The sequence below is a fragment of the Micromonospora sp. BL4 genome, assembly GCF_003667505.1.
GTDB lineage: Bacteria > Actinomycetota > Actinomycetes > Mycobacteriales > Micromonosporaceae > Micromonospora.
In genome coordinates this window covers 1-56767 of the sequence record NZ_RCVJ01000181.1, presented here as the reverse complement: position 1 = coordinate 56767, position 56767 = coordinate 1, and the positions used below count along the sequence as shown (strand labels likewise).

The following is a 56767-nucleotide window of genomic DNA, read 5'->3' as shown; positions in this document are numbered from 1 at the left end:
AGGTCGAACATCAGCCAGAGCAGCAGGGCGCTGCCCAGCGCCGCCGCGCTGACCGAACCCGCGAAGCCCTCCCAGGACTTCTTCGGGCTCACCGACGGCGCCATCGGGTGCCGACCGAAGGACACGCCGGCCGCGTACCCACCGGTGTCGGACAGGACCACCGCGATCAACGTGGCCAGGATGCGCAGCGGACCGTCGTCGGGAGCCGCCGCCAGCAGCGCCGCGAACCCGCCGAGGAACGGCACGTAGACGGCGATCAGGGTGGCCGCGGTCAGGTCCCGCTGGAAGCCGGCCGGACCGTCGCCCAGCCGCCAGATCATGGTGCCCAGGACGGTGACCAGCAGGCCCAGGCTGAGCGCGTCCGGGCCGGCGAACCAGGCCAGGCCCACGGTCAGCACGCCACCGGCGACCAACGGCACCAGCGGCGGGTGGGCGCCGCTGCGCCGGACCGCCCGGGCCATCTCCCAGATGCCGACGGCGATGGCGGCGGCGATCACCGGCAGGAACGCCAACGGGTAGAAGACCAGCGGCACCACGATCAGCGCGCCGAGACCGAGCCCGACCCCGATGGCCGCCGGCAGGTTGCGGCCGGCCCGCCCGGTGCCCACCTGCTGGGTGGCCGGTCGGTCCGCACTGGCCCGGCGTCGGCCCTTCGGCCGCCGGCCGGACGGTGGCTCCGACGCGGTCACCGCGTCCTGGTCCGGCGCGAGGTCGGCCCGAACGGGCGCGAGCTGCGCGGTCGGATACCCGGAATCGTCGTCGTAGTTGACCGGACCACCGCGGTCGTCGAAGCGCTCCGGGCCGTCGTACCGACCCGGGGCGTCGCCGCCGGCGGGCGGGCGGTCCGCGTACCGGCCGGCACGGCCCCGGTCGTCGTACCGGTCGGGCTGGTTCCGGTCGTCCTCGTACCGGTCCCGGTCGTCGAAGCGGTCGCGCCGGTCCCGGTCGTCGAAACGGTCCCGGTCGTCGAAACGGTCCCGGTCGTCCGGGCGGACCGGCCGGCCGGGCTCGTCGTACGGTTCCGGCGGGTACGGGTCGGCGTACGGGCGGGTGCGGGGCTCGGCGTACAGCTCAGGGCCGGCGGCCGGGCGAGCGTTCCACTGGCCCGCTTCGAGCTCCTGATCGGGCCAGGGCAGGGCCACCGGCCGCTCCGGCCGGTCCCAGCCGCGGGGCTCGCCACTGTAGGGGTCGGGGTGGGTCATCACGCACCGCGACGCGGCACGAGAACCACCACATGACGCAAGACCACAAGCATCCCCTACAGGCGCGACTTCGTTCCTCTGGTCGACCGCCCCGACGGTCGGTCGATTCCCGGGGTTCACCACCCGGTGGCCGGGAATCCTGCCGAGCCTACTGCACCCGCCGGATCGGCACGGCGGACGAGGCACGGCGACGAGGATCGCCCTGGTCGCCTGCCCCACGTGGCGGTGGCACACGGCCATCCGGTACGACACCTCAGGTGGGATCCGCAGCCATCGATCCGACTGGCGGCCTGCACGATCAGGTACTGAGTCGAGCACACCCCGTGTGGTCCGCTGGTGCGGCGCCGGCCCGAAGCCTGCGCGTCCGACGGGGGAAGGGCACACACATGTACAAGGTCAGTCTGGCGGCGCTGACGGCGGCCGCCATGGTTCTGGTAGCGGGGTCACCGGCCGCCGCCACCACGACCGGCACCAGGATCACCATCGATCGCCACGCCAGCGAGCTGTACCTGTTCGAGCCGCCGGGCGCCGAGCCCGGCGAGGCGTACCCGGCGACCGGGGTCGAGGCCACCGCCCGCAACTGCCCGGCCGGCCCGCACCTCATGTCGGCCTCGCTGGTGCAGGACGGCCTGCCGACCCTCTGGGCCACCTCGGGACGGGGCGCCGGCGAAATCCAGTGCGACGGCGGCACGGTCGAGCTCGGGATGGCCTTCGCCCGGAGAGATCCGGTACTGCACCCGGGCAAGGCCACCGTTCGGTTCGCGCTGCGCGACTGGTACACCGGGGAGCAGCTGGCCGAGCGCACCAGGACCGTCTGGATCCCCTGCTGACGTACGACGCGAGGCCCGCCCCCGGCGTCCGGGGCGGGCCTCGCGGCAGAGCAGCCGCCGAGCGGCCAGAGGATCACACCTCGAGCAGCTCGGTCTCCTTGTGCTTGACCAGGTCGTCGATGCTGGCCACGTAGCGCTGGGTCAGGTCGTCCAGCTCCTTCTCGGCGCGGCGACCGTCGTCCTCGCCGGCCTCGCCGTCCTTGACGATCCGGTCCAGCTCCTCCTTGCCACGGCGGCGGACGTTGCGGATCGCCACCTTGGCCTCCTCGCCCTTGTGCCGGGCCACCTTGATCATGTCGCGGCGGCGCTCCTCGGTCATCTGCGGGAGCAGGATGCGCAGCTGGTTGCCCTCGTTGTTCGGGTTCACCCCGAGGTCCGAGTCGCGGATCGCCTTCTCCATCGCATTGATCTGCGAGTTGTCGTACGGCTTGATGATCGCCATCCGCGGCTCGGGGATCGCGACGGACGCCATCTGGGTCAGCGGCGTGGGGGTTCCGTAGTAGTCGATGATGATCTTGGAGAACATGGCGGGGGTCGCGCGACCGGTGCGGATGGCCCCGAACTCCTCCTTGGCGTGCTCGACCGCACGCTCCATCTTTTCCTCGGCCTCGAGGAGGGTGTCGTCGATCACCGGTCTCCTCGCCTCCTTCTATGCTCGTCGTGGGCTCTGCTGAAAGTCGCCGGGACCGCCGCTGCCGTCGCCGCGGGCGGAGCGGGGCTCAAGCGGTGATCAGGGTGCCGATCTTGTCGCCACCCACCGCGCGGATGATGGTGTCGTCACCCTGCGCGCCGAAGACCAGCATCGGCAGGCCGTTCTCCATGCAGAGGCTGAACGCCGCCGCGTCGGCCACCCGCAGATTGCGGCGCAGCACCTCAGAGAAGGTGATCGAGTCGAGCTTGCTGGCGGTGGGGTCGATCCGGGGGTCGGCGGTGTAGACGCCGTCCACGCCGTTCTTGCTCATCAGCACCACGTCGGCCCGGATCTCCAGCGCCCGCTGGGCGGCCACCGTGTCGGTGGAGAAATACGGCATCCCCGCGCCGGCGCCGAAGATGACCACGCGGCCCTTCTCCAGGTGCCGGATCGCCCGCAGCGGAATGTACGGCTCGGCCACCTGCGCCATGGTGATGGCGCTCTGCACCCGGGTCTCGATGCCTTCCTTCTCCAGGAAGTCCTGCAGGGCGAGGCAGTTCATCACGGTGCCCAGCATGCCCATGTAGTCGGCGCGGGCCCGGTCCATCCCGCGCTTCTGCAGCTCCGCGCCGCGGAAGAAGTTGCCGCCGCCGACCACCACGGAGACCTGCACGCCGCGGCGGACCACGGTGGCGATCTGCCGGGCGATGGCCTGGACGACGTCCGGGTCGACGCCGATCGCGCCGCCACCGAACACCTCACCGGAGAGCTTCAGCACCACCCGACGGGCGCGTCCGGGCGGCGGCGCCGTCGGATCCTCCACCGCCAGCGTCCGGTCACTCACAACCTGCGTCATCCGCCCCGCCCTTCCCCACGCGCACGCCCCGTGCGGCGCGTACCGCGAACCTGCCGCTGCCGACCCTATGTGACGAGGAGGCCGCGGTGCCTGTCACGTACACCGGCGGCCTCCTCGTCGACGTCTCCTGCCCACGGGCGCCCGCGGCGCCCGGCGGCGGCTCAGGCCTGGCCGACCTCGAACCGCACGAAGCGGGTGACCTCGATGCCGGCCTCGGCCAGCATCTGCTTCACCGACTTCTTGTTGTCGGCCACCGACGCCTGCTCGACCAGGACGTAGTCCTTGAAGAAGGCGTTCACCCGACCCTCGACGATCTTCGGCAGGGCCGCCTCGGGCTTGTTCTCCTCGCGGGCGGTCTGCTCGGCGATGCGCCGCTCGGACTCGACGACCTCGGCCGGAACCTCGTCCCGGGTGAGGTACTTCGGCCGCATCGCGGCGATCTGCATGGCGACACCACGAGCGTCGGCGTCGCCCGCCTCGTCGCTCTTGCCGGTGTACGACACCAGCACACCGACGGCCGGCGGCAGGTCCTGGGCCTTGCGGTGCAGGTAGACCGCGGTGGTGCCCTCGACCTTGGCGAACCGGTTGAGGACCAGCTTCTCGCCGATCTTGGCGGACTGCTCCTGGATCAGGTCGGCGACGCTCTTGCCGTTCAGCTCGGTGGCGAGCAGCTCCTCGGCGGTGTTCACGCCGGAGCGCTCACCGTGCTCGACGAGCTGCTGGGCCAGCGCGATGAACGACTCGGTCTTGGCGACGAAGTCGGTCTCGCAGTTGAGCTCGAGCAGCGCCTTGCCGGAGTGGGCGACCAGGCCGTTGGCGGCCGTACGACCGGCCCGCTTGCCGACGTCCTTGGCGCCCTTGACGCGCAGAATCTCGACGGCCTTGTCGAAGTCGCCCTCGGCCTCGGTCAGCGCCTTCTTGCTGTCCATCATGCCGGCGCCGGTGAGGTCGCGGAGCTTCTTGACGTCCGCGGCGGTGATTTGGGACATGGCTCTCTCTTCGGTGTTGAGACGGCGTGTGGATGGTCAGAGGTGCCGGTTACCCGGATCCGGGCGGATCGTGCCCGGCGTACCGCCGCTGCCCGCCGTCCGCGAAAACGGACGGCGAGGCAGCGACGGTGCGGTCACTCCGCGGTGGCGGCCGCCGGCTGCTCGGTGGCGGCCTGCGCCGGCTGCTCGGCGGCGGCGGGCTGCTCGGCAGCGGCAGCGGCCGGCTGCTCGGCCGGGGTGGCCGACTCGTCGGCCTTCTTCGGCTCCAGCAGCTCGCGCTCCCACTCGGCCAGCGGCTCGTCGCTCGCGACACCCTCGGGCTTCTCGTCCCCGCCCCGGCGACGGCCGGAACGCGCGATGAGACCGTCCGCGACGGCGGCGGCGACGACCTTGGTCAGCAGCTCGGCCGAACGGATCGCGTCGTCGTTGCCCGGGATCGGGAAGTCGACCTCGTCCGGGTCGCAGTTGGTGTCCAGCACCGCGATCACCGGGATGCCCAGCTTGCGGGCCTCGTCGACGGCGATGTGCTCCTTCTTGGTGTCGACGATCCAGACCGCGGCCGGCAGCTTCTGCATGTCCCGCAGACCGCCCAGCGTGCGGGTCAGCTTGATCTTCTCGCGGGAGAGCTGCAGCGTCTCCTTCTTGGTGTACCCGGCGGCGGTGCCGCTCAGGTCACCCAGGGCCTCCAGCTCCTTCATCCGCTGAAGGCGCTTGTACACCGTCTGGAAGTTCGTCAGCATGCCACCGAGCCAGCGGTGGTTGACGTACGGCTGGCCCACGCGGGTCGCCTGCTCGGAGATCGCCTCCTGAGCCTGCTTCTTGGTGCCGACGAAGAGGATGCTGCCACCCTCGGCGACGGTCCCACGCACGAACTCGTACGCCTTCTCGATGTAGTCGAGGGTCTGGCGCAGGTCAATGATGTAGATGCCGTTGCGCTCGGTCATGATGAAGCGCTTCATCTTCGGGTTCCAGCGCCGGGTCTGGTGCCCGAAGTGGACACCGCTCTCCAGCAGCTGGCGCATGGTCACGACGGCCATGGTGGGGTACTCCTCAAGATCCCTGGTTGTCACGCCCGGCCGGTGGCCGGGCGTCCTGGCGCCTGGTCGCCGGCCATGGTGTTCCCGACCAAGATCGGGACCAGGGAGGCCGTCGCCCCACGACGATTCGTGGAGAGGGCGCGCGAGGTCGACCGCACGAGGCGGTCGCCAGTTGGCCAGTGTACGCCCCTGTCCGCCCGACAGGCTGCCGGGTGCGCGCCGCCCCCGCCCGGCGGCTCAGCCAGTGGCGAGCGGCCGCTCCGAACTCCCGCTCAACCGGCGGCGAGCGCGGCGGCGACGAAGAGCACCAGGCCGACGGTCAGATAGGCCGTCGGGGGCCGCAGCCAACCCCGACCGCCGTCGGAGAGCGCCAGCCCGCCGGTTCGTAGCCCGTACAGCCCCGTTGCGAAGATCGGCAGCCCGGCGACCAGGAAGATGCCCACCACCACGTTCCCGGCGGCCAGCGGATCGCTGGTCACCCCGTCGAGCAGCACCCGCAGCGCCGGGATCTCGAAGATCAGCACCAGCAGGGCGAAGAGCACCGCCAGCGCCGGGCGGCGGGTGCGGTAGACGCCATCGGCCGCTGGCGGGTACGCCGGCGGCTCCCCCGCGGCCAGCTCACCACCCCGGGGGCCGACCGGCGGCATCGGCCCGGTCGGCATCTCCAGCGGGTGCGGCTGGTCGCCACCGCGACCGGGTTCAACGATCGGGTACCCGCCGAGCGGGGCGGGACGGGCCGGGTCGGCGAACACACCGGCGTCACCGGCGAGCGCCGCCTCGCGGGCGCCGGTGAGCGGCATCGACTCCCGGGCAGCGGTCAGCGGCATCGACTCCCGGGCGGCCGTCAGCGGCATCGACTCCCGGCCGGCGGTCAGCGGAGAACCCGTCGGCGCCGTCTCCCGCGCGGCCCGGCGACCGGGCAGCTCACCGGAGACCTCCGAGGGGTCGCGGTCCTCCGCCCGCCGCGAGCGGGCAGCCCGGTAACCGTCGGCCTCCGGCCGGGCGTCACCCAACGGGTCGACCGCCCCGAAGCGTCCGGAATCAGCCTCGGCCGTACCGAAGCCACCAGGCTGGGCGCTCACCGCACCGAAACGGCCGGAGTCGGATTCCGGAGTGCCGAAGCCACCAGGCTGGGCGCTCACCGCACCGAAACGGCCGGAGTCGGATTCCGGAGTGCCGAAGCGACCGGTGCCCTCGCCGTAGCGGCCCTCGTCCGCGTCGCGCTGATCGGGAACCCGGACCTCGTCGTCCCGGTACCGCGGTTCGCCCGCGCCACGCCACTCCGACTCGCCGTAGCCGCGACCCCGCTCGTCGGGGTACCAGCGCGACTCCTGATCTTCCGGAAAGCTCCGTCGTCCGTCCACGTCCGGCACCGTATGCGACGGACCGCCGCCGCGCCATTTCAGCCCGGCGCCTCGCCTCATCGGGGACGCACGCTGCACGATCGACGGCACCCACCACGGTGAGCGCGATACCTCAGAGTCATAAATATGCCTCCGAGGTATCGCGGTTTTCACCGCCCATTCCTCCGCGAGGCCGGCAACGGAGCCGTAGCACAGGGCGGGGTTGATCGGTTGGTCGTCCACAGGACAGCGGTTGTCCACAGGTGGCCGACGTCGGGATCGCGGCGGTCGGGCCCCGGCGGGCACCGTGCCGGCCATGACGAAGCGGAACCAGGCGGTCGGCGCGTACGGCGAGCGCTGCGCGACCCGACACCTGATCGGGGCGGGGCTGCGACCGGTCGCCCGAAACTGGCGCTGCCCGGACGGGGAGATCGACATCATCGCCTGGGACGGGCCCGTGCTCGCCTTCTGCGAGGTGAAGACGCGCCGGGGCGACAGCTTCGGCACCCCGGCCGAGGCGGTCGTGCCCGCCAAGGCACGGCGACTGCGCGGGCTCGCCGCGCGTTGGCTGGCCGAGACCGGGACGACCGCCGAGGAGGTGCGGTTCGACGTGCTCTCGGTGCGGTTGCCCGACGCGGGCCCGGCGCAGGTCGACCACCTCAAGGGCGTGTTCTGAGATGCGCGCTCCGGAAGGTCGGGGAGCGCCATGAGTTACGCGAAGGTGCTCTCCGTGGGGCTGGTCGGCGTCACCGGCCACCTGGTCGAGGTGGAGGCCGATCTCGCCGCCGGCCTGCCGGCGGTGGTGATCTCCGGGCTGCCGGACACCGCCCTGCACGAGGCCCGCGACCGGGTCCGGGCGGCCGTGGTCAACTCCGGCCAGCGCTGGCCCAACCGGCGCATCACCCTGAACCTGCTGCCGGCGACGTTGCCGAAATTCGGCTCCGCGTTCGATCTGGCCATCGCCGCCGCACTGCTGGGCGGCTCGGGTGAGCTGCCACTGCTACCCCTGGAGGGGGTGGTGGTCCTCGGCGAGCTGGGGCTGGACGGGACCGTCCGGCCGGTGCGCGGGGTGCTGCCGATGGTCGCCGCCGCCGCCCAGGCCGGCGTCGGGCGCGTGATCGTCCCGGCCGGCAACGCCGCCGAGGCCGCCGTCATCCCCGGGATACGGGTGCGGGCGGTCGACACGCTGCACCGGCTGGTCACCTTCGTCCGGGAGGGCAGCCCGCTGATCGAACCATCGGCCGAGACCCCGGAACCCGTCACCGGTGGCCCGGACCTGGCCGAGGTCGCCGGGCAGCAGATGGGGCGACGCGCGTTGGAGGTCGCCGCCGCCGGCGGGCACCACGTGGCGCTGCTCGGCCCGCCGGGCGCCGGCAAGACGATGCTGGCTGAGCGGCTGCCGTCGATCCTGCCCGAGCTGGACGACGACGCGGCGCTGGAGGTCACCGCGCTGCACTCGATCGCCGGACTGCTGCCACCGGGCGGCCGGTTGCTGCGCCGCCCGCCGCTCCAGGCGCCACACCACACGGCCACCGTGCCGTCGCTGGTCGGTGGCGGTTCGGGACTGGCCCGGCCCGGCGCGGTGTCGCTGGCCCACCGCGGCGTGCTCTTCCTCGACGAGGCGCCGGAGTTCAGCAAGGGCGCCCTGGAGGCGCTGCGCCAGCCGCTGGAGCACGGCCGCGTCAAGCTGGCCCGCAGCGGGGGCGGCACCGAATATCCGGCCCGGACCCAACTGGTGCTGGCCGCCAACCCTTGTCCGTGCGCGAAGCCCGGCGGGGACGCGTACTGCGAGTGCACCCCACTCGTCCGCCGCCGTTACCTGGGCCGGCTGTCCGGGCCGCTGCTCGACCGGATCGACGTGCAGGTGCGGCTGATGCCGGTGCGGGCGGCGGAGCTGATGGCTGCGGGAAGCGATGCGGAGTCCTCGGCCACGGTCGCCAAACGGGTGGTGGCTGCCCGGCAGGCGGCGGCCAGCCGCTGGGCCGCCCTCGGCCGGCGGCTCAACGCGGAGGTGGGCGGCCCGCACCTGCGCCGACCGCCGTGGCGGCTGCCCGCCCGGGACACCGCCGAGCTGCGCGGACGGCTCGACTCCGGCTCGCTGTCGGCACGCGGCTTCGACCGGGTGATCCGGATGGCATGGACGATCGCAGACCTGGACGGACGGGACCGGCCCGACCGGGAGGACGTCCGGGAGGCGATCCAACTACGCACGGGAGAGGCGACGTGAGCGCTGAAGACGAACGGCGGCTGGCCCGGGTGGCGCTGACCTGGCTGGCCGAGCCGGGCACCCGCGCGGTGCACCGGCTGGTGCAGCGGCTGGGCCCGGTGGCGGCGCTGGATCTGCTGCTCGACGGCGGTAGCCCGGACGGCTGGCTGCACACCACGGTCGCCGCCCGATCGGCCGCCGCCGACGCCCGCGCGGTGGCGGCCGAGGCACTGGGTCGGGCAGACCGTCTCGGTGCCCGGCTGGTCACGCCCGACGACGACGAGTGGCCGGGCCGGGTAGCCGGCCTGGCCAAGCTCCAACTGCCGGACGTCAGCCGGCGGGTGGACGTCGAGACCGCGCCGCCGCTCTGTTTCTGGGTCCGGGGAAGCTGGCCGCTGGGCGAGGCGCTGGAACGATCGGTGGCCGTGGTCGGGGCACGGGCGGCGACCGGCTACGGCCTGCACGTGGCCACCGAACTGGGGTACGGGCTGGCCGAACGGGACTGGACGGTCGTGTCCGGTGGCGCGTTCGGGATCGACGCGGCCGCCCACCGGGGCGCCCTCAACGCCGGCGGCCTGACCGTCGCGGTGCTGGCCTGCGGGCTGGATCGGCCGTATCCGATGGGTAACGCGGCGCTCTTCGATCGGATCGCCGACACCGGCCTGCTGGTCAGCGAGTGGCCGCCCGGGGCCGAGCCGCTACGACCCCGGTTCCTGATTCGCAACCGGGTCATCGCCGGAGGCACCCTCGGCACCGTCGTGGTGGAGGCGTCCGCACGGAGCGGCGCGACGCAGACCGCCCGGCGGGCCATCCACACCGACCGGGCGGCCATGGTGGTTCCCGGGCCGGTGACCTCGGCGATGTCCGTCGGCGCGCATGAGCTGCTCCGCGAGTTCCCGAAGGCTCGCCTCGTCACCGGGGTGGCGCACGTGCTCGAGGAGGTGGGCCGGATCGGTGCCGACCTGGCGCCGCTGGCCCGGGGCCCGCAGCGACCGGCCGACACGCTCGACGACGACGCGCGGTCGCTGTTGGAGGCACTACCTCGCCGGGGCGCGCTGGGCGTGGACGGGCTGGCCGCCCGGGCCCGCGTCGACGTACGCACCGCACTGCGCAAACTGTCCCTTCTGGAGGAGCTGTCCCTGGTGGTCCGCCGCGACGACGGTTACGCCCTCGCCCCGCCCGTCCGGCGGAAGCGGACGACGTCCGCCAGCCCGATCCCGACCGGGCCAGGCCCGGGCGCGCAAGGCGGTCCGGGAGATCGCCGAGCACCGACCGGACCAGCGCCGACCGGCCAGCACTGACGGGGCCAGCGCCGGCCACAACAGCGCCGACCACACCGACCCCGTAGCGGCCGGCGGTGCGCGACGCGCGGCCGTAGGCTGGTGGCGTGCCAGCTGTCAGCGGGGGTGCGCGGGCCCATCGCCCGGCCGCCACCACGGCGCCGCCGACCGGGCGGCGATGAGCCGGCCTGCCCGGGGCACCCGGGCCACCCACCAGGAGCTGCCGCCGGCGCTGCGCGACGCGGTGGACGACTTCGCCGAGCACCTGTCCCGGGTCCGCAACCGGTCGGCGCACACCGTCCGCGCGTACGTCACCGATCTGGTCTCGCTGCTCGACCATGCCGTCCGGATGGGCTGTGTCGACCTGGCCGAGCTTGACCTGTCGGTGCTGCGCAGCTGGCTGGCCCGGCAGCGGACGACCGGCGCGGCCCGCACGTCGCTGGCCCGGCGGGCCGCGTCGGCGCGCGCGTTCAGCGCCTGGGCGCACCGCGCCGGGCTGCTCGCCGCCGACGTGGGCGCCGCGCTGGCCAGCCCTCGCGCGCACCGGGAACTGCCCACCGTCCTGCGCGCCGACCAGGCCGCCGCCCTGGTGGACGCGCCGACCCGGCTGCCACCCACCTCCACACCGACCGAGTCGACAACGGCCGAGGCGGTGCCACTGCGCGACCGGGTGCTGCTGGAACTGCTGTACGCCACCGGCGTGCGGATCAGCGAGGCCTGCGGGTTGGACGTCGGAGACGTCGACCACGGCCGCCGGGTGATCCGGGTGTTCGGCAAGGGCGGTCGGGAACGTTCGGTGCCGTACGGGGTGCCCGCGCAGCGAGCGTTGGACGACTGGCTGCGCCGTGGCCGCCCGGCGCTGGTCGGCGCCCGCTCCGGCGACGCGCTGCTGCTCGGCGCCCGGGGCGGCCGACTCAACCCGACCACCGCACGTCAGATCATCGGCGGGTACGCCGAGGCCACCGGCCTGCCCCGGACCAGCCCGCACGGGCTACGTCACTCCGCTGCCACCCACCTGCTGGAGGGCGGTGCGGACCTGCGCGCCGTGCAGGAACTGCTCGGCCACTCGTCGCTGGCCAGCACGCAGATCTACACGCACGTCTCGGTGGAGCGGCTGCGCGCCGCCTACCGCCAGGCCCACCCGCGCGCCTGACCCCCGCAGGCCGACCCCGCATCGGACGCCACTCGGGGATGATCGACCGGCGGTTACGATCACCGGGTGAGCGTCCCGCAGCCCCCTGAGCCGATCCCGGGCGCCCGCCTGCTCTTCTCCCTCGACCCGGCGGTCAGCCACCTCAACCACGGCTCGTTCGGCGCGGTGCCGATCGGCGTGCAGCGTGCCCAACAGCGGCTGCGCGACGAGATGGAGGCCAACCCCCTGCGCTTCTTCACCCAGGGCCTGGTTGACCGGATCGCGCACACCCGCCGGCACCTGGCCACCTTCCTGGGCGCCGACCCGGACGGCAGCGCCCTGGTCGGCAACACCACCACCGGCGTCGCCGTGGTGCTCCAGTCGCTGGGGTTGCAGCCCGGCGACGAGGTGCTCAGCACCGACCACGGGTACGGGGCGGTAAGCCTGGCCATCCAGCGCGAGTGCCGCCGGACCGGGGCGGTCAGCCGAGTGCTGCCGATCCCGCTGGGCGCCACCGACGAGCAGATCGTGCAGACCGTGCGCGCCGGGCTGCGCCCGGGGCGGACCCGGCTCCTCGTCGTCGATCAACTCACCTCGGCCACCGCCCGGCTCTTCCCGGCCGCCGCCATCGTCGGGGTGGCCCACGAACACGGCGTCCCGGTCCTGGTGGATGCCGCGCACGCCCCGGGGATGCTGCCGACCCCGGTCATCAGCATCGGCGCCGACTTCTGGGTGGGCAACCTGCACAAGTGGGGGTACGCCCCGCGGGGCACCGCCCTGCTCGCGGTGACCGCGGCGTGGCGGGATCGGATCGAGCCGCTGGTGGTCTCGTGGGAGCAGGAGGCCGGCTTCCCGGCCCGGGTCGAATGGCAGGCCACCCTGGACTACACCTCGTGGTTGGCCGCCCCCGCGGGCCTGTTCACGCTTCGCAGCCTGGGCGTCGACCGGGTCCGGGAGCACAACGCCACGCTCGCCGCGTACGGCCAGCGGGTGGTGGGGGACGCGCTGGGTGTACCGCCCGCCCAGCTGCCCGACCCCGGCGGGCGCGCGGTGGCTCTGCGCATCGTCCCGCTGCCGGCCGGCATGGCCACCACCATCGACGCGGCGCGGGCGCTGCAGACGCGCATCGGCGAGCGGCTCGCCGCCGAGGTGGCGGTGATGACCTGGAACGGTCGAGGGTGGCTACGGCTCACCGGTCAGGTCTACAACGCCGCCGACGAGTACGAACGGCTGGCCGTACGACTGCCGGCGCTGCTCGCCCAGCGCTGACCCGACCGACCGGGAGCAGGCGTACCGGGCCGAGGCCGAGCAGGGCCAGCGGGTCGAGGTACTCGACGTCCCGGCGCAGGCCCCAGTGCAGGCAGGCCAGGGCCGGGCAACCCGGATGACCAGCCAGCAGCTCGCCCAGCGGCGTACCGGCGGCGACCTGCTGGCCGGGGCGTACCGCCGGTCGCACCGGCTCGTGGGTGGTCCGCAGCCCGCCGGAGTGCCCGACGGTGACCACCGGCCGACCGGCGACCAGGCCCGCGAAGAGCACCGTGCCCGGCCCGGCGCTGCGGACCACCGCCCCGGCCGGCGCGGCCAGGTCCACTCCCCGGTGCCCGGCCAGCCACGGCCGGGGTGGCGGATCGAATCGGCGCACCGGGCGGGGCGGCCCGTCGACCGGCCAGCGGAACCGCCCGGCACCGACGTCCGATGCGGCGGGCGCCACGACCGCGACCGGCACGACCGGCGTCGGCGCGCGGACGGGCGGCGCCGCGACCAGCACCGCCGGGCCGCAGAGCTGGACGGCCAGCGCGAGGGGCAACGCGGCGCAGAGCAGCACGGTGCGGCGGATCGGAACCGTAGGCGGGTCGGGTGGCGGTCGCATGACGGCAGCCTGCGACCGGGCCTGGACCGCCGGCCACCCCGAGCGGCCGAGCTGTGGACAGGTGGGGGTGCTGTGGACGCCCACCCGGAGCGCCCGGTGATCTGTTATGTCGTGGCCGGCTGAACGCTGTCCCTGCCACCCCGCATGGGGTCGGAGGGGTCGCGCGCACCGGGCCGGACCTGGGCCGTCGCGGAGGGCCTAGGCTGGTCCGCGTGCGAGCGCAGCGCCGCCGTCCGAACCGGGGAGGCACCCATGACCACTGTCGATGACCGGACGCCGGGGTCTTCGCAGGACGACCCGACTCCGCACCACGGGGCCGTCGGCGCGCCGACGGTGGCCGAGGTGAGCGGCCCGTCGCGGATCGCCGAGCCGGACGAGGCGTTCAGCGCCGAGGAGTTGCAGCTCGCCGCCCGCAACCACGGCATACCGCTGGAGGCGCTGCGCTACGACGTCACCCCGGCGGGGCTGCACTACCTGCTCACGCACTACGACATTCCGGAGCTGGACCCGGCCACGCACGCGCTGACCGTCGGCGGCGCGGTGGACCGGCCGTTGACCGTCAGCCTGGCGGAGCTACGTGAGCGGCCCCGGGTCACCCACCGGGTCACCCTGGAGTGCGCCGGCAACGGTCGGGCCCTGCTGCACCCCCGGCCGGTCAGCCAGCCCTGGTTGGTCGAGGCGGTCGGCAACGCCGAGTGGACCGGCACCCCGCTGGCGCCGCTGCTGCGCGAGGCGGGTCTCGGGCCGGACGCGGTCGACGTGGTCTTCACCGGCGCCGATCACGGCGTCGAGCGCGGGGTGGAGCAGGACTACCAGCGCGGGCTGCCGGTCGCCGACGCGCTGCGCGACGAGGTGCTGCTGGCGTACGAGATGAACGGTGCTCCCCTGCTGCCGCAGCACGGTGCGCCGCTGCGGCTGATCGTGCCGGGCTGGTACGGCATGGCGCACGTGAAGTGGCTGCGCTCGGTGGAGGTGCGGACCGAGCCGTTCGAGGGGTACCAGAACGCGGTCGCCTACCGGGTGCGCCGCGACGCTGACGACCCGGGCGTTCCGGTCACCCGGATCGAGCCGCGCGCGCTGGTCCGCCCGCCCGGCTTCCCGGACTTCATGTCCCGCCGCCGGGTGCTCCGCCCGGGACCATGCACTCTGGACGGTCGAGCCTGGTCGGGGCACGCGCCGGTGGTCGCCGTGGAGGTGACCACCGACGGCGGGACGAGCTGGACGCCGGCCGAGCTGGACGCCGCGGAGGGCGACTTCGCCTGGCGACGGTGGCGGCACGAGTGGACCGCGACGCCGGGCCGGTACGTGCTCAGCGCGCGGGCGACGGACGCCTCCGGGCGGACCCAGCCGGTCGAGCAGCCGTGGAACCGGGGCGGCTTCGCCAACAACCTGGTGCAGCGGGTCGAGGTCGTGGTGCCGGCCGAGTGACCGGCGGCGTGGGCTGCGCCACGGGTGGGGGGCCCGTGGTGCGGCCCGGCGGAAACGGGTGCGGTCAGCCGCCGAAGCCGGAGTCGGCGGGCAGCGAGATGTCGGGCTTCTCCAGCTCCTCGACGTTGACGTCCTTGAAGGTCATCACCCGGACGTTCTTCACGAAGCGGGCAGGACGGTACATGTCCCACACCCAGGCATCGTGCATCTCGACCTCGAAGTAGACCTCGCCGTCGGAGTTGCGCACGTGCAGGTCGACCTGGTTGGCCAGGTAGAACCGGCGTTCCGTCTCCACCACGTAGGAGAACTGGCGGACAATGTCGCGGTACTCCCGGTAGAGCTGCAGCTCCATCTCGGTCTCGTACTTCTCGAGATCTTCCGCGCTCATCGCACTCCGCCTTCCATGACCACATCTTCCCCCACCGGCGCCGGAGGCCGAAGCTGCTCGCCCAACGCCACGCCGACGGTACTCCCTGACGCCCAGGAGCGCTCCATCGGCTCGTCCGGGCCCGGATGCACGGGCCGGCGGGCGCGCGGCGGCCGCCCGTCGCGGCCGGAGACCGCGGCGACGTTGACGTACGAGAAACGGTGCTCCCGGCACGGCCCGTGCTCCCGCAGCGCCGCGGAATGCTCCGGCGTGATGTAGCCCTTGTGCTCGGCGAAACCGTACGCCGGGAACACACCGTCCAACTCCACCATGATCCGGTCCCGGGTGACCTTGGCGAGCACGCTGGCCGCCGCCACGCAGGCCGCCACCCGGTCGCCCTTCCACACGGCCAGCCCCGGCACACCCAGGCCGTCCACGCCGAAGCCGTCGGTCAGCACGTACTCCGGCCGGGTGGTGAGCGAGGCGAGCGCCCGGCGCATCGCGGCCAGGTTGCACACGTGGAGCCCTCGGGCGTCGACCTCCTCGGCCGGGATGACCACCACGGCGTACGCCAGCGCGCGGTCCACGACCTCCGCGTACACCCGCTCCCGGGCGGCCGGGGTGAGCAGCTTGGAGTCGGCCAGCTCCTCGATCTCGCCGCGCCGCCCCTCGGGCAGCACCGCCGCGGCGGCGACCAGCGGGCCCGCGCACGCGCCCCGACCGGCCTCGTCGGCGCCGGCGACCAGCCGGAAGCCGCGCCGCTGCAACGCCCGCTCCAGCGCGTACAGCCCGGCCTCCCGGCGCACGACGGTGCGCGGCGGGGTCAGCACGAGCCCTCGTCCCGGCCGGCGCCGGCGGTCGGTCGCAGGAGCCTGCTCAACAGGGCGGGCAGCTCGGCCGGGTAGTACCGCTCATCGCTGGCCGCCAGCTCGTCCGGCGGCCACCAGCGGTGACCGGCGATGCTGCGCTGCTCGACGTCGTCGAAGCCGGCGGTGTCCACCTCCCACGACGACACCCGGACCAGGAAGAACACCTGCTGCTGGCTGTACCACACACCGTCGAACGGGAACTCGGTCGTCTCGGACCAGACCGGCTCACCCAGCTCGGCGGGGTCGAGCCGCAACCCGGTCTCCTCGGCCAGCTCCCGGATCGCGCCCGCCGCCGGTGACTCCGCCGGATCGAGTCCGCCGCCCGGGGTGAACCAGTAGCGGTGCCCGGGGCGCGCCGGGTCGAAGCCGTGGAAGAGCAGGACCCGGCCGGCCGCGTCGACGAGCAGCACGCGGGCGGCGCGTCGAGGGGTGTAGACGGTCACGGCCCCAGCCTGCCAGACCGGCGGCGGATCGCCCACGCCCCCGTCGACCTACGGCTTCGGGATGCCGTCGAACTGGTCGGGCACCGTCAGCCAGGTGGCCCGGTTGACCGGCCAGAACACGGTGAACGCCCGCCCGACCACCTCGTCCTCGGGAATGGTGGCCTCGGTGATGTTCTGCCCGGACTGCTGCCAGTGCTCCAGCGAGTCGCCCGAGGCGGACCGGTGGTCGCCCATCACCCAGAGTCGCCCCTTCGGCACGGTGATGTCGAATTCCTGGTCGGCCGGCTTGTCGCGGATCCCGTCCATCGAGAAGATGTACGGCTCGTCGAGCGACTTGCCGTTGATCACCAGCCGCTCCTCCGGGTCGCAGCAGACCACGTGGTCGCCACCGACACCGATCACCCGCTTGATGAAGTCCTCACCGTCGGGGTTGCCGCTCCACGCGATCGGCGCCTTGAACACGATCACCTCGCCGCGGTGCGGCGAGCGGAAGTCGTAGACCAGCTTGTTGACCAGCACCCGGTCATCGATCTTGAGAGTGTTCTCCATGGACGGGGAGGGGATGAAGAAGGTCTGCAGCACGAAGGCGCGGACCAGCACCGCAACCAGGATCGCCACACCCAGCAGGATCGGCAGCTCCTTCCAGAAGGAACTGCGGGGCTTGTCGGTCTGCTCGTCAATCACGCCAAGGAGCCTACGTTGCCGGGCTGGACGTCACCGTCCGGAACGCGCGGGAACCCCGCAGCGCGGCTACCAGGGGAAGAAGCAGCAGCACACCGCCCTGTGGGGTCGGTCGGACCGGAGGCGCGCCCGAGGAGGCCGCGGCCGGCCCGGACACGTCGTCGAACGTCGACGGCACCGACAGCGGATCCCACCGGGAGGACGGCCAGACCACCATGAAGGCGCGGCCGACCACGTTGTCGATCGGCACCGGGCCCTGGCAGCGCGCGTCCTGGGAGACCAGCCGGTGGTCGCCCATCACGAAGATCTGGCCGGGCGGCACGACGACCTCGTCGAAGCGCCGGGAGCGGCACTCCCCCGGGTTGGGCGGCAGGTCCAGCGGGGAGTCGCGCACCACGTAGGGCTCGTCGAGCGGGGTGCCGTTGACGGTGACCCGGCCCTGGCTGTCGCAGCACTTGACCCGGTCGCCCGGGAGGCCGATCACCCGTTTGATGAAGTCCTTCTCGCCGGGGCGGCTCACCCCGACCAGGTCGCCGACGGTCCGGGTGAGCTTGCCGGTGAAGCCCGGCGCCGGCTGCTCGTCGACCTGTGGCGCCCAGCGGTCGGTGCCCCGGAAGACCACCACCTCGCCGCGTACCGGGTCGCGGACGTCGTAGACGACCTTGTTGACCAGCACCCGGTCGCCGATCAGGAGCGTGTCCTCCATCGAGCCGGACGGAATGAAGAACGCCTGGAGCAGGAAGGTGCGGATCAGCACCGCGAGGCAGAACGCGACGACCAGGAGCAGCGGGAGCTCCTGCCAGAGGGGCATCTGCCGGCGGGTGCGGCGGGACCGCCGGCGCCACGGATCGACGGTGCCGTCCTCGTCAAGCGTCTGCACCACGCCACTCCCCGGTCCGCAGAAACACCACCGCCCGGGGGCCTCGTCGAGGCCCCACGGGCGGTTGTGGACGGCTGCCCGCCACGTGGGCGGGGCCGCCGCTTGGCTGCGCCCGTACGACCAGGGTAGTGCGGTCCGGTCGGTACGGCATACGCGCAGCTCAGGCGGCGTGGCGAGCGGGAAGTCAGCTGGGCTGCTTCTCCCGCTTCTCCTTGATCTTGGCCTTCTTGCCGCGCAGCTCGCGCAGGTAGTACAGCTTGGCGCGGCGCACGGCACCGCGGGTCACGATCTCGATCCGGTCGATGCCGGGACCGTTGAGCGGGTAGGTCCGCTCGACGCCGACACCGAAGCTCACCTTGCGGACCGAGAAGGTCTCGCGCAGTCCGTCACCCTGGCGGCGGATGACGACGCCCTGGAAGATCTGGACACGGGACCGGTTGCCCTCGACGACCCGCGCGTGCACCTTGACGGTGTCACCGGCACGGAAGTCGGGGAGGTCGGTCCGCTTCGACTGGGCGTCAAGGGCGTCCAGGATGTTCATCGCTGCGTCCTCGTAAGGCTCACGGCGCACCGTCACTCGGTGCGCGGGTGGGTGATTCTGATCCCCGGGTGGTGATCGGCTAGCCGACCCCGGTCGGGAATCCTCGCAGCCGCCCGCGGGCGCGGACGGATGCGGCAACCCCTCTACTTTGCCACATCTCCCGGCGGGGGCTGAAATCCGGCCCGATCCAGCGCCGCGATGTCCCGTTTGTCGAGCCGGTCGGGGGGCAGCGCGGCGAGCAGGTCCGGACGCTGCGCGGCGGTGCGCAGCAGCCCCTCCTCGCGCCGCCAGCGGGCGATCTTTCCGTGGTCGCCGGAGCGGAGCACCTCCGGCACATCGTGCCCGCGCCAGCTCGGCGGCTTGGTGTAGATCGGTGCTTCGAGCAGCCCGTGCGCGTGTGACTCCTCGTCCAGCGAGCCGGCGTTGCCCAGTACACCGGGCAGCAGCCGGGTGATCGCCTCCAGGACGACCAGCACCGCCACCTCGCCGCCGAAGAGCACGTAGTCGCCGAGCGAGACCTCGGTGACCGGCATCCGGGTCGCGGCGTGCGCCAGCACCCGCTGGTCGATCCCCTCGTACCGGCCGCAGGCGAAGAGCAGGTGCGGCTCGGCGGCCAGCTCGTACGCCATGGCCTGAGTGAACGGAACACCGGCCGGCGAGGGCACCAGCAGCCGGGGCGGCGGGGCCTCGACCGGGGCGAGCGCGTCCAGCGCACCGCCCCACGGCTCCGGACGCATCACCATGCCCGGACCGCCGCCGTAGGGGGTGTCGTCGACCGTGCGGTGCACGTCGTGGGTCCAGGTCCGCAGGTCGTGCACGGCCAACTGGAGTACGCCGTTGGCCCGGGCCCGGCCGATCAGGGACAGGTCCAGAGGGGCGAAGTACTCCGGGAAGATCGACACGATGTCGACGCGCATGGGGGTGGTCCTAAAGGTCGAGCAGTCCGGCCGGCGGGTCGACGATCACACGTCCACCGGCCAGGTCGACCTCTGGAACGATCGCCCGGACGAACGGGATCAACGCGACGCGCCCCTCGGGGCGCCGCAGCACCAGCAGGTCGGACGAGGGCGCGTGGTCGATCCGGGCGACCTCGCCCAGCCGCTCGCCGGCCGGGGTGACCACGGCCAGCCCGACGAGCTGGTGGTCGTGGAACTCCTCCGGGTCCTCCGGCGGCTCCACGTCGGCGCTGTCCACCACGAGCAGGGTCCCGCGCAGCGCCTCGGCGGTGTCGCGGTCCAGGATCCCGGCGAACGCGACCAGGATCCGGCCCTGGTGGAAGCGGGACTCCTCGATGGTCAGCTCGGTCGGAACCCGGAACGGCACCCCGGGACCATCCGCGGGTGCGGAAGGCGGAACCGCCCCAGGCTCGGTGCGCAGCACCGACCCTGGGGCGAACCGTGCTTCGGGCTCGTCGGTCCGCACCTCCACGGTGACCTCACCGCGGACACCGTGCGGCTTGCCGATCCTGCCGACGACGAGCTGCATCAGTACGAGTCGACGATGTCGACGCGTACCCCGCGCCCGCCGATGGAGCCGATCACCTGGCGCAGCGCCTTGGCGGTCCGGCCGGACCGCCCGATCACGGTGCCGAGGTCCTCGGGGTGCACGCGGACTTCCAGCCGCTTGCCCCGACGGGAATCGACCATCCGCACCCGGACGTCGTCCGGGTGGTCGACGATGCCCTTGACCAGGTGCTCCAACGCCGGACGCAGAGGCATGTCAGGCCTGCTCACCGGCGTCGGCAGCGGCGGCCGGGGCCTCGGCCGGAGCCTCGGTCTTCGGCGCCTCGGCCGGAGCCTCGGCCTTCGGAGCCTCAGCGGCCTTGGCGGCCTTCTTGGCCGGCTTGGCCGGGGTCTCCGGGGCGAGCCCGGCGGCGGCCTTCGCCTCAGCCTCGTACGCCGCCTTGCGGTCGGCCCGCTCGGGGGCGACCTTCAGCGGCGGCGGGGCCGGCAGGCCCTTGTACTTCTGCCAGTCACCGGTCAGCTCCAGCAGCCGCTGCACCGCCTCGCTCGGCTGAGCGCCGACGGACAGCCAGTACTGGACCCGCTCCGACTTGACCTCGATGACCGAAGGGTCCTCCTTCGGCTGGTACACCCCGACGAACTCGATCGCCCGGCCGTCACGCTTGGTGCGCGAGTCGGCGATGACAATGCGGTACTGCGGGTTGCGGATCTTACCCATCCGCAGGAGCCGGATCTTTACGGCCACAGTTGTTTCGCTCCTGTTGCGATCTCACCAGCCCGGCACGGGCGGTGTGTATGGGTGAGCGCCGACGGCACAGTGGGGTTGGGCCGGAGACTACTCGGTGGACTGGCGACGTGCCCGGGTTAGAGGGCGCCGGACGCGCGCCGGATACCAGCGACCCATTCTGCCAGATCCGACGCTGATCTCTCGCACCGGACCCGGACACCGCGCCCGGACGGCCCGGACCGGTGACCCGGAACACCCTCTCAGCGCACCGGCGGACGGTCCCAACCCGGCGGAAGGTCGTCCGGTACGTCCCAGTCGGCGGGGGGCGCGAAGTCGCACCAGGTGCCGTCGAACGGGAACTCGCCGGCCTCCGCGAGCGCGATCACCCGCTCCCCCTCGGCCCGGACCGCCTTTTCGTCGGTCACCCAGTAGTCGTCGCCGAAGGCGAGGCGCTCGACGAACTCGTCCTCGTCCTTCCACTGCCAACTGCGGTCCGGGTGCACCACCACGTCGAGGTCCTGGTCCACCACGTCGACGCCGGCCACCGGACCGTCGTCCCAGCGCACGCCGGGTTCCTCCAGGTTGACGTACCAGTGGGCGAACCGGCCCTGCGCGTCCCGGAACCACCAGACGGAGTGCGCCGCGCCGGTGGGCAGGAACTTCAGCAGCGGCGGCCCGTTCCAGCGCCCACGCTCCAGCCGGTACGCCGACGAGATCCACTGGGCGAACGGCATCGCCCGCATCCCCAGCCCCGCCTCGGTCACCTCGTGGGCGACCGGCGAGTCCCGGGCGATCCAGACCAGCAGACCCCGCTCGTCGTCACTGACCACCCGGCCCGGCCGGACCCACCCGATCCGGCCGTGCCGCACGCTGCGGTGCATGATCAACCGACCCGGCGCGAACCGGTCGACAGGGTTGCCCGGCCGCACCTCAGTAGGCGCGGGCGAGGACGGCGATCAGGTCGGGCTCGTCCTCGGAGTCCGGCACCGAGCCGTCGGCACGCAGCAGGCAGCGCACCGTGACGCCCTGGCCGTTCGCCTCGGCCTCGCCGGCCACGCCGACCGCCGACCACGGCACCCGGGCCCAGCCGTTCGCGGCGGCCTCGATCGCCTCGCCGAGGGTGGCCACGTCCACCGTGCGCGACTCGCGGTTGGCCAGCGCCTGGTCGTGCAGCACCTGCTGGTCGGTCTCCAGCGCGGCCAGCACCGCGCCGACCACGTCGGCCACCGGCGTCGGGGACTTCGAGCCGTCGGTACGGCGCACCACCACCGCGTTACCGGCGGCCAGATCGCGGGGGCCGACCTCGACGCGTACCGGATAGCCGCGCAGCTCGGCGTCGACGGCCCGGCGGCCGAACGCGGTGTCGGTACGGTCGTCGAGCGCGACCCGGACACCGGCGTCGCGCAGGCCGTCGCGCAGCTTGGCAGCAGCCTCGGCGACACCCTCGCCGTCCTTGACGATCATGACGTACGCCTGGATCGGGGCCAGCCTCGGCGGCACCCGCAGGCCGTTGTCGTCGCCGTGCGCCATGATCAGGCCGCCGAGCATCCGGGTCGACGTGCCCCAGGAGGTCGTCCACGCGTACTCCCGGCCGCCCTCGGCCGACGAGTAGCTGATGTCGAACGCCTTGGCGAAGTTCTGACCCAGCTCGTGGCTGGTGCCCAGCTGGAGCGCCTTGCCGTCGCCCATCATGCCTTCGCAGGTGTACGTCGCGGTCGCACCGGCGAACCGCTCGCGGGCCGTCTTCAGGCCCACCACCACGGGGATGCCGATCACGTTGACCATCAGGTCCTCGTACGCCTCGTGCAGGATCCGCCGGGCGTAGGCCCGGGCGTCCTCGCGCGTGGCGTGCGCGGTGTGCCCCTCCTGCCAGAGGAACTCGCTGGTGCGCAGGAAGATCCGCGGGCGCAGCTCCCACCGGACCACGTTGGCCCACTGGTTGAGCAGCAGCGGCAGGTCCCGGTACGAGTCGATCCACTTGGCCATGAACTCGCCGATCACCGTCTCGCTGGTGGGCCGCACCACCACCGGCTCGGCGAGCTGCTTGCCGCCACCGTGGGTGACCACCGCCAGCTCCGGTGAGAAGCCCTCGACGTGCTGGGCCTCGCGCTTGAGGTAGCTCTCCGGAATGAACAGCGGGAAGTATGCGTTCTCCGCGCCCGCCGCCTTGATCCGGGCGTCCATCTCGGCCTGCATCCGTTCCCAGATGGCGTAGCCGGCCGGGCGGATGACCATGGTGCCGCGGACCGGGCCGTTGTCGGCCAGCTTCGCCTTGGCGATCAGGTCCTGGTACCAGCGGGGGAAGTCCTCCGCACGGGGAGTGAGCACGCGTGCCATGACCGCACATCCTATGCGCCGCGCGGCCGGCCACCGCGCCCGGGCGGCGACGCGCCGTCCGCCCGCTGTTCCGCGCCCACCTCGCGCACCGGCTGCGGCGGCCCCTGCGCAGGCTGGCGGGGCGACCGTAGACTTCGACCACCATGACTGCATCGACGGAGACCCCTCGCCAGCGGCTGCGGGACACGATCGTGGACGCCGCCCGCGCGCGGACCATCGCCTCCGGCTGGGACGCGGTCCGCATGGGCGGGGTGGCCGCCGCGGCCGGAGTGAGCCGGCAGACCGTCTACAACGAGTTCGGCAGCAAGGCCGGCCTGGCCGAGGCGCTCGCCCGGCGGGAGGTCGACCGGTTCGTCGGCGACGTCCGGGCGGCCCTGGTCGCGCACGGTCCCGACGTCCGGGCCGGCGCGTACGCGGCGATCGCGCACACCCTCGCCGCGGCGGCGGACAACCCCCTGGTCAAGGCGATCCTGACCAGCGCCCGAGGTGGCTCGGACGAGCTGCTGCCGTACCTGACCACCCGGGCCGAGGTGGTGCTCACCGAGGCATCCGGCGCGCTCATCGAGTGGGTCGGCGACCACCTGCCGCAGGCCGAGCCGGCCGCGCTGGCCTTCGCCGCCGACACCATCGTCCGCCTGGTCGTCAGCCACATCGTGCTCCCCCGCGACCCGATCGACCAGACCGCCGCCGCCCTCGCCGACCTGGCCGTACGCCTGTTCGCGACGGCCGCCCGCACGCCCCGCTGACCCGGCGCCGTGTCCCACATCCCGCGCCGCACCCCGCGTCGCCGTCAGCGGATGACGCGGCCGCGCAGGATGGTGCGGGACGGGGCGCGGACCACGCGCAGGTCGTGGCGCGGGTCCTCGGGGTAGACGGTCAGGTCGGCGAGGCCGCCCTCGACCAGGCCGGGGAAGCCGAGCCACTCCCGGGCGCCCCAGGAGGCGGCGGCCAGCACGTCGAGGGGCGCCATGCCGGCCCGCTCGTGCAGCAGCAGCATCTCCTCGGCGGCCAGCCCGTGGTCGATGCCGCCGCCCGCGTCGGTGCCCACGTAGATCGGCACGCCCGCCTCGTGCGCGGCCCGCACCACCTCGGGGAAGCCGTCCCGCAGCGCCAGCATGTGCTCCGCGTACCCGGGGAACTTGGCCCGCGCCTGCTCGGCGATCCCACCGAAGGTGGCAATGTTGATCATCGTGGGGACCAGCGCGGTGCCCTGGCGGGCCATCTCGTCGATCAGGTCGAGGCTCAGCCCCGTGCCGTGCTCCACCGAGTCCACCCCGGCCCGCACCATGATCTCCACGGCTGACTCGGAGAAGGTGTGCACGGCGGCGCGTACCCCGGCGTCGTGCGCGGCCCGCACGGCGGCGGTGAGGGTGTCCGCGTCCCAGGCCGGCGCGAGGTCGCCAACGCCGCGGTCGATCCAGTCGCCGACGAGCTTGACCCAGCCGTTGCCGGCCCGCGCCTGAGCGGCGACCGTCGCGGCCACCTCGGCGGCGCCGACCTCCACCCCGATGTCGCGCAGGTAGCGCTTCGGCGGCGCGACGTGCCGGCCGGCGCGGGCCAGTCGCGGCAGGTCCGGCTCGTCGTCCAACTCGGGGTACGGGTACGGCGAGCCGGCGTCGCGGATCGCCAGCACCCCGGCGGCCCGGTCGACGAGGGCCAACTCGCGGGCCTGGTCGAGAGAGGTGATCGGGGCGCCACCGCGGGCGATGCCGATGTGGCAGTGCGCGTCGACCAGACCCGGCAGGACGAAACCGCCGTCGACGACCGTCTCCGCCCCGGGCACCGGGGTGAGGGTCACCCGGTCGCCGACCAGCCAGAGATCCCGGACCTCGTCGTCGGGGAGCAGCACACCGCGCACATGAAGAGCCATGTGCACAGTCCTACCCGATCATCCCGTCGTCCGCGACGTCGCCCGACGTCACCGACACGCGTCAGCGGGGGTGGTTGTCGCCGCCCTTGCCGAGCTTGTTGAAGTCGATCTTCGGAAGCTTGAAGCCGGGCGGCAGGCCCTGGCCACCGGCCAGGTCGTTCGGGTCCATGCCCGGCGGAAGCTGCGGCATGCCACCCGGGAACCCTCCCGGCATCCCGGCGCCCGCCCCGGTCCGCGGCCGGCCGCCACCCTTGGTGCCCTTGCGCTTGTTCTTGGGGCTCTTGGTCGCCTTGCGCCGGCCACCGCCGGGCAGGCCCATCATGCCGCCCATCTGCTTCATCATCTTCTGCGCGTCGGCGAAGCGGTTGAGCAGCTGGTTGACGTCCATCACGGTGACCCCGGAGCCGTTGGCGATGCGCGCCCGCCGGGAGCCGTTGATGATCTTCGGGGTGGTGCGCTCGGCCGGGGTCATCGACCGGATGATCGCGGTGACCCGGTCGAAGTGGGTGTCGTCCAGATCGGCCAGCTGGTCCTTCATCTGCCCCATGCCGGGCATCATGGCCAGCACGTTGGCGATCGGCCCCATCCGGCGCACCGCGATGAGCTGGTCGAGGAAGTCCTCCAGGGTGAACTGCTCGCCGCCCATCAGCTTGGCGGTCATCTTCTCCTTCTGATCGGAGTCGAAGGCCTGCTCGGCCTGCTCGATCAGAGTGAGGACGTCGCCCATGCCGAGGATCCGGCTGGCCATCCGGTCGGGGTGGAAGACGTCGAAGTCCTCCAGCTTCTCGCCGGTGGAGGCGAACAGGATCGGCTGCCCGGTCACCTCACGCACCGACAGCGCGGCGCCACCACGGGCGTCGCCGTCGAGCTTGGAGAGCACCACGCCGGTGATGCCGACGCCGTCGCGGAACGCCTCGGCGGTGCGGACGGCGTCCTGACCGACCATCGCGTCGATGACGAAGATGACCTCGTCCGGCGAGACGGCGTCGCGGATGTCGGCGGCCTGCTGCATCATCTCGGCGTCGATGCCGAGCCGGCCGGCGGTGTCGACGATGACGATGTCCCGGGCCGCCCGCTTCGCGTGCTCGATCGACGCCCGCGCCACCTGCACCGGGTCACCGGTGCCGTTGCCGGGCTCTGGGGCGTACACCTCGACGCCGGCCCGGCCACCGAGCACCTGGAGCTGCCCGACCGCGTTGGGGCGCTGAAGGTCGGCGGCGACCAGCAGCGGCTGGTGCCCCTGGCCCTTGAGCCAGCGGGCCAGCTTGCCGGCGAGGGTGGTCTTACCGGAACCCTGGAGGCCGGCCAGCATGATCACCGTCGGCGGCTGCTTGGCGAACTGGAGCCGCCGGCCCTCACCGCCGAGCACGTTGATCAGCTCTTCGTTGACGATCTTGATGATCTGCTGGGCCGGGTTCAGCGCCTGGGAGACCTCTGCGCTGCGGGCCCGCTCCTTGACGGCCGCGATGAAGCCCTTGACGACCGGCAGCGCGACGTCCGCCTCCAGCAGCGCGAGGCGGATCTCGCGCGCGGTGGCGTCGATGTCGGCGTCGGTGAGCCGCCCCTTGCCGCGGAGCTTGGTGAAGATCCCGGACAGGCGGTCACTCAAGGTGTCAAACACACGAACATCCCGTTTGTCAGTGTTCCGGCGGGCACAACGCGGTCGGCAGTGCGGAGTCCGACCACCGCAAGGGTAGCGGGCCGGCCGCACGGCCGCTGTCGCCCGGCCCGGCCCGCGCCCCCGGCCGCCCGACACCGCCCGCGCCGGGCCGCCGTCAGCCGGTCACCAGCCCCGACTGGTACGCGAAGACGACGAGCTGGGCCCGGTCCCGGGCTCCCAGCTTGCCCATCGCCCGGCTGACGTGGGTACGGGCGGTCGCCGGACTGACGACCAGCCGGGCGGCGATCTCCTCGTTGTTCAGCCCCTCACCGACCAGGCCGACCACCTGGCGTTCCCGGTCGGTGAGCGCGTCGAGCCGCGGATGCGGACGCGGCACCCGGGACGGCCGGGTGGCGAACTCCCGCACCACCCGCCGGGTCACCGACGGCGACAGCAGCGCCTCCCCCTCGGCGACCAGCCGAATCGCCCGCAGCAGCTCGGCCGGCCGGGTGTCCTTGGTGAGGAACCCGCTCGCCCCGTGCCGCAGCGCGTCGAAGACGTACTCGTCCAGCTCGAAGGTGGTGAGCACCACCACCCGCGTGCCGACCAGGTCTGGGTCGGCGACGATCCGACGGGTGGCCTCGATCCCGTCGATGCCCGGCATCCGGATGTCCATCAGCACCACGTCCGGCCGCTCCCGGCGGGCCAGCTCCACCGCCCGCAGCCCGTCGGCCGCCTCACCGGCCAGCGCCAGGTCGTCCTCGCTCTCCACCAGCGCGCGCAGCCCGAGCCGGACCAGGTCCTGGTCGTCGGCGATCAGCACCCGGATCACGCGGGGGCCTTCACCGGCAGCCGGGCGTACACCCGGAAACCGCCGCCGTCGGTACGCTGCCCGACGGCCAGCCGCCCACCCAGCGCGTCGATCCGCTCCCGCATCCCCGCCAGGCCGTGCCCGCCGGTTCCGTCGTCGGCGGGATCCGGCCCGGCGCCCCGGACGCCCGTGCCCCGGTCGGTGACCTCGACGGTCAACTCGTCGGCGCGGTAGTCGACCGTCACCTCCGCGCTGGCCACCCCGGCATGGCGCAGGACGTTGGTCAACGCCTCCTGCACCACCCGGTACGCGGCCAGATCCACCGCCGCCGGCAGCTCCCGCGGTTCACCGACCACCCGCAGCTCGACGGCGAGGCCGGTTCCGGCTAGCCGGTCGCGTAACGCGGGGAGCCGGGCCAGGCCGGGTACCGGCCCACGCTCGGCGCCTCGCCGCACCGCGCCCAGGGTGACCCGCAGCTCGTCCAGGGCCTCCCGGCTGGTCCGGCTGATCGCTGTCAGCGCGGTCTCCGCCTGCTCCGGCCGTTTCGGCAGCAGGTGCAGGGCGATCTCCGCCTGCATGCTGATCGCGGCCAGCCCGTGCCCCACCACGTCGTGCACCTCCTGCGCGATGCGCAGCCGCTCCTCGTCCGCCTGCCGCCGGGCCTGCTCGACACGACTGCGAGCCTCCTCGGCACGGCTGCGGGCGGTCGCCTCGCGGTTGACCCGCACCACCGTCCCCACCGCGAACGGTACGACCACCCAGGCCGACGCGGGCAGCACTCCGGCCCAGCCCGGAGCCGGGCCCCGGGACCAGAAGGCGTGTGTCAGCAGCAGCACGAACGCGCCCCCGGTGGCGAGCGCCGCCGGCCGCACCGGCAGCCGCACCGCGACGGTGTACACCGCGATCAGGAAGGTGAGCAGGATCGGCCCGTACGGGTAGCCGATCACCAGGTACGTCGTAGTGGCCGCGGTGACCACGCCGAGGGTCGCGACCGGGGCGCGTCGCCGGGCCACCAGCGCCAGCGCGGCGACTGCGATCAGCACCCGGCAGGCGGCGTCCACCGGCCTGGACCCCGGCTGGTTGTCCCCGGCCAGGCCGGTGGCGAGCAGCGCGAATCCGAGCAGCACCAGGGCGAGCGCGGCGTCAGCGCCCGTCTCCTGCCACCCTCGCTGTCCGCTCCCTCGCATGGCCGTCATTCTGCCCGCGCCGAGGCCACCCGGCGTGCGTCCACGAGCGGCACCGCAGCTACGCCCCCGGACGTACCCGCCGCCCATCTCCCCGCGACGCTGCTCCGCTCTGACCGTGCGGAAGGCTCGAGCACGCCAGGTCCGGCGGCGGATACCTCCGCGAGCGCGATGACTCAGAGGCATAAATATGACTCTGAGGTATCGCGCCGGTGAGTGAGGCGGGCTGGCACGAGGATTGAACGGAGATGGTGCAACGACGCGGCGGGCGGCTACGAGCGGCAGCGGCTACGAGCGGCGGACAGCGCGCGGGCGACTGACAGCCGTCGGCAGGCGGCGGCGGACGGCGGCAGGCGGCGGCGGACGTCGGCAGGCGGCGAGGATTCGAGGGCGGTCAGACGGCGGCGAGTACCGCGGCCTCCAGGCGGGCCCGGGTGGCGTCGTCCGGCCAGCCGCCGACCAGGTAGAAGGCGTCGACCACGTCGGCTCCGAGGGTGGAGATGCGGGCCGCGCGGACCAGGGCACCCGCCTCGTCGAGCGCACAGGTGACCCGGTAGAGCAGGCCGGCGGCGTCGGCGGCGCGCAGCTCCAGCAGGACGGCGTCGGTGGCCGCCTCGCGGTGCCAGACCACCCGGGGGGCCGCGCCGCCGCCCCGGGCGGCGAGCGTACGGCCGCGGAGGCGCTGGGTGACCGACACGTCGCCGGCGACCGCTCGCCGCAGGTCGGCGCAGAGGGGGACCGGGTCCGGCGGTAGGCCGTAGCGCGGCTGCACCCGGCACTCGACCAGGGCCCGGCCGTCGACCGCGGAGGCGTCCGCGGAGATCACTTCGAGCCGGTGCAGGGCCAGGCAGCCGGCCACGGTGGCGAGCAGGCCGCGTCGGTCCGCCGCGGCCACCGCCACCCGGTCCCCGGTCAGGTGGACGACTGGCAGGGGCCCGGCCAGCAGCGCCGGGTCGGGGGCCGGCGGTTCGGGGAGTACGCCGGTGTCCAGCGCGGTGCGGACCCGGGCGACCAGCTCGGCGACCAGCCGGCCCTTCCAGTCCGACCAGGCCGCCGGCCCGGTGGCCGCCGCGTCCGCGCGGACCAGCGCGTGCAGCAGGTCGAGGGTGCCGGTGTCCCCGACCGCCTCGGCCACCGCTGCGATGGTCACCGGGTCGGCCAGGTCCCGGCGGGTGGCCACGTCGGGCAGCAGCAGGTGCAGCCGGACCAGCGTGCCGATCAGTTCGACCTCCCCGGCGGGCAGGCCGATCCGGGTCGCCACCGCCTCGGCCAGCGGCACACCGACCGCGCTGTGGTCCCCGGGTAGTCCCTTGCCGATGTCGTGCAGCAGGGCACCGAGGAGCAGCAGGTCGGGGCGGTCCACCTCGCGGGCGTGCCGGCTGGCCTCGTGGGCGGTCTGCACGAGGTGCCGGTCCAGGGTGAAGCGGTGCACCGGGTTGTGCTGGGGCAGGCTGCGCAGCCGGGCCCACTCGGGCAGCCAGCCGTCGACCAGCCCGTACCGGTCGCAGGTCTCCCAGGCCGGCACGAGGCCGGCACCGGCGCCGAGCAGGGTGGTCAGCGCGGCCCGGGCCTCGGCCGGCCAGGGTGTGGGCAACGGCGGGCAGTACGCCGCCAGCCACTCGCAGGTCGCCCGTGCGATCGGCAGCCGGGTGGCGGCCGCGGCGGCGGCCACCCGGAGCGACAGGCTCGGGTCGGGGCGGGCGCCGATCGCCGTGCGGGCGAGCACGAGCTCGCCGTCGTGCTCAACCACGTCCCGGGCCACCGGGCGGCGCACCGGGCGATCGTTGCCGCCGCGGAATCGGCCGGAGCGCAGCCGGTCGGCGGCCCGGAAGGCGTCGTCCAGGGCGTGACTGACCGTGCGGGCGTCCCCGGCGACCCGGCGCAGGAGGGCGTCGCCGTCCTCCACGACGGCTCCGGGCCGCCGCGCGGCGTCAGACGCGCCGGGCTGGAGTTGTCGCAGCCCCAGGAGCGCCGCCACACCGTCGCGCTCCTGGGCGACCAGCCGGTCGACCCGGCGACCGACCTGCTGGTGCAGGGCGTCCCGGGTGTCCAGCAGGCGCAGATGGGCGGCGCGCACGGCGGGACGCAGGGCGTCGGTGATCCCGGCAGCGGAGATCGCCCGCAACAGCCCCACGTCACGCAGCCCGCCGGCGGCCTCCTTGAGGTCACCCTCCAGCAGGAAGGCCAGTTCGCCGTGTGCCTGCCAGCGGGCTTCGGTGACCTCCCGTAGACCGGGCAACTGGCGGACGGCGGTCCGCCGCCAGTGGTCGGCGGCGGTGCGGATCAGCGCGTCGGCCAGCGCCCGGTCGCCGACCACCAGCCGGGCGTCGAGCAACCCGAGGGCCACCTTGACGTCGTCCTGGGCCACCGACAGCGCTTCGGAGACGGTGCGTACCGAGTGGTCGAGCCGCAGGCCGGCGTCCCAGATCGGGTACCAGACCGAGGCGGCCAGCTCGTCGGTGCCGGGCATTCCGGCGTGCAGGAGAACCAGGTCGAGATCGCCGTACGGCGCGCACTGCCGCCGCCCCAACCCACCCACGGCGAGCAGCGCCACCCCGTCCCGCACCGGCACCAACCCCCGCAGGAAGTCGTCGTACGCGGCAGCCCGCCCCTGCCGGGCTGCCTCCCCGACTCCCCCACGTACGCCGACGACCTCGTTGATCAAGAGGTTCGCGTCGCCGTCATCGGCGTTTCCTGACGCGTTCCTCTTGATCAACGAGGTCATGTCGGTCTCGGTCGAGGTCAGAGGGCGTCGAGGCCGCGTTCGCCGGTACGTACCCGGACGACCTCTTCGACGCCGGTGACCCAGACCTTGCCGTCACCGATCTTGCCCGTGCGGGCGGCACCGACGATCGCGTCCACGATCTTGTCCACGTCGATCTCGTCGGTGAGCACCTCGACCCGGATCTTGGGCAGGAACTCGACCGTGTACTCGGCACCCCGGTAGACCTCGGTGTGCCCCTTCTGCCGCCCGTACCCCTGGACCTCGCTGACGGTCAGCCCGGCCACCCCGAGGGCGTGCAGAGCCTCCTTCACCGCGTCCAGCTGGTACGGCTTGATGACCGCGGTCACCAGCTTCATGTCCAACCCCTCCATCCCAGGAACGTTAACCGGCGGCCTTCGCGCTGACCGGCTCGGCGGATTCCGCCTCCGGCCTGGCACCACTCGTCGCGCCGCCACCGGGGGTGCCGATGCCGGCCATCGCGAACGCGCTGCCCGTGCCTCCGCCCGCCGGGGACAGGTCGTAGCTGCTCTCGGCGTGCTCGGCGATGTCGATGCCCTCGACCTCGGCCTCGGCCCGCACGCGGAAGCCGATCGTCTTCTCGATGACGAAGGCCAGCACCCAGGCGATGCCGAACGACCAGACCGAGACGATCACACCGGCGAGCGCCTGCCGCCCGAGCTGCGTGAGCCCGCCGCCGTAGAGGAGGCCGTCGGAGGCGCCCACCACGTCGCTGATCGCGGCGTTGACCGAGTTGGTGGCGAACAGGCCGAGCCAGAGCGAGCCGATCCAGCCGCCGACGAAGTGCACGCCGACCACGTCCAGAGAGTCGTCGTAGCCCAGCTTGTACTTGAGGCTGACGGCCAGCGCACACACGACCCCGGCGACGATGCCGAGCAGGACGGCCGCCCAGGGGGCGATGAAGCCACAGGCCGGGGTGATGGCGACCAGACCGGCGACCGCGCCGGACGAGGCACCGACCATGGTCGGCTTCCGGTCCTTGATCCATTCGACCGCGATCCAGCCGAGCACCGCGGCCGCGGTGGCGAGCTGGGTGTTGATGAAGGCGAGGCCGGCGACCGAGTCGACGGTCAGCTCCGAGCCGGCGTTGAACCCGAACCACCCGAACCACAGCAGGCCGGCGCCGAGCGCGACCAGCGGAATGTTGTGCGGCTTCATGCCCTCGCGCGGCCAACCGAGCCGCTTGCCGAGCACCAGCGCCACGGCCAGGGCCGCCGCGCCGGCGTTGATGTGCACCGCGGTACCACCGGCGAAGTCCAGGGCGTGGATGTCACCGCCGATGATGCCGCCGCCCCAGACCCAGTGGGCGACCGGGAAGTAGACCAGGGTGGCCCAGCCGAAGGCGAACAGCAGCCAGCCGGCGAACTTGGCCCGGTCGGCGATGGCGCCGCTGATCAACGCGACGGTGATCACCGCGAAGACCATCTGGAAGGCCATGAACACGTAGAGCGGAACACCGATGCCGCTGGGGTTCTCCGCCGTGGCGCCCCACAGGTCGGTCTCGGCGAGGAAGGTCTTGGTGCCGAGGTACGCGCCCGGGTCGCCCCAGAAGCCGTTCACGTCGGCCCCGAAGGCGACGCTGAAGCCGTAGAACCACCACAGAACAGAGATGAGCCCGATGGCGGAGAAGCTCATCATCATCATGTTGAGTACGCCCTTGGCCCGGTTGAGCCCGCCGTAGAACAGCGCCAGTCCCGGGGTCATGAGCAGCACGAGCGCGGTCGACACCAGCAGCCAAACGGTATTGCCGCTATCGATCGTGGGTGCTTCAGGCACGCTGGCCTCCTAAAGGTGAAGTTCCCTCCTTCGCGGCTTTCCGGGGCAGCGTCGCCCGTAGGCCGGTTGGGCGGAAGCTTCGCGGCCGGCTGTTTCACCCAGGGTCCCGTGCCGGTTTCTGTTTCGTGACAGGTTGTTTCGTACGTGTCACGAACTTCGCACAGTCAGCGACATGGGCGAGGGTGGATCGACCTGCCGGCGCTCAGCGGAGGGCGTTCTCCAGGGCGTGCCGTTCGTAGTCGAGCAGCCGCAGATCGCGCATCGGCCGGCGCAGGTGCCCCTTGTGCACGATCCGGACGAAGGCCGGCTCCCCGGCGGCGGCCATCCTGCGGATCCCCTCGACGTGGTCCACGATCCGCTTGCGGATGGTCCGGATCAGCCGGTGCCGGTCCCGGGGGATCAGCCCGTACGCGTCGGCGAAGAGCCGCAGCCGGCGCGGTCGGTCCGGGCGCTTCCAGCCCAGGGTGATCGAGTCCCGGTCCGCGAAGATCGGCACCCAGGTCCAGGCCGCGTACGCCACGTCGTAGATCCGCGAGCCCGGCGAGGCCAGGTCGAAGTCGATCAGCCCGAGCGTGCCGTCCGGCCGCCAGATCACGTTGTGCGGCGCCGCGTCGTGGTGGCAGATCACCTCCGTGTCCGGTGGCGGCGGCCCGAACGAGCGCCAGACCGCCCCGGGGGGTGGGGTGAAGCCGTACTGGGCGTCGTGGAACATCCGCAGCATGGTGGCGACGGTGACCAGCGCCTCGTCGGTCACCCAGTGCGGGGCGAGCGGGTACTCCCCGCACTCCCCCTCCAGGTACGACAGCACCTCGCGGTTGCGCTCGTCCATGCCGAGCGCCCGGGGGGCGCCGGTGAACCCGACGTACTCCAGGTGCCGCAGCAGGGCGTGCACGGACGGGGTCCACGGCCCGGCGTTACGGCGGACCGTGTCACCGACCCGGACCACGGTGCTCACGTTGCCGCCGTGCAGCGGGATCTCCTGCGAAGTCACGTACGGTCTCCCGAGGCGCTGCGAGGGGTGGCCGGGGTCGCGCCAGCCCGCGTACGCGCGATCGTCAGTGGTCACCCGAGACTACGCGTCCCGTCCGGCGGCCTCGGTGCCCAGCAACGCGTCGACGAACTGCGCCGGGTCGAACGGGGCCAGATCGTCCTTGCCCTCACCGAGGCCGACGAGCTTCACGGGGATGCCGAGCTTGCGCTGGACGGCGATCACGATGCCGCCCTTCGCGGTGCCGTCGAGCTTGGTCAGCACCACGCCGGTCACGTTGACCACCTCGGTGAAGACCCGGGCCTGCTCCAGGCCGTTCTGACCTGTCGTGGCGTCCAGGATGAGCAGTGTCTCGTCGATAGGGCCCTGTTTCTCCACCACCCGCTTGACCTTGCCCAGCTCGTCCATGAGGCCGACCTTGTTCTGGAGCCGGCCGGCGGTGTCGATGAGCACGGTGTCCACGCCGGTGTCGATGCCCCGCTTGACGGCGTCGAAGGCGACGCTGGCCGGGTCGGCGGCCTCCGGGCCGCGGACGGTCTCCGCCCCGACCCGTGAACCCCAGGTCTCGAGCTGGTCGGCGGCGGCGGCCCGGAAAGTGTCCGCCGCGCCGAGCAGGACGCTGCGGCCGTCTGCCACCAGCACCCGGGCGATCTTGCCGCAGGTGGTGGTCTTGCCGGCGCCGTTGACGCCCACCACCAGCAGCACCGCCGGTACGCCGTCCTTCGGGGCGGTCCGCAGCGACCGGTCCAGGCTCGGGTCGAGCGCGTTGACCAGCTCGGCGGCGAGCAGCGCCCGCAGCTCGGAGGCCGAACGGGTGCCCAGCACCCGGGTCCGCTCGCGCAGCCGGTCGACGATGTCGCGGGTCGCGTCGACGCCGACGTCGGCGGTGATCAGGCTGTCCTCGATTTCCTCCCAGACGTCCTCGTCGAGGTGGTCGCGGGCGAGCAGGCCGAGCAGCCCCTTGCCGAAGACGTTCTGCGAGCGGGACAGCCGGGAGCGGAGCCGGACCAGCCGCCCGGCGGTCGGCTCGGGCACCTCGACGGTCGGCGCGGGCGCCTCGATGACCGGTGGTGGCTCGACCAGGACACCGGTGGACAGATCGGACTCCGGTGCCTCGACCGGCGGGCCGGCGAGATCCTCTTCAGCCCGGGTGTCGACCTCGGTGCGGGGCAGCGGGGGCTCGGGCCGCCGCCGCAATCGCGGCACGACCAGCCCGACTGTGCCGACGATCAGCACGCCGAGCAGGACCAGAGCGAGGACGAGATATTCGGCCATGCCGGAATCCTGTCAGATGCCGGCCGCGGCGTCCCAGCCACCGCACCCCGGCCGGTGCCGAGAACCGGCGGTAGGCTCGGCCGCATGCCCGCCGCACACCTGCTCATCGGCCCCCTCCTGCGGCGCGTGGTGGACACCCGGGCGACCATCTGGGTGGAAACGGCGGCGCCCGCCGTGGTCACCGTCCGCACCGCGGACGGCGCCACCGGCACCGCGCCCACCTTCTCGGCGTACGACCACCACTACGCGCTCGTGGTGGTGCAGGGGCTCACTCCGGACAGCGCGACCACCTACGAGGTGCTGGTCAACGACGAGGTGGTGTGGCCGGTGCCGAGCAGCGGCTTCCCGCCGAGTGTGATCCGCACCCGGGCAGCCGACGACCGGGACCAGCCGGTCAGTCTGATCTTCGGCTCGTGCCGCGAGACCACCCAGCACGCCACCACCCGCAAGCTCCCGCCGGACGCGCTGGACGCGTACGCCCGGCGGTTGATGGCCGACCCCGAGGCGAACCCGCTACCCGACCTGCTGGTGCTGCTCGGCGACCAGGTCTACGCCGATGTCACCTCGCCGACGGTGCGGCGGTTGCTGCGCCGGCGCCGGCGCCGGCCGAAGGGCGCCCCGAGCGACCAGGTGGTGAGCTTCGACGAGTACACCAAGCTCTACCTGGAGTCGTGGCGGGATCCGGAGATCCGTTGGCTGCTCTCCACCGTTCCGAGCGTGATGATCTTCGACGACCACGAGATCATCGACGACTGGAACACCTCGGCGGAATGGCGGGCCGAGGTCCGCGAGCAGCCGTGGTGGTCTGAGCGGATCGGCAGCGGGCTCGCCTCCTACTGGGTCTACCAGCACCTGGGCAACCTCTCCCCGGACGACATCGCGGCTGACCCGGTCTTCGCGAAGGTCGCCGCCGCCGAGGACGCCACCGGCGTGCTGCGCGAGTTCGGGCACCGGGTCGACCAGGAGTCCGACCTGGCGCACGACACCGAGCGTTGGCGCGCGGTGCAGTACCAGTGGAGTTACGCGCTGGACCTGGGCCGGACGCGGCTGGTGATGCTGGACAACCGGTGCAGCCGGGTGCTCGACCGGGGCAACCGGGCGATGCTGCCGCCGGGTGAGTGGTCCTGGTTCCTCGACCAGGCACACGGGGTCTACGACCACCTGGTGGTCGGCGCCTCGCTGCCCTGGCTGCTGCCGCAGGGCATCCACCACATCGAGGCGTGGAACGAGAAGCTGGCGGACTCGCGCCGGCCCTGGGTGGCGCGCTCGGCGGAGAAGCTGCGCCGGGCACTGGACCTGGAGCACTGGGCGGCGTTCCGGCGCTCCTTCGAGGCGCTCGCGGAGACCTTCGCCCGGATCGGCACCGGCACCCCGGGCCGGTCCGGCGCACGGGTCGGCGCGGGCCCGGCGTACGCCCCGCCGGCGTCGATCAGCGTGCTGTCCGGGGACGTGCACCACTCGTACGTGGCCCGGGCCCGGTTCGCCGACCCGGCGGTGGTCACTCCGGTGCACCAGCTCACCTGTTCGCCGATCCACAACCAGGTGCCGGCGGGGATCCGCCCGCTGATGCGGCTCGGCTGGTCGGCCGGCCCGGCGGGGGCGACCCGGACGTTGGCCCGCTCGGCCGGTGTCCGCCGTCCGGGGGTGCGCTGGCGCAAGTTGGCCGGCCCCTACTTCGGCAACGCGGTGGCCACGCTGACCCATCGCGGGCGCGCGGCTGAGGTGACCATCGAGGGCACCACCAAGGACGGGCACCTACGTCCGGTGATGCGCCGCCGACTCTCCGGCAACGGCTGAGCCGATCCGCCGTAGTCTCTACGCCGTGGACGACGAGCACCTGCCGGAGCCGATCCGGGCGGTCGAGCACGAACTGACGGCGCTGCTGCGTCGTGGCCGGGCGGTTTCCTGGGAGATCGCCCGGGAGGTGCACCCGAACCTCGAGCCGAACACCTACGGGCTGCTGCTCTGGCTGCGCCGGAGCGGGTCGATCCGGTTGACCGAGCTGGCGGCACGGCTCGGGGTGGGCAAGGGGACGCTGAGCCGGCAGATCAACGGGCTGGAAGCGCTCGGCCTGGTCAACCGCGACCCCGATCCGACCGATCGGCGGGCCGCGCAGATCAGCCTCACCGAGGAGGGCCAGCGCCGGTTCGACGTCGCCCGGTCCGCCCGGCTGGGTGAGTTCCTACGCGCCCTGGACGGCTGGCCGGCCCGGGACGTGGAGGAGTTCGCCCGGCTGCTCGGCCGCTTCAACGACTCCTGGATCTGACCTCGCCGACGGGGGAATGCCACTCCCCCTCGACATGTTGTTGCTTCAGGCAACCAAGGCATACGGTTGCTTCAGACAACTCTCAGGCGGTCGCCGTACGCCAGGCACGCCGCCCCCACCTCAACTCCATCCGGAGGCACGCAACGATGAGCCAGGCGACAGCGCCCACCCGGGCGACCGGCGTCGACATGACCCACCGGCAGATTCTGGAGGCCCTCTCCGGCCTGCTGCTGGGCATGTTCGTCGCGATCCTCTCCTCCACGGTCGTCTCGAACGCGCTGCCGCGGATCATCACCGAGCTGCACGGCGGTCAGTCCGCGTACACCTGGGTGGTCACCTCGGCCCTGCTGGCGACCACCGCGACCACCCCCATCTGGGGCAAGCTCGCCGACCTGACCAGCAAGAAGCTCCTGGTCCAGCTCTCCCTGGGGATCTACGTGCTGGGCTCGGTGCTGGCCGGCGCCGCGCAGGGCACCAGTGAGCTGATCGCCTGCCGGGTGCTCCAGGGCATCGGCGCCGGCGGCCTCACCGCGCTGGCCCAGGTGATCATGGCGACCATGATCGCGCCGCGCGAGCGGGGCCGCTACAGCGGCTACCTCGGCGCCGTGATGGCCGTCGGCACCATCGGCGGCCCGCTGATCGGCGGCGTGATCGTGGACACCTCCTGGCTCGGCTGGCGCTGGTGCTTCTACGTCGGCGTGCCGTTCGCCATCGCCGCGCTGGTCGTGCTCCAGAAGACCCTGCACCTGCCGGTCGTGAAGCGGAAGGCGCAGATCGACTGGTGGGGCGCCACGCTGATCACCGCGGCCGTCTCGGTGCTGCTGATCTGGGTCTCGCTCGCCGGTAACCAGTTCGACTGGACCTCCTGGCAGTCCGCCGCCATGGTGATCGGCGCGCTGGTGCTCGGCGCGCTGGCGATCCGGGTGGAGACCCGGGCCGCCGAGCCGATGATCCCGCCGCGCCTGTTCCGCAACCGCACCATCAGCCTGGCCGTCGTCGCGAGCATCGCGGTCGGCGTGGGCATGTTCGGCGCCTCGGTCTTCCTCGGCCAGTACTTCCAGATCAGCCGCGGCCAGAGCCCGACGATGTCCGGCCTCATGACCCTGCCGATGATCCTTGGCCTACTGGTCGCGTCGACGCTGAGCGGTCGGATCATCACCAAGACCGGCCGCTGGAAGCGGTTCCTGGTGATCGGTACGGCGCTGCTCACAGTCGGCTTCGCGCTGATGGGCACGCTCCGGGCCGACACGAGCTTCACCCTGCTCAGCATCTACATGGCGCTCGTCGGCATCGGCCTCGGCATGACCATGCAGAACCTGGTCCTCGCCGTGCAGAACACCGTCGGCACGCACGAGCTCGGCGCGGCCAGCTCGGTGGTGGCGTTCTTCCGCAGCCTAGGCGGCGCGATCGGCGTCTCCGCGCTCGGCGCGGTCCTCGGCCACAAGGTCACCGGCTACACGTCCGAGGGTCTGGCCCGGCTCGGCATCTCGGCGCCCAGCTCGGGCGGCGGTGGGGTCCTTCCCGACGTGCACACCCTGCCCGGCCCGATCCGGGCCGTGGTGGAGAGCGCGTACGGCCACGGCGCCGGCGACATCTTCCTGGCCGCCGCCCCCTTCGCGCTGATCGCCCTGATCGCTGTGACCTTCATCAAGGAGGTGCCGCTGCGGCAGCACACCGGCTCCCCGGCCGGCGCCGACGTCGAGCAAGAATCAACTATCGCGGCCGGCGCTGGTGCCGCCGTCGTCCGTACCGGCGAGCAGAGGTGAGGTAGGCAGCCATGAGCGTGGGAGCACCTGACCGCGAGGAGTACGGACCCCGGACCCGCCCGCTGCCCTTCGAACGAGGCACGGACGGCCCCCGGGTGATCATGGTGGGCGTGGACGGCACCCGCACCTCCGAGCGGGCCGGCTCCTACGCCGCCGGGCTGGCCCGCCGGCAGGGCGCCGCGCTGGTGGTGCTCTTCGTCAGCTCGGCGAGCGGGCTGTCCGCCCTGGTGCCCGGGATGGACGCGGGCGCCGTGCAGCGCACCCACGACGAGCTGGCCGACGAGCTGCGCCGGGAGTGCCGGCGCGGCGCCGAGGAGCTCGGCCTACCGGTGACGTTCCTGTGCCGGCGCGGCGACGCGTACGGCGAGCTGTGCGCGGCGGCCGACGAGTTCCAGGCCGACATGGTGGTCGTCGGCGCCTCCGAGCAGGCCGGTCACCGGCTGGTCGGCTCGGTCGCCACACGCCTGGTCCGCACCGGCCGCTGGCCCGTCGTCGTGGTGCCCTGATAACCCGTCGCGAAGTGTCGGGCATCCCGGGCAGGATGCGCGCCATGACCTGGATCGCACCGGAGATCACCCGGACCCCCGAACCGTACGTCGGCGACGAGCGCACCATGCTCGACGGCTGGCTCGACTACCACCGTCAGACACTGCTGCTCAAGTGTGCCGGGCTGACCGAGGCCCAGCTGCGCGCGCCCAGCGTGGAGCCGTCCGGGCTGACCCTGCTCGGTCTGGTCCGGCACCTGGCCGAGGTCGAGGCCTGGTGGTTCCGGGAGAACTTCGCCGGGGAGCGCGTCGACTACCCGTACTTCACCCCGGAGACGCCGGACGCCGACCACGACGTCAGCGCCGCGGACGCCGAGACCGATTTCGCCATCTTCCACCGCGAGGTGGCGCTGGCCCGCGAGGCCGCCGCCGGCCACTCGCTCGACGAGACGTTCACCGAGGTCAGCGCGAAGAAACGCACCTTCAACCTGCGCTGGGTGTACGTGCACATGATCGAGGAGTACGCCCGGCACAACGGCCACGCCGACCTGATCCGGGAACGCATCGACGGCGTCACCGGCGAGTGACCGGACTGCTCCACGGCAGGTCGGCGATCTGGCGGCATCACCTCGGTCGAATGCCGCCAGATCGGCGATACCGCGACGGCCGGTCTTCGGCTCAGTAGTTCAACGCCGCCCGCAGGTACCGCAGATCGCCGTGGCCGCCCCAGCGGTGCGCCGACAGCCCGGCGGCGCGGGCGCCCCGGATCGCCCAGTCCTCGTCGTCGACGAAGAGCACCTTGGCCGGCGGGGTACGCAGTGCCACGCAGGCGGCCTGGAAGTACTCCGGGGCGGGCTTGTGCACGCCCAGCGTCGAGGAGTTGACCACCACGTCCACCTCGCCGGTCAGACCGAGGGTCGCCAGGTCGGCGTCGAGCAGGTCGGTGGCGTTGGTCGCCAGACCCACCTTGATCCCGGCGCCGCGTACCTCCCGGACGAAGTCGAGCACCTCGGTGTCCACCTCGCCCCGGTGGCGCTGCCACTGCTCCACCGCCGCCCGGGCCCGTTCCGGGCCGCCGGCCGGCTCGGCGAGCGCGTCGGCCACGCTGCTCACCCAGTCGGCGTGGCTGACCTGACCGGTGAGCACCGGCCGGAGCCGGCCCCACTGCATGGCGATCTCGGTGAGAACCCCGTCGGCCAGGCCGTACTCCCGCTCCACCTCGGCGGCGACCGCCGGGTCGAATCGGCGCAGTACGCCGTCCAGATCCAGCAGGAGCGCCGTCGCGCGTTCCCGAGCCACTACCCGTTCTCCTCGCCGCGGCCGTGCCGCTGGTCGTCCTCGTCGGCCCGGTTGAGCCGCTGACTGATCACCTGGGTGACCCCGCTGCGCATGGTCACGCCGTAGAGCGCGTCGGCGATCTCCATCGTCCGCTTCTGGTGCGTGATGACGATCAGCTGACTCTTCTCCCGCAACTGCGCCAGCAGCGTGATCAGCCGGCCCAGGTTCACGTCGTCCAGGGCGGCCTCCACCTCGTCCATGATGTAGAACGGGCTGGGCCGCGCGCGGAAGATCGCCACCAGCATGGCCACCGCGGTCAGCGACCGCTCGCCACCCGAGAGCAGGGACAGCCTCTTGATCTTCTTGCCCGGCGGACGGGCCTCCACCTCGACGCCGGTGGTGAGCAGGTCGTCGGGGTCGGTGAGGATCAGCCGACCCTCGCCGCCGGGGAAGAGCACGGTGAACACCTGCTCGAACTCGCGCGCGGTGTCCTCGAAGGCGCTGGCGAAGACCTCCAGGATCCGCTCGTCCACGTCCTTGACCACGGTGAGCAGGTCCCGCCGGGTTGCCTTGAGGTCCTCCAACTGCTCGGAGAGGAACTTGTAACGCTCCTCCAGCGCGGCGAACTCCTCCAGCGCGAGCGGGTTGACCTTGCCGAGCAGGGCCAGTTCGCGTTCCGCCTTCGCGGCCCGCTTCTCCTGCACCGGCCGCTCGTAGCGGACCGGCTCGGGCAGCGGCAGACCGTCACGTTCGGCCGCCGCGACGTCGACCTGGGTGGGCGGAACGGGCTGGGTGGGGCCGTACTCGGCGACCAGGGTCTCCACGTCCAACCCGAAGTCCTCGGCAGCCTTCGCCTCCAGCTGCTCGATGCGCAGCCGCTGCTCGGCGCGGGCGACCTCGTCCCGGTGCACCTGGCTGGTCAGCCGCTCCAGCTCCGCGCCGAACCGCTTGGCGGCCCCGCGTACCTCCTGGAGTTCCGCTTCGCGGGCGGCGCGTTCCCGGGCCACCGCGTCGCGGTGCTCCTCCGCCGCCGCAATCGAGGTGGTGAGCCGGGTGAGCGCCTCCCGGGCGCCGCCGGCGACAGCGCGGGCGATGCCCGCGCCCCGGGTGCGGGCGGCCCGCCGGGCGGCGGCGCGTTCCCGTGCGGCCCGCTCCGCGGTGGCCTGGCGGGCCAGCGAGTCGGCCCGGCCGGCGATCGAGGCGACCCGCTCCTCAGCGGTACGCACCGCGAGCCGGACCTCCATCTCGTTCTGCCGCGCCTGCGGCACCATCGCGGCGAGCTGGTCCCGGTCCTCGGTGGAGGGCTCGGCGTCGACCGGGGTCTCCTCGGCCAGCCGCAGCCGTTCCTCCAGCTCGGCGAGTGCGGTGAGGTCCCGCTGCCGGGCCGCCTCGGCGCGGGCCCGGGACTCGCCGAGCCGGTCGGTCTCCGCCTTCGCCGAGCGGGCCGCCGCACCCAGCTCGGCCAGTCGACGGGCGGCGGCGTTGCGGTGGCTCTCCGCCTCGCGCTTCTCGGCGGCGGCGTGCTGCACGGCCTCCTTGGCGGCGGCCACCTCGGCGCGTGCCTCGACGAGTTGGTCGCGCAGCTCCGCGCCGGCGCGCTCGGCCGTGAGCCGGTTGCTGCGGGCTTCCTCGACGGCCGCCTGCACCTCGATGTAGCTGGGCGCCTTGGCCGACCCGCCGGCCGCCGCGTACGCCCCGACGACGTCCCCGTCCGGCGTGACCGCGCGCAGCTCGGGGTTGCCGGCGACCAGGTCGGCCGCGGCGGCCAGGTCGTCGACGAGCACCACGTCGCGCAGCGCCCGGTGCACCGCCGGACGCAGCTCGGCGCTGCACTCCACCAGGTCGGGGGCCCAGCGGGCCTCGTCGGGCAGCTTCGGGCGCAGGGCGTCGGCGGAGCCGGTCATGCCCGGTCCCGCCGGGCTGCCCACGAGCAGGCCGGCCCGGCCGGCGTCGGAGATCTTGAGCAGTCGCATCGCCTCGACGGCCTCGTCCACCCCGCTGACGGCGACCGCGTCGGCGAGGCCACCGAGCGCGGCGGCCAGCGCGGCCTCGTGGCCCGGGGCGACGGTGAGCAGCCCGGCGAGGCTGCCGAGCAGGCCGGGCACGTCGCCGGCTCGGGCGAGCAGCGCCCCGGCGCCGTCCTTGCGTCGCAGGCCCAGGGAGAGCGCCTCCTCCCGGGCCTTCCAGGTGGCCGCGTCCTTCTCGGCCGCCCGCTCGGCGTCGGCCAGCGACCGGACGGTGGCCTGTGCCCGGTCCTGGCCGGCGACCGCCTCGGCGTGCCGGGCGTCCAGGTCGGCGTTGTCCCGGTCCGCCTCGGTGGACTGCGCGGAGACCGCGTCCAGGTCGGCCTGCGCCTGCTCGGCGCGACCCAACGCGTCGGCGTGCGCGACGGCGAGCCGTTCGATCTCCTCGCCGGCGCTGGTGGTCCGAGCCCGGGCCGAGTTGACCTGGCCGGTGAGCCGGGCCATCCCCTCGCGCCGGTCGGCGATGGCCTTGGCGGCCGCCACGAGCTCGCGTTCGGCGGCGGCGAGCTGACGTTCCAGCTCCTGGCGGTGCTCCACGGCCTCGGCCAGCCGGATCTGGTCGTCGGTGAGCGCCGCGCGCAGCTCCTCCTCCTGCTCGCGGACCCGCTCGGCCTCGGCCTCCAGCTGGTCCGGGTCGCGGCCGGTCCGCTCGTCGTCGCCGGTGGCGCTCAGGTGCCGCAGCCGTTCCCGGGCCAGCTGCTCGATCGAGCGGAAACGTTCCTGCAGGGCGGACAGCTTGTACCAGGTGTCCTGGGCGGCGGCGAGCAGCGGAGCGTCCTCGGCGAGCGCGGCCTCCAGCTCACCCAGCCGACCCTGCACCTCGGCGTGCTCGGCCTCGACCTGCTCACGCCGCTCCCGCAGCGCGGTCTCGTCGGCGATCTCCCGGTCGAGCGTGGTCCGCAGGGTGGCCAGGTCGTCGGCGAGCAGCCGCAGCCGGGCGTCACGCAGATTGGCCTGGATGGCGGCGGCCCGCCGGGCCACCTCCGCCTGCCGGCCCAGCGGTTTGAGTTGGCGGCGCAGCTCGGCGGTCAGGTCGGTCACGCGGTTGAGGTTCACCTGCATCGCGTCGAGCTTGCGCAGCGCCTTTTCCTTGCGCTTGCGGTGCTTGAGGACGCCGGCCGCCTCCTCGATGAACGCCCGGCGATCCTCCGGCTTGGCGTGCAGCATGCCGTCGAGCCGGCCCTGGCCGACGATGATGTGCATCTCCCGGCCGATGCCCGAGTCGGAGAGCAGCTCCTGGATGTCCAGCAACCGGCAGGTGTTGCCGTTGATCTCGTACTCGCTCTCGCCGGAGCGGAACATCCGGCGGGTGATGGAGACCTCGGTGTACTCGATCGGCAGCGCGCCGTCGGTGTTGTCGATGGTGAGGGTGACCTCCGCGCGGCCCAACGGCGCCCGGCCGGCGGTGCCGGCGAAGATGACGTCCTCCATCTTGCCGCCGCGCAGCGCCTTGGCGCCCTGCTCGCCGAGCACCCAGGCGATGGCGTCGACGACGTTGGACTTGCCGGAGCCGTTCGGGCCCACCACGCAGGTGATCCCGGGCTCCAGCTTCAACGTCGTGGCGGAGGCGAAGGATTTGAAGCCCCGCACCGTCAGGCTCTTGAGATACACCTTCTCGATCCTCGTCCGGTGGCCGCCGTACCGTCGCCGGCTGCGCGGACCTGGTGAACCCGCAGACTAACCCGGTGGCGGGAGCGGTCGGGCACGCGACCCGCCCCGAAGCGCGGCGGTCGGGAGCGCGGGACGCGAGCGTGAACCGACGGCGCCGTTGTTCGGGACGCGGCGAGAAAGACAAACACCGTTCATGATCAGTAAGTCGACCGACGCGTTTCCGGAAACAACCGGCGCGGTTCCAACGCCGCTCGAGACAAGATCATAAATAGCCGACCGGGAAAGGGGCCGGACAGCGTTGCGCGCCGGCACACAGGTGTCGGCGCGCATTTTTGCGATGGTGCGATTCAGTTTTCCGACCCCGAAGATCAGGTCAGCGCCGGCTCGGCCAGACGAAGCAGGTCGTCCGCTTCCGCCGCAGCCGCCGCGAGCCGATCGTTGTCGGCGCGCAGACGCGTGATCTCGAACTCCAGTGCCTGAACCCTGGCACGCAGTCGGGTGACCTCGTCGAGCAGACGCCGGTCGGGCGCTGCACCTACGTGGCCGTAGAGGGCCTTCGCCATGCTGACTCCTTGATATGCGCTGCCGGAAAGGCCGGCCAACGCGCGCCCATTCATACGCGACTGTCATTCCAGCTGTATCTGGGCATGACCGGGCGCGACTGGCGACACCTATATATTGAGCCGCAAACCCCTCCTTCGTCAAGTTCTCGCAGGCCGTAGATCATCTCTACGTCGACCTGTCCACTTGTCGGGGGGCTGCCTCAAGGCACGGACACTCTCTGTCCGGACGCCTTTACTGTACGCCGGAATTCCGGGAAGTCCGCACCCTGGCGTCCGACTTCCCCTTAACTCTTCCTTAGCCACGTTGCCGCAGGTCGTGGGCGAGTCGTAGCGTCACCCCGGCCCGCAACCGATCCCGTGGAGGCAGTGCGTGTACGGCTGGACCGACCCGATGGACCCGAACGGCGCCCCCCGGCGCGCCGAGCGGCCGACCGACGAGCCGGACTGGCTGAGGGATCGACCGGAACCTCGCTCGGCCTACCTGTTCGGTGACGGCGACCCCGACCAGCCCGGAGACGAGTGGCAGCGGACGCAGCCCGCCGCCGGTTGGCAGCAGGAACCGGCGGCCCCCGCCGGGGACCACGCCGCCGGCTGGCCGGCGTACGAGCCCGCGTACCAGCAGGACGACGAGCCGACCGGCGGCTGGCGCGGCGACGCCCCCGGTGCGGAGACCACCGACGACTGGCAGACCGGTCCGAACGGCGTCGGCCGGCAGGGCGAGGGGCGGCACCGCTCGCCGCGGCGCTGGCGTCGGCCGCTGATGATCGGGGGCGCCGCCGCGGCGGCCACGCTCGTGGTGAGCCTCGGCATCGGCGCGCTCGCGATGCCCGGCGGCGACGGCACGGCCAGCGAGCCGACCGCCGTCGACGACACCCTCGCCGCCGCGCCGGCGGTGCCGACCGAGGAGCCGGCGGTCGACAGCCTGGTCGCTCCCTCCCCGACCGCCGCGCCCACCTCGGCGCGACCGAGCCCGACGCCGAGCAAGGTCGTCAAGCCCACCCCGGCGTCGTCGCGCACCACCGCCGCCTCGCGGCGCAGCACCCCGCGTACCAGCGCGCCGAGCGCCACCAACGGCACGGGCTCCGGCGGCAGCGGCAGCGGCGGCGGCACCGTCAGCGCCCAGGCCCGCGAGGTGGTGGACCTGGTCAACGCCGAACGGGCCAAGGCCGGCTGCAAGGCGCTGAGCATCGACGACAAGCTGATGACCGCCGCCCAGCGGCACAGCCAGGATCAGGCCGACCACCAGAACATGTCGCACACCGGCAGCGACGGCAGCAACGCCGGCGCCCGGCTGGACCGCGTGGGCTACGCCTGGCGCACCTACGGCGAGAACGTGGCGTGGAACCAGAAGAACCCGGCCGCCGTGATGGACGCCTGGATGAACAGCTCGGGCCACCGGGCGAACATCCTGAACTGCGCGTTCACCGAGATCGGCGTCGGTATCGCCAACAGCAACGGGCCGTACTGGACGCAGGTCTTCGCGGCACCGCGCTGACCGCGCGTCGTCCCCGCCCCCGCGCTCGTTGACCCGGTGAGGTACGCCGGGCCGGAGCGTGGGGGCGTCGGCGTACCGGTGAGGGCGGCGCCGGGCCGCCCGGGACCCGGGAGCTGCCGATGCGGATCCGGCCGCGGCGACGCGCCGTCGTACGCCCGCTGCGCCGAATCGTGTCGGTCTGCGTCGCGCTCGTCGTGGTGGTGCCGGCGTACGGCTGTCGGCCCGAGATCACCCCGCCCGGCGCGCCCACCCGGTGGCCGGCCGAACAGGCCCGGCACTGGCAGTGGCAGTGGCAACTGCACGGGCCGCTCGACCCGGCGGTGGACGCCGACGTCTTCCTGCTCGATCCGGCGGCCACCACCGCCGCGCAGACCGCCGAGCTGCGCTCGCGGAACCGCCGGCTGATCTGCCAGGTGTACGTCGGCTCGGTCCGCTCGGGCGACCCGGACGCCAGCCGGCTCCCGGCCGCCGTGCAGGGCTCGACCGGCCGGCAACCCGGCAGCCGGTGGCTGGACGTCCGGCGGTGGGACGACCTCGAACCGGTGCTGGCCGACCGGTTCCGGCTCTGCCGCGGCAAGGGCTTCGGCGCGGTGGCGCTGGCCGACGCCGACGGGTACGCGCAACGCACCGGCTTCCCACTCGACTTCGACAGCCAACTGCTGTTCAACCGCCGGCTGGCCCGGCTGGCCCGGTCGCTGGACCTCTCCCCCGGGCTGATCAACGATGTGCCGCAGCTCGCCGCGCTGGCCCCGGACTTCGACTTCGCGGTCAACGAGGAGTGCGTCCGGCTGGACCAGTGCGCCAAGCTGCTGCCCTTCGCCGACGCCGACAAGCCGGTCTTCCACGTCGAGTACACCGGCTCGACCGACGACTTCTGCGTCACCACGGTCGGCTACGGCTTCGCGTCCATCCGCAAGGAGCGGACGCTGGACGCCTGGCGGGAAGCCTGCCCGCTGCCCTGACCATCGCGCGCGGGGCCTCGACCGGCGGCGTGGTGGCGGCGCACCGCCGGGCCGGGTCGCGGTCGCGACCCGGCCGGGCGGAGGGAACGGTCAGGACACCGACACCAGCTCCGGGGCGGAGGCCGGCGGGTCGCTCGCTGCGGGCGCCTCGCGCGGGCGCAGGAAGCGTGGCGCCCACCAGTTGGCGTCGCCGAGCATGGTCATCAGCGCCGGCAGCACCACGCCCCGGATGATCGTGGCGTCCAGCAGGATCGCCGCCGCCAGGCCGATGCCGAGCTGCTTCATGTCGATCGTGCTCAACGTGGCGAAGATCGAGAACACCCCGACCATCACGATCGCCGCGCTGGTCACCACGCCGGCCGACGACGTGATCCCGTACGCCACCGCGTCCCGGTTGGGCAGGCCGGCCCGGATCCCCTCGCGGATCCGGCTGACCACGAAGACGTGGTAGTCCATGGAGAGGCCGAAGAGCACCACGAAGAGGAACAGCGGCAGCCAGGACACGATCGCGCCCATCGAGGTGAAGCCGAGCGGTCCCGCCGCCCAGTCGCCCTGGAAGACCAGCACCAGCAGCCCGTACGCGGCGCCGGCGGAGAGCAGGTTCAGTGCGATCGCGCTGGCCGCCACCACCACCGACCGGAAGGTGAGCACCATGACCAGGAAGGTGAGCACCAGGACGAAGCCCATCACCAGCGGCAGCTTGTCCCGGACGTGCTGCGCGTAGTCCTCGCTGTCGGCCACGCTGCCGCCGACCGCGTACTCGACGCCGGGGATGCCCCGCAGCTCGGCCGGGACCAGATCCGCACGCAGTTTCTCCAGCGAGCGCACCGACCGGTCGTCCCGGCTGGCGTACGGGGTGGCGACGTCCAGCACCGACACCCGCCGGTCGGCCGACACCTCGATCTTCGGGCCGTCGGCCTCGGTGGGGGCGAACAGCGGATCGCCGGCGGCCCGGGTGGCCAGGTCGGTGAGCGCCGCGCGGACCCGGTCGGCCTGCTCGGCCGGCGCCCGGACGGCCACCACGTGGTTGGTGCCGGTGCTCGGGAAGGCGGCGGTGAGGCGGTCGTACGCCTGCATCGCCGGGGTGCTGCGCGGCAGGTCCTCCATGCCGGGGAACTTCAGCTTCATGCCGAGCGCCGGCGCGGCCAGCGCGAGCAGCAGCCCGACCGAGATGACCAGGGTCGGCACCGGGGCGCGCAGCGCGGGCCGGAGCACCGCCGGCCAGAGTCGGGGCGCGCGGGGCTCGCCGTGCCGGCCGGCGCGCGGCGCGGTCAGTCTCCAGAGCAGCGGCACCCGGGGCCGGTCGACCCAACGGCCGAGCTTGGCCAGCAGTGCGGGCAGCACGGTCAGCGAGCCGATCACCGCGACCGCGACCACCAGGATCGAGCCGATGGCCAGCGACGAGAAGACCACGTCGCCGGCGAGCAGCAGGCCGGCCATCGAGATGATCACTGCGAAGCCGGAGACCACCACGGCGTGTCCGGAGGTCTCCGCCGCGATCTCCACCGCGTCCAGGCCGGAGCGGCCCTTGGCGCGTTCCTCCCGTTCCCGGCGGACGTAGAAGAGTGAGTAGTCGACGCCGACCGCCATGCCGATCAGCAGGATCACCGGGGCCGTGGTGTCGGTGGCCGGCACGAGGTGCGAGGCGAGAGTGGACAGACCCATCGCCGCGGCGACCGAGGAGAGGGCCAGCAGCACCGGCACACTGGCCGCGATCAGCGCGCCGAACGCGACGATCAGGATCGCCAGCGTGACCGGCAGGCTGAGCAGCTCGGCGCGCTTGAAGTCCTTGCCCAGGGTGTCGTCGAGGGCCTGCCCGATGGACGGGCCGCCGACCTGCTCGACACGCAGCTGCGGGTGCGCCTCCTGGACGGTGGCGGTGGCGTCCCGCAGTGGCTGCACCCGGTCGGACGCGGTACCCGGATCGCCGGACATGGTGATCGGCAGCAGCAGCGCCGAGCCGTCCCGGGAGGTGACCGGCGGACCGATCTCGGCGACACCGGTGACCGTACGGAGCCGGGCCGCCGCGTCGTCCGCCGCCGCCTTCGCCGCCGCCGGGTCGAGCGCGCCGCCCCGCGAGGTGATCAGTACGTTCTCCACGGCCGCGTCGTCGAACGCGCCGGCATCCACGATCAGGCTGGCGCGCCCCGCCTCGCCGATCGCCTGGTCGCCGCTGGTGGCCTCGTTGAGGCCGGCGGCGTTGCCACCGAGGAAGCACACCGCCACGAACACGGCCCACAGCGCTATCGCCCGCCACGGGCGCTCGGCGCTCCACCGCGCCATCCGCACGTCACCGGTCTTGTCCCCATCTCGGGTCCCCCTGTCACGTCAGCCCCCTGTCAACGGTGCTGACGCTAGGAGCGTGACGAGGCGGTCACATCGGGGATCGACCCCGGCCCTCCCCGGAACCGGTCCACAGAGGTCGACGGGGCCCCAGGGGTGGCGCGGCGGGCATCGGCCCGCGATTCGGACAGCGGCGCGGGGTCCAGCCCGGAGAGGTCGACCGCGACCCGCCGGCACCGACCCCGAACCACCTCCGGGTCATCCCCGAAGGGAACCCCGGGGCCGGGGCTGACAGCGTGGGCAGCTGTACGACGAGCGGTTCATGAACGCCTCCCGCCGGACCGGCGCGCCGCACCGCCGGCACGGCTCACCCTCGCGGCCGTAGACGTTCAGCGCCCGGTCGAAGTACCCGCTCTCGCCGTTGACGTTGACGTAGAGGGCGTCGAAGCTGGTGCCACCCACCTTGATCGCCTCGGCGAGCACGTCACGGACGTGGCCGAGCAGGCGCTGTGCCGCCGGGCCGGTCAGCGCGTCGGTCGGGCGGGCGCCGTGCAACCCGGCGCGCCAGAGCGCCTCGTCGGCGTAGATGTTGCCCACACCGGAGATCAGGGTCTGATCGAGCAGGGCCCGTTTCACCTCGGTGCGTCGGCGGCGCAGCGCGGCGACGAACGCCGTGTCGGAGAACTCCGGGTCCATCGGATCGCGGGCGATGTGCGCGATCTCGGCGGGCAGGTCGGCGCCGCCCTCGCTGACCGAGAGCCCGCCGAAGGTGCGCTGGTCGACGAAGCGCAGCTCCGGGCCGTCGTCGGCGAACCGGAAACGCACCCGCAGGTGGGTCTCGTCGGGCGTACCGGGCGGCTGGAGCAGCAGCTGGCCGGACATGCCGAGGTGCCCGATCACCGCGTCGCCGCTGTCCAGTGGCAGCCACAGGTACTTGCCGCGGCGGCGGACGTCCAGCACGGTCCGCCCGGCGAGCACGTCGGCGAAGTGCGCGCCCCCGGGGACGTGCCGACGGACCGCGCGGGGGTGGTGAACCTCCACCGAGGCGATCCGGCGGCCGATGACCCACTGGGCCAGCCCCTGCCGGACGGTCTCCACCTCGGGCAGCTCAGGCATGTCGGAGCCCCGGCCCGTGGTCACCGGCGGCGGCGCCGGTCGTGTCGGCCATGGTCGGGTCGGTCGCGGCCCCGCTGCCACTGCCGCCGGTCGCGGCCCCGCTGCCACTGCCGCCGGTCGCGGCCCTGGTGTCACTGCCGCCGCCGGCCCCGGGCCGGGTGCCGTTGCCGCCGTTGGCGGTCGGACGAGCGCCGTTGGTCTGTGCCTGCTCCCCCGCGACGTCGGCCGGCATGGCCTGCGCGAGGTGGTCGGCCTGCTCGGCCTGGGCCGCCCTCTCGGCCCGTTCCATCGGCCCGGTGGGCTCATCCCGGTCGGCCGAGTCGTCCGCCCCAGCCTGGCCGTCCTGCCCGTCCTGGTCGGCGAGCGTGCGCCAGGCCGCCTCGGCGGCACGCTGCTCGGCCTCCTTCTTGCTGCGCCCCTCGGCGCCGCCGTACCGGTTGCCGGCCACGACCACCCAGGCGGTGAACGTCTTGAGGTGGTCCGGGCCGGTGCCCTCGATCCGGTATTCCGGCACGCCGAGCCCGAGCGCCGCGGTCAGCTCCTGGAGGCTCGTCTTCCAGTCCAGGGCCGCGCCCCGGCCGGCCGACTCCGCCATCAGCGGGTCGAAGAGCCGATGGATGACGATCCCGGCGGTGTCCAGCCCGTACTGGAGGTAGATCGCGCCGAGCAGCGCCTCCAGGGTGTCGGCCAGGATGCTCGCCTTGTCCCGGCCGCCGGTGGTCTCCTCACCCTTGCCGAGCAGCAGGTACGCGCCGAGGCCGTCCGGGCCCAGGCCACGGGCCACGTCGGCGAGGGCGCGCATGTTGACCACGCTGGCCCGCAGCTTCGCCAACTGCCCCTCGGGCAGGTCCGGGTGGTTGTGGAAGAGCGCCGTGGTGATCACCACGCCGAGCACCGAGTCGCCGAGGAACTCCAGCCGCTCGTTGGTGGGCAGGCCGCCGTTCTCGTACGCGTACGAGCGGTGGGTCAGCGCGCGTTGCAGCAGGTCAGGCTCCAGGCTCACGCCGAACGCGGCTTCCAGGTGACCGACGGACGCCCGCCGCCGCTTGTCGTTGCTCATGATGTGCGTACCTCGGTGTCGGTGGAGCGGTCGGTGCGGTGCGTCGCGGCGTCGCCGTCGAGCAACGCGGAGACCAGGTCGGTGGCACGCCGTCGCCACAGGTGGGCGGCGAGGGCGATGCCGGAGGCGACGTCGGTCGCGCGTGCGGAACCGTGGCAGACGACCACCGTCCCGGCCACGCCGAGCAGGGCGGCGGCGCGGGGAGCGCCACCACCGGCGGGCGGGCCGCCGGCCATCGCGTACGCGCCCTCGATCGCCTTGAGCAGCACGTTACCGGTGAAGCCGTCGGTGACCACCACATCGGCGCGCGCGCCGAGGGCCACGTCGTACCCCTCGACCAGCCCGACGTAGCGCGCCCCCGGGGGCAGCGGCTCGACGGCGAGCAGCGGATCGGTGGCCCGACGGACCCGGTCGCCCTTACCTGCCTCGGTGCCGACCGAGAGCAGGCCGACCCGGGGCTCGGCGATCGAATGCGCCACCGCGGCGAACGCGACGCCGAGCACGGCGTGCCGGGCGAGGGTGGCCGGGCGGGGCTCCAGCGAGCCGCCGACGTCGAGCAGCACGACCGGCCCGGCGACCCCGGGCAGGGTGGCGACGAGGGCGGGTTGGCGGATCTCGGGCCAGCGGCCGAGGCCCAGCACGGCAGCGGTGACGGTGGCGCCGGTGGCGCCGGCGGACACCAGCGCGTCGGCGGTCCCGTCGCGGACGGCGGTGACCGCGGCCCGTACGGTGCTCTCCGCGCGGGCGGCACTGGGATGGTCGGCCATGCCGACGGCGTCGCGGACCGGCCGCACCGTGATCCGGGCGCGTTGACCCGGATCGAGGGCAGCGATCAGCTCGTCGGCGACCTCGGCCGGGCCGACGAGAAGGAGATGCAGGTCAGGGTCGGTGCGCACGGCCCGCAGAGCGCCGTCAACCACGACGGCGGGAGCGTCGTCCCCGCCGAGGAGGTCAACGGCGATCCGCGCGGTGCCCGGCTCCACCGGAACGCCGACCGAATCGGGCCGGCCGGCGTCGGAGGGAGCCGGGGCACCGGGCGAATGCCAGGGTGCGCGCGCCGCCCGACCCGGGGTCGGGGGCGTCACTCGGCGTCCAGGTCAGACCTCGATGACCTGGCGGCCGTTGTAGGTGCCGCAGACGGAGCAGGCGGCGTGCGGCAGCTTCGGGGACTTGCACTGCGGGCACGCGACGGTCGCGACCACGGTCGCCTTCCAGTTCGCCCGGCGGGACCGGGTGTTGCTGCGCGACATCTTGCGCTTCGGGACGGCCACGGTTCTTACTCCTCTGTACGGGTCAGTTGCGACAGGCCCACCCAACGCGGGTCGATCTGCTGGTGACTGTGGTCGGCCGGCAGATCGTCCCAGTGCGTCCCGCATTCGGGGCACAGTCCTGGGCAGTCCTCCCGGCAGAGCGGGTTGGTCGGCAGCGTGAGCACCAACGCGTCCCGCAGCGCCGGCTCCAGGTCGATCAGATCGCCCTGCATCCGGCCCACCTCGTCCTCTTCGGTCGTGGCGTCCGTGGTGCTGTTCTCGTACGCGTACAGCTCCTGGATCGTCACGGCCATCGAGTCGTTGATCTCGCGCAGGCAGCGCCCGCACTCGCCCCGGACGGGACCGGTGATGGTCCCGGAGACGAGCACGCCCTCGGACACCGACTCCAGCCTCAGGTCGAGGTCGAGGTCCGCGCCCTCCGGAACGCCGATCAACTCCACACCGAGGTCCGCCGGTGCCGGCACGACCCGCTGGACCGTACGCAACGCGCCAGGCCGGCGCGGCAGGTCCCTCGTGTCGAGGACCAGCGGCGACCTGGGGTCGAGTGTCGATGGCGAGTGTTTGGGCATAGTCAGACTCCGGCCGGTGTGAGGCCGACAAAAAAGGTTACCTGGGCGACCGCCGGACCGTCGAACCGGGGGCGACGCCCGCCTCAGAATGTCGGCTGGTGAGGTGCCGCTCAGAAGGGTAGCGGGCGTTCCGCCTCATCCCCACCGAAGGTGCCGATCTCGCGCAGCGCGTGCATCTTGTCGCGGCCGCGTTCTATCGAGGCGAGCGCCCTGGTGAGGAACTGTTCGAAGTTGGCCAGCGCGGTGTCGACGTAGTCGTCGACCTCCTCGCGCAGGCGCTGCGCCTCGGCCCGGGCCTCGGCGATGATCCGGGCCCCCTCGTGCTCGGCCGAGACGGTGATCTCGTTCACCGAGACGAGGCGGGCGTGTTCCGCCTCACCCTCGCTGATGATCCGGTCGGCCTCGCGCTTGCCGGCTTCCATGATCTTGTCGCGCTCGTCGAGCAGCGCGGACGCGCGACGCAGGTCGGCGGGGAGGTCGGCGCGCATCTCGTCGAGGGCCGCGATCATCTCGCCCCGGTCGACCATGCAGTTGTTGCGCGACATCGGGACGGAGCGAGCCTGCTCCACCATGGCGATCAGTTCGTCGATGCGATCGAGCGGGTCCACCGGTACCTCACTCCTGTCGTTCGTCGGCCGACCTCCATGATGCGGGCTACGGCCGGTTCCCCGCTCCACCAATCATGTCGTGCCCGCCCCACACCCGCCCGATCCACCCCGACCCGGCGCGTCGCGACATCGTTACACGGCGCGACCACGTCGGAAAGGGGGGCGGGATGATCTCGCCTCTACCGCCCGACAACGGTCACCGCGGTCACGATTCCGCGGCCGCGACCCGGTCGGGAGCGTCAGGCGCGGGGGCCGAGGCGGGACTGGAGGGCCTCGCGGACCGGGTCGGGGACGTGGGCGGAGATGTCGCCGCCCCACTTGGCCACGTCCTTGACGAGGCTGGAGGAGAGGAACGAGTAGAGCGGGTTGGTCGGCATGAACAACGTCTCGACGCCAGCCAGCCCGATGTTCATCTGGGCCATCTGCAACTCGTAGTCGAAGTCACTGACCGCCCGCAGGCCCTTGATCAGCACGCTCGCCTGCTGGGCCCGGCAGAAGTCGACCAGCAGCCCCCGGAACGACTCGACCCGCACGTTGCCGTACGAGGCGGTGACCTCGCGGAGCATGTCGATCCGCTCCTCGACGGTGAAGAGGCCACTCTTCGACTGGTTGATCAGCACGCCGACGATCACCTCGTCGAAGAGCCGACTGGCCCGACCGATGATGTCGAGGTGTCCGTTGGTGACCGGGTCGAAGGAGCCGGGACACACCGCACGTCTCATGATCGGCGACCGTACCAAAGCGTGGTCTCGCCGTAGCGGCGGCTGCGCTCGGCCGTGATCCCGTCCACCCACTCGACCGGTCCGGTGCGGCTGGACCGCTCCACCACCACCAGGGCGTCGCCCACCAGCCAGCCACCGTCGACCAGCGCGGTCAGCAGCGCGGTGATCTCCGCGTCGGGCACCGCGTACGGCGGGTCGGCGAAGACCACGTCGTACGGTCCACCGTCCGGGCCGGCGGCCAGCACGGTCGCGACCTTGCCGGTCACCAGGCGGACGGCGGATCCGGCCCGCAGGGCCGCCACGTTCTCCCGGATCACCCGGGCCGCCCGAGGGTCGGACTCGACCAGCAGCACGTGCCGTGCGCCCCGGGAGAGCGCCTCCAGCCCGACCGCGCCGGAGCCGGCGTACAGGTCGGCGAAGCGGGCGCCGTCGAGATCGGCCTCGGCCTGGAGGGCACTGAACAGCGCCTCCCGGACCCGGTCGGAGGTGGGTCGGGTGCCGGCGCCGGGTGGCGCGGCGATCCGCCGACCACCGAGCGTCCCGGCCACGATCCGGGTCACCGTCTCCTCCTGCTCATGACACCGACGCTACGCGAGCGGACGAAGGCCGCGACCGACACCGCCGGTATCACCTCAGCGACCACATGATCACTTTTCGTGTATCGATGATCTCATATTCATAACATCAGTCTTAGCTAATCCTGAGCGCTGTATCACCCGCGACGATCTCGCTAGGGTCTGCCGGGTGCCGGCGGGAATCCGCCGGCCCACGGCACAGGAACACACCCCTACATCCGGACGTGCGGTGACCGTCCACTGTCGTTCCCGTGCCACGCCCCTAACGCTTCAGCACTCCAGGAGTACCAGTGATCCGTCCGAAGTCTCCGTTCCGGCGTACCGCGGCCGTCGCCGCCGGCGCGCTGATCGGCATCGGCGCCATGACGACGTTCGCCGCGCCGGCCAGCGCCCACCACCCCGAGCCGTCCGGCACCTACTGCCTGGCCGCCGACGGCAAGGCCACGGTCACGTGGAAGGTCGGCAACAGCGAGAACATCGATGCCGAGATCACCTCGGTCACGTCGACCATCGGCGACGAGTTCACCGAGGGCGACCTGAAGGTCGGCGCCACCCTCCCGGCGAAGGGTGGGGACCTCCTCAGCGGAACCCAGACCCACACCTTCACCGAGAAGAACCCGAAGATCGAGCTGACCGTCGAGGCGCGCTGGGAGCGTCCGGACCGGATCGTGACCGAGCACCGGACGGTGGAAGCCACCGAGGCCGGCACCTGCGCCGAGGAGCCCACCCCGACGCCGAGCAGCCCGACTCCGAC

General features: G+C 73.0%; 53 protein-coding genes and 3 pseudogenes (1 of these 56 cut by a window edge). 16 read left to right on the top strand and 40 right to left on the bottom strand.

Annotated features, from left to right (window positions below; genetic code table 11):
* Positions 1-1202 carry the 5' portion of a phosphatidate cytidylyltransferase gene (locus EAD89_RS24545; RefSeq protein ID WP_199733614.1) on the bottom strand. Its footprint begins 217 nt before the window's first position, so the window shows 1202 of its 1419 coding nt (coding positions 1-1202); it begins with the start codon at positions 1200-1202; its stop codon lies beyond the left edge, outside the window.
* A 386-nt stretch (positions 1203-1588) separates the two neighbouring features.
* On the opposite strand from EAD89_RS24545, the gene EAD89_RS24540 reads away from it, so the two are divergent.
* Entirely contained in the window at positions 1589-2032 is a 444-nt protein-coding gene (locus EAD89_RS24540; protein ID WP_121677352.1) for a hypothetical protein, read from the top strand.
* 73 nt (positions 2033-2105) lie between these two features.
* Here the strand turns inward: EAD89_RS24540 and frr are convergent, their stop codons facing one another.
* From frr to EAD89_RS24515, 5 genes and pseudogenes are all read right to left on the bottom strand, one after another.
* Positions 2106-2663: a ribosome recycling factor gene (frr, locus tag EAD89_RS24535; protein WP_121677351.1), complete on the bottom strand. Its 558-nt coding sequence runs from the start codon at positions 2661-2663 to the stop codon at positions 2106-2108.
* An 88-nt stretch (positions 2664-2751) separates the two neighbouring features.
* Positions 2752-3519, bottom strand: coding sequence for a UMP kinase (pyrH, locus tag EAD89_RS24530; protein ID WP_121655236.1), 768 nt, complete (start codon positions 3517-3519; stop codon positions 2752-2754).
* A gap of 161 nt (positions 3520-3680) precedes the next feature.
* Positions 3681-4508: a translation elongation factor Ts gene (tsf, locus tag EAD89_RS24525; protein ID WP_121677350.1), complete on the bottom strand. Its 828-nt coding sequence runs from the start codon at positions 4506-4508 to the stop codon at positions 3681-3683.
* Between the two features lie 134 nt (positions 4509-4642).
* Positions 4643-5545: a 30S ribosomal protein S2 gene (gene rpsB / locus EAD89_RS24520; protein WP_121677349.1), complete on the bottom strand. Its 903-nt coding sequence runs from the start codon at positions 5543-5545 to the stop codon at positions 4643-4645.
* Positions 5546-5817: 272 nt separating this feature from the next.
* Positions 5818-6946: pseudogene (locus EAD89_RS24515) on the bottom strand (hypothetical protein).
* Between the two features lie 258 nt (positions 6947-7204).
* On the opposite strand from EAD89_RS24515, the gene EAD89_RS24510 reads away from it, so the two are divergent.
* The 5 genes from EAD89_RS24510 to EAD89_RS24490 all read left to right on the top strand — a co-directional run bounded on the left by EAD89_RS24510 (position 7205) and on the right by EAD89_RS24490 (position 12775).
* Positions 7205-7564 carry a YraN family protein gene (locus EAD89_RS24510; RefSeq protein ID WP_121677376.1) on the top strand — a complete coding sequence of 120 codons (360 nt, stop codon included), beginning with the start codon at positions 7205-7207 and terminating at the stop codon, positions 7562-7564.
* A gap of 30 nt (positions 7565-7594) precedes the next feature.
* Positions 7595-9115: a YifB family Mg chelatase-like AAA ATPase gene (locus EAD89_RS24505; RefSeq protein WP_121677347.1), complete on the top strand. Its 1521-nt coding sequence runs from the start codon at positions 7595-7597 to the stop codon at positions 9113-9115.
* On the top strand, positions 9112-10395 hold the full coding sequence (locus EAD89_RS24500) for a DNA-processing protein DprA (protein WP_233579078.1): 1284 nt from the start codon (positions 9112-9114) through the stop codon (positions 10393-10395). Before EAD89_RS24505 ends, EAD89_RS24500 begins: the two co-directional genes overlap by 4 nt.
* Positions 10396-10552: 157 nt before the next feature.
* Positions 10553-11527: a tyrosine recombinase XerC gene (locus EAD89_RS24495; protein ID WP_121655258.1), complete on the top strand. Its 975-nt coding sequence runs from the start codon at positions 10553-10555 to the stop codon at positions 11525-11527.
* A 66-nt stretch (positions 11528-11593) separates the two neighbouring features.
* Positions 11594-12775, top strand: a complete 1182-nt coding sequence (locus EAD89_RS24490) for an aminotransferase class V-fold PLP-dependent enzyme (protein ID WP_121677346.1) — start codon at positions 11594-11596, stop codon at positions 12773-12775.
* Here EAD89_RS24490 and EAD89_RS24485 read toward each other — a convergent pair.
* Positions 12696-13376 carry a murein hydrolase activator EnvC gene (locus tag EAD89_RS24485; protein ID WP_121677345.1) on the bottom strand — a complete coding sequence of 227 codons (681 nt, stop codon included), beginning with the start codon at positions 13374-13376 and terminating at the stop codon, positions 12696-12698. The two genes, EAD89_RS24490 and EAD89_RS24485, sit on opposite strands and share 80 nt — an antisense overlap.
* Before the next feature lie 252 nt (positions 13377-13628).
* Here EAD89_RS24485 and EAD89_RS24480 point away from each other — a divergent pair, with 252 nt between their 5' ends.
* Positions 13629-14804, top strand: coding sequence for a sulfite oxidase (locus tag EAD89_RS24480; RefSeq protein WP_233579076.1), 1176 nt, complete (start codon positions 13629-13631; stop codon positions 14802-14804).
* Between the two features lie 64 nt (positions 14805-14868).
* Here the strand turns inward: EAD89_RS24480 and EAD89_RS24475 are convergent, their stop codons facing one another.
* The 12 genes from EAD89_RS24475 to proS all read right to left on the bottom strand — a co-directional run bounded on the left by EAD89_RS24475 (position 14869) and on the right by proS (position 23112).
* On the bottom strand, positions 14869-15192 hold the full coding sequence (locus EAD89_RS24475) for a DUF2469 domain-containing protein (RefSeq protein ID WP_007075222.1): 324 nt from the start codon (positions 15190-15192) through the stop codon (positions 14869-14871).
* On the bottom strand, positions 15189-16001 hold the full coding sequence (locus tag EAD89_RS24470; RefSeq protein ID WP_121677344.1) for a ribonuclease HII: 813 nt from the start codon (positions 15999-16001) through the stop codon (positions 15189-15191). The genes EAD89_RS24475 and EAD89_RS24470 overlap by 4 nt, the downstream gene beginning before the upstream one ends.
* A complete protein-coding gene (locus tag EAD89_RS24465) occupies positions 15995-16483 on the bottom strand; it encodes an NUDIX hydrolase (RefSeq protein ID WP_121677374.1) in 489 nt (162 codons plus the stop codon). Before EAD89_RS24465 ends, EAD89_RS24470 begins: the two co-directional genes overlap by 7 nt.
* A 48-nt stretch (positions 16484-16531) precedes the next feature.
* On the bottom strand, positions 16532-17167 hold the full coding sequence (gene lepB, locus EAD89_RS24460; RefSeq protein ID WP_121677343.1) for a signal peptidase I: 636 nt from the start codon (positions 17165-17167) through the stop codon (positions 16532-16534).
* A gap of 10 nt (positions 17168-17177) precedes the next feature.
* The gene (lepB, locus tag EAD89_RS24455) at positions 17178-18047 is read right to left on the bottom strand and encodes a signal peptidase I (protein ID WP_121655247.1); all 870 of its coding nucleotides are present in this window, start codon (positions 18045-18047) and stop codon (positions 17178-17180) included.
* 181 nt (positions 18048-18228) lie between these two features.
* Positions 18229-18585, bottom strand: a complete 357-nt coding sequence (rplS, locus tag EAD89_RS24450) for a 50S ribosomal protein L19 (protein ID WP_074317771.1) — start codon at positions 18583-18585, stop codon at positions 18229-18231.
* Positions 18586-18728: 143 nt separating this feature from the next.
* The gene (gene trmD, locus EAD89_RS24445; protein WP_121677342.1) at positions 18729-19502 is read right to left on the bottom strand and encodes a tRNA (guanosine(37)-N1)-methyltransferase TrmD; all 774 of its coding nucleotides are present in this window, start codon (positions 19500-19502) and stop codon (positions 18729-18731) included.
* A 10-nt stretch (positions 19503-19512) separates the two neighbouring features.
* Entirely contained in the window at positions 19513-20070 is a 558-nt protein-coding gene (gene rimM, locus EAD89_RS24440; protein WP_121655249.1) for a ribosome maturation factor RimM, read from the bottom strand.
* On the bottom strand, positions 20070-20330 hold the full coding sequence (locus tag EAD89_RS24435; protein WP_172862164.1) for an RNA-binding protein: 261 nt from the start codon (positions 20328-20330) through the stop codon (positions 20070-20072). The genes rimM and EAD89_RS24435 overlap by 1 nt, the downstream gene beginning before the upstream one ends.
* Positions 20305-20793 (bottom strand): 30S ribosomal protein S16, encoded by a 489-nt coding sequence (gene rpsP, locus EAD89_RS24430; RefSeq protein WP_121655250.1) that lies wholly within the window; start codon positions 20791-20793, stop codon positions 20305-20307. Before rpsP ends, EAD89_RS24435 begins: the two co-directional genes overlap by 26 nt.
* Positions 20794-21035: 242 nt before the next feature.
* The gene (locus tag EAD89_RS24425) at positions 21036-21656 is read right to left on the bottom strand and encodes a DUF402 domain-containing protein (RefSeq protein ID WP_121655261.1); all 621 of its coding nucleotides are present in this window, start codon (positions 21654-21656) and stop codon (positions 21036-21038) included.
* Positions 21657-21705: 49 nt separating this feature from the next.
* Positions 21706-23112, bottom strand: a complete 1407-nt coding sequence (gene proS, locus EAD89_RS24420) for a proline--tRNA ligase (RefSeq protein WP_121655251.1) — start codon at positions 23110-23112, stop codon at positions 21706-21708.
* Positions 23113-23255: 143 nt separating this feature from the next.
* On the opposite strand from proS, the gene EAD89_RS24415 reads away from it, so the two are divergent.
* Positions 23256-23858 (top strand): TetR/AcrR family transcriptional regulator, encoded by a 603-nt coding sequence (locus EAD89_RS24415; protein WP_121677341.1) that lies wholly within the window; start codon positions 23256-23258, stop codon positions 23856-23858.
* A 44-nt stretch (positions 23859-23902) separates the two neighbouring features.
* On the opposite strand, the gene EAD89_RS24410 is transcribed toward EAD89_RS24415, so the two are convergent.
* From EAD89_RS24410 to ftsY, 9 genes are all read right to left on the bottom strand, one after another.
* On the bottom strand, positions 23903-24982 hold the full coding sequence (locus tag EAD89_RS24410) for an amidohydrolase family protein (protein WP_121677340.1): 1080 nt from the start codon (positions 24980-24982) through the stop codon (positions 23903-23905).
* A 61-nt stretch (positions 24983-25043) separates the two neighbouring features.
* Positions 25044-26603: a signal recognition particle protein gene (gene ffh, locus EAD89_RS24405; RefSeq protein WP_121655254.1), complete on the bottom strand. Its 1560-nt coding sequence runs from the start codon at positions 26601-26603 to the stop codon at positions 25044-25046.
* A 154-nt stretch (positions 26604-26757) separates the two neighbouring features.
* Positions 26758-27414: a response regulator transcription factor gene (locus tag EAD89_RS24400; protein ID WP_121656203.1), complete on the bottom strand. Its 657-nt coding sequence runs from the start codon at positions 27412-27414 to the stop codon at positions 26758-26760.
* Complete coding sequence (locus EAD89_RS24395; RefSeq protein WP_233579068.1) at positions 27411-28580, bottom strand: sensor histidine kinase; 1170 nt, start codon at positions 28578-28580, stop codon at positions 27411-27413. Before EAD89_RS24395 ends, EAD89_RS24400 begins: the two co-directional genes overlap by 4 nt.
* A 391-nt stretch (positions 28581-28971) precedes the next feature.
* Positions 28972-31302 carry a [protein-PII] uridylyltransferase gene (locus tag EAD89_RS24390; RefSeq protein ID WP_121677338.1) on the bottom strand — a complete coding sequence of 777 codons (2331 nt, stop codon included), beginning with the start codon at positions 31300-31302 and terminating at the stop codon, positions 28972-28974.
* Between the two features lie 17 nt (positions 31303-31319).
* Positions 31320-31658: a P-II family nitrogen regulator gene (locus EAD89_RS24385; protein ID WP_174537509.1), complete on the bottom strand. Its 339-nt coding sequence runs from the start codon at positions 31656-31658 to the stop codon at positions 31320-31322.
* A 25-nt stretch (positions 31659-31683) separates the two neighbouring features.
* Complete coding sequence (locus EAD89_RS24380) at positions 31684-33096, bottom strand: ammonium transporter (RefSeq protein ID WP_121677337.1); 1413 nt, start codon at positions 33094-33096, stop codon at positions 31684-31686.
* 202 nt (positions 33097-33298) lie between these two features.
* Entirely contained in the window at positions 33299-34162 is an 864-nt protein-coding gene (locus EAD89_RS24375) for an aminoglycoside phosphotransferase family protein (protein WP_172898993.1), read from the bottom strand.
* A gap of 6 nt (positions 34163-34168) precedes the next feature.
* Positions 34169-35359 carry a signal recognition particle-docking protein FtsY gene (gene ftsY / locus EAD89_RS24370; protein WP_121677336.1) on the bottom strand — a complete coding sequence of 397 codons (1191 nt, stop codon included), beginning with the start codon at positions 35357-35359 and terminating at the stop codon, positions 34169-34171.
* An 84-nt stretch (positions 35360-35443) separates the two neighbouring features.
* Between ftsY and EAD89_RS24365 the strand changes: the two genes are divergently transcribed.
* From EAD89_RS24365 to EAD89_RS24345, 5 genes are all read left to right on the top strand, one after another.
* Entirely contained in the window at positions 35444-37156 is a 1713-nt protein-coding gene (locus EAD89_RS24365; protein ID WP_121677335.1) for an alkaline phosphatase D family protein, read from the top strand.
* 25 nt (positions 37157-37181) lie between these two features.
* A complete protein-coding gene (locus EAD89_RS24360; RefSeq protein WP_233579066.1) occupies positions 37182-37625 on the top strand; it encodes a MarR family winged helix-turn-helix transcriptional regulator in 444 nt (147 codons plus the stop codon).
* 146 nt (positions 37626-37771) lie between these two features.
* Positions 37772-39391, top strand: a complete 1620-nt coding sequence (locus EAD89_RS24355) for an MDR family MFS transporter (protein ID WP_121657137.1) — start codon at positions 37772-37774, stop codon at positions 39389-39391.
* 11 nt (positions 39392-39402) lie between these two features.
* Positions 39403-39897, top strand: a complete 495-nt coding sequence (locus EAD89_RS24350) for a universal stress protein (protein ID WP_233579058.1) — start codon at positions 39403-39405, stop codon at positions 39895-39897.
* Positions 39898-39941: 44 nt separating this feature from the next.
* Complete coding sequence (locus EAD89_RS24345; protein WP_121677334.1) at positions 39942-40463, top strand: DinB family protein; 522 nt, start codon at positions 39942-39944, stop codon at positions 40461-40463.
* A 91-nt stretch (positions 40464-40554) separates the two neighbouring features.
* Here the strand turns inward: EAD89_RS24345 and EAD89_RS24340 are convergent, their stop codons facing one another.
* The 3 genes from EAD89_RS24340 to EAD89_RS24330 form a co-directional block, all read right to left on the bottom strand.
* Entirely contained in the window at positions 40555-41175 is a 621-nt protein-coding gene (locus EAD89_RS24340; RefSeq protein WP_121657135.1) for an HAD family hydrolase, read from the bottom strand.
* Positions 41175-44789: a chromosome segregation protein SMC gene (gene smc / locus EAD89_RS24335; RefSeq protein ID WP_121677333.1), complete on the bottom strand. Its 3615-nt coding sequence runs from the start codon at positions 44787-44789 to the stop codon at positions 41175-41177. The genes EAD89_RS24340 and smc overlap by 1 nt, the downstream gene beginning before the upstream one ends.
* Before the next feature lie 368 nt (positions 44790-45157).
* Positions 45158-45352: a hypothetical protein gene (locus tag EAD89_RS24330; protein WP_007456482.1), complete on the bottom strand. Its 195-nt coding sequence runs from the start codon at positions 45350-45352 to the stop codon at positions 45158-45160.
* A gap of 391 nt (positions 45353-45743) precedes the next feature.
* Here EAD89_RS24330 and EAD89_RS24325 point away from each other — a divergent pair, with 391 nt between their 5' ends.
* Together EAD89_RS24325 and EAD89_RS24320 are read left to right on the top strand one after the other, a co-directional pair.
* Complete coding sequence (locus EAD89_RS24325; protein ID WP_121677373.1) at positions 45744-46847, top strand: CAP domain-containing protein; 1104 nt, start codon at positions 45744-45746, stop codon at positions 46845-46847.
* A 119-nt stretch (positions 46848-46966) separates the two neighbouring features.
* Positions 46967-47809 (top strand): endo alpha-1,4 polygalactosaminidase, encoded by an 843-nt coding sequence (locus EAD89_RS24320; RefSeq protein ID WP_121677332.1) that lies wholly within the window; start codon positions 46967-46969, stop codon positions 47807-47809.
* 90 nt (positions 47810-47899) lie between these two features.
* Here the strand turns inward: EAD89_RS24320 and EAD89_RS24315 are convergent, their stop codons facing one another.
* From EAD89_RS24315 to rsmD, 9 genes and pseudogenes are all read right to left on the bottom strand, one after another.
* Positions 47900-50092 carry an MMPL family transporter gene (locus EAD89_RS24315; protein WP_121677331.1) on the bottom strand — a complete coding sequence of 731 codons (2193 nt, stop codon included), beginning with the start codon at positions 50090-50092 and terminating at the stop codon, positions 47900-47902.
* A gap of 258 nt (positions 50093-50350) precedes the next feature.
* Positions 50351-51208, bottom strand: coding sequence for a bifunctional DNA-formamidopyrimidine glycosylase/DNA-(apurinic or apyrimidinic site) lyase (gene mutM / locus EAD89_RS24310; protein WP_121652990.1), 858 nt, complete (start codon positions 51206-51208; stop codon positions 50351-50353).
* Positions 51209-51560: 352 nt separating this feature from the next.
* Positions 51561-52268 (bottom strand): annotated as a pseudogene (rnc, locus tag EAD89_RS24305) (ribonuclease III); the annotation flags it as partial.
* Positions 52265-53251 carry a phosphate acyltransferase PlsX gene (locus EAD89_RS24300; protein ID WP_121677330.1) on the bottom strand — a complete coding sequence of 329 codons (987 nt, stop codon included), beginning with the start codon at positions 53249-53251 and terminating at the stop codon, positions 52265-52267. The pseudogene rnc and the gene EAD89_RS24300, both read right to left, overlap by 4 nt.
* A gap of 114 nt (positions 53252-53365) precedes the next feature.
* Positions 53366-53539 carry a 50S ribosomal protein L32 gene (rpmF, locus tag EAD89_RS24295; protein WP_074317731.1) on the bottom strand — a complete coding sequence of 58 codons (174 nt, stop codon included), beginning with the start codon at positions 53537-53539 and terminating at the stop codon, positions 53366-53368.
* 5 nt (positions 53540-53544) lie between these two features.
* Complete coding sequence (locus tag EAD89_RS24290) at positions 53545-54108, bottom strand: DUF177 domain-containing protein (RefSeq protein WP_089017299.1); 564 nt, start codon at positions 54106-54108, stop codon at positions 53545-53547.
* A 110-nt stretch (positions 54109-54218) separates the two neighbouring features.
* Entirely contained in the window at positions 54219-54716 is a 498-nt protein-coding gene (locus EAD89_RS24285; protein WP_109816180.1) for a hypothetical protein, read from the bottom strand.
* 239 nt (positions 54717-54955) lie between these two features.
* Complete coding sequence (gene coaD / locus EAD89_RS24280) at positions 54956-55438, bottom strand: pantetheine-phosphate adenylyltransferase (protein ID WP_121677329.1); 483 nt, start codon at positions 55436-55438, stop codon at positions 54956-54958.
* Positions 55435-55998, bottom strand: coding sequence for a 16S rRNA (guanine(966)-N(2))-methyltransferase RsmD (rsmD, locus tag EAD89_RS24275; protein ID WP_121677328.1), 564 nt, complete (start codon positions 55996-55998; stop codon positions 55435-55437). Before rsmD ends, coaD begins: the two co-directional genes overlap by 4 nt.
* Before the next feature lie 305 nt (positions 55999-56303).
* Between rsmD and EAD89_RS24270 the strand changes: the two are divergent.
* Positions 56304-56767 (top strand): annotated as a pseudogene (locus EAD89_RS24270) (cell wall anchor protein); the annotation flags it as partial.

Excerpts from the sequence above, each read along its gene's own strand:
- EAD89_RS24540 (WP_121677352.1), top strand. The coding sequence starts at position 1,589 with ATGTACAAGGTCAGTCTGGCGGCGCTGACGGCGGCCGCCATGGTTCTG.
- pyrH (WP_121655236.1), bottom strand. The coding sequence starts at position 3,519 with ATGACGCAGGTTGTGAGTGACCGGACGCTGGCGGTGGAGGATCCGACG.
- tsf (WP_121677350.1), bottom strand. The coding sequence starts at position 4,508 with ATGTCCCAAATCACCGCCGCGGACGTCAAGAAGCTCCGCGACCTCACC.
- rpsB (WP_121677349.1), bottom strand. The coding sequence starts at position 5,545 with ATGGCCGTCGTGACCATGCGCCAGCTGCTGGAGAGCGGTGTCCACTTC.
- EAD89_RS24510 (WP_121677376.1), top strand. The coding sequence starts at position 7,205 with ATGACGAAGCGGAACCAGGCGGTCGGCGCGTACGGCGAGCGCTGCGCG.
- EAD89_RS24505 (WP_121677347.1), top strand. The coding sequence starts at position 7,595 with ATGAGTTACGCGAAGGTGCTCTCCGTGGGGCTGGTCGGCGTCACCGGC.
- EAD89_RS24495 (WP_121655258.1), top strand. The coding sequence starts at position 10,553 with ATGAGCCGGCCTGCCCGGGGCACCCGGGCCACCCACCAGGAGCTGCCG.
- EAD89_RS24485 (WP_121677345.1), bottom strand. The coding sequence starts at position 13,376 with ATGCGACCGCCACCCGACCCGCCTACGGTTCCGATCCGCCGCACCGTG.
- EAD89_RS24480 (WP_233579076.1), top strand. The coding sequence starts at position 13,629 with ATGACCACTGTCGATGACCGGACGCCGGGGTCTTCGCAGGACGACCCG.
- EAD89_RS24475 (WP_007075222.1), bottom strand. The coding sequence starts at position 15,192 with ATGAGCGCGGAAGATCTCGAGAAGTACGAGACCGAGATGGAGCTGCAG.
- rplS (WP_074317771.1), bottom strand. The coding sequence starts at position 18,585 with ATGAACATCCTGGACGCCCTTGACGCCCAGTCGAAGCGGACCGACCTC.
- trmD (WP_121677342.1), bottom strand. The coding sequence starts at position 19,502 with ATGCGCGTCGACATCGTGTCGATCTTCCCGGAGTACTTCGCCCCTCTG.
- rimM (WP_121655249.1), bottom strand. The coding sequence starts at position 20,070 with ATGCAGCTCGTCGTCGGCAGGATCGGCAAGCCGCACGGTGTCCGCGGT.
- EAD89_RS24425 (WP_121655261.1), bottom strand. The coding sequence starts at position 21,656 with ATGCACCGCAGCGTGCGGCACGGCCGGATCGGGTGGGTCCGGCCGGGC.
- proS (WP_121655251.1), bottom strand. The coding sequence starts at position 23,112 with ATGGCACGCGTGCTCACTCCCCGTGCGGAGGACTTCCCCCGCTGGTAC.
- EAD89_RS24415 (WP_121677341.1), top strand. The coding sequence starts at position 23,256 with ATGACTGCATCGACGGAGACCCCTCGCCAGCGGCTGCGGGACACGATC.
- EAD89_RS24410 (WP_121677340.1), bottom strand. The coding sequence starts at position 24,982 with ATGGCTCTTCATGTGCGCGGTGTGCTGCTCCCCGACGACGAGGTCCGG.
- EAD89_RS24395 (WP_233579068.1), bottom strand. The coding sequence starts at position 28,580 with ATGCGAGGGAGCGGACAGCGAGGGTGGCAGGAGACGGGCGCTGACGCC.
- EAD89_RS24390 (WP_121677338.1), bottom strand. The coding sequence starts at position 31,302 with ATGACCTCGTTGATCAAGAGGAACGCGTCAGGAAACGCCGATGACGGC.
- EAD89_RS24385 (WP_174537509.1), bottom strand. The coding sequence starts at position 31,658 with ATGAAGCTGGTGACCGCGGTCATCAAGCCGTACCAGCTGGACGCGGTG.
- ftsY (WP_121677336.1), bottom strand. The coding sequence starts at position 35,359 with ATGGCCGAATATCTCGTCCTCGCTCTGGTCCTGCTCGGCGTGCTGATC.
- EAD89_RS24365 (WP_121677335.1), top strand. The coding sequence starts at position 35,444 with ATGCCCGCCGCACACCTGCTCATCGGCCCCCTCCTGCGGCGCGTGGTG.
- EAD89_RS24355 (WP_121657137.1), top strand. The coding sequence starts at position 37,772 with ATGAGCCAGGCGACAGCGCCCACCCGGGCGACCGGCGTCGACATGACC.
- EAD89_RS24350 (WP_233579058.1), top strand. The coding sequence starts at position 39,403 with ATGAGCGTGGGAGCACCTGACCGCGAGGAGTACGGACCCCGGACCCGC.
- EAD89_RS24345 (WP_121677334.1), top strand. The coding sequence starts at position 39,942 with ATGACCTGGATCGCACCGGAGATCACCCGGACCCCCGAACCGTACGTC.
- EAD89_RS24330 (WP_007456482.1), bottom strand. The coding sequence starts at position 45,352 with ATGGCGAAGGCCCTCTACGGCCACGTAGGTGCAGCGCCCGACCGGCGT.
- EAD89_RS24325 (WP_121677373.1), top strand. The coding sequence starts at position 45,744 with ATGGACCCGAACGGCGCCCCCCGGCGCGCCGAGCGGCCGACCGACGAG.
- EAD89_RS24320 (WP_121677332.1), top strand. The coding sequence starts at position 46,967 with ATGCGGATCCGGCCGCGGCGACGCGCCGTCGTACGCCCGCTGCGCCGA.
- EAD89_RS24315 (WP_121677331.1), bottom strand. The coding sequence starts at position 50,092 with ATGGCGCGGTGGAGCGCCGAGCGCCCGTGGCGGGCGATAGCGCTGTGG.
- mutM (WP_121652990.1), bottom strand. The coding sequence starts at position 51,208 with ATGCCTGAGCTGCCCGAGGTGGAGACCGTCCGGCAGGGGCTGGCCCAG.
- EAD89_RS24290 (WP_089017299.1), bottom strand. The coding sequence starts at position 54,108 with ATGCCCAAACACTCGCCATCGACACTCGACCCCAGGTCGCCGCTGGTC.
- coaD (WP_121677329.1), bottom strand. The coding sequence starts at position 55,438 with ATGAGACGTGCGGTGTGTCCCGGCTCCTTCGACCCGGTCACCAACGGA.